Raw genomic sequence first — 57,671 nt, 5'->3', positions numbered from 1 at the left:
AGAACTGTATTCTCAAATTCAAAATTTAAAAGATGGCGAAGTTAGTTTAGTATTAAGTGAACAGGACAGAACAGGTAATACTAAATTTAAAATTTTAATGGTTACCGATAGAGTAGATGAGCACATTGCAGATTACGCCAAAGACTTTTTGAAAATTAAAGAATTAGCTCTTGACGAAAAGAAAATTAGAGCAGTTGAAAAATGGCAAAAGGAAAAAATTATGGACACTTACATAAAAATAAGTGGAGATCGTAGAGATTGCGAATTTTCAAGTAACTGGTTAAAAAAGTAAATATATGTCCGATGTAACTGCTATTGAGAAATTTGTTAAGCAATTTCAAGGCCTAAAAACAGAAATTGCAAAAGTAATTATTGGTCAAGACGAAGTTGTTACCCAAATATTAATATCCATTTTCTCTGGCGGTCACTCACTTTTAATAGGTGTTCCTGGTTTAGCAAAAACCTTAATGGTAAATACCATTTCACAGGCTTTAGGTTTAGATTTTAAGCGTATTCAATTTACGCCCGATTTAATGCCAAGCGATATTTTAGGAAGTGAAATTTTAGACGAAGACAGACAGTTTAAATTTATAAAAGGCCCAATTTTTTCAAATATTATTTTAGCCGACGAAATTAATCGTACACCACCAAAAACGCAAGCAGCTTTACTTGAAGCTATGCAAGAACGTGCGGTTACAGTTGCAGGACATCATTATAAATTAGACTTACCATATTTTGTTTTAGCAACGCAAAACCCAATTGAGCAGGAGGGAACTTATCCGTTACCAGAAGCTCAATTAGACCGTTTTATGTTTGCTATTAACTTAGAGTACCCAACCTTTCAAGAAGAGGTAGAAGTAGTAAAAGCTACTACATCAAATAAAAAAGTAGAAGTAAAAGCGTTATTTTCATCAAAAGAGATCTTAGGTTTTCAGCAATTAATTCGTAAAATTCCTGTAGCAGATAATGTTATAGAATATGCTGTAGCAATGGTAGGTAAAACAAGACCTAACGGAAATAATACTCCAGAAATTGTAAAAAATTATATTGATTGGGGAGCTGGACCAAGAGCCTCTCAAAATTTAGTTTTAGCAGCTAAAACGCACGCTGCCATTAACGGTAAATTCTCACCAGATATTGAAGATGTACAAGCTGTAGCCACTGGAATTTTAAGGCATAGAATAATAAAAAATTATAAAGCCGAAGCAGAAGGAATAACAGAAGAACAACTTATTAAAGCGTTGTTTTAAATTAGGTTTTTATGCAACCTATAACAACTTCTAAAGAAAGAATTTATGGGTTAGATTTGGTAAGAGCTATTGCAATACTACTTATATTAAGCTCACATTCTACTATTTTAATTTTTCCAGACTCAGAATTAAAATCAATTAAATTTATCCAGTTTTTTGGAACAGTAGGTGTTGATGTTTTCTTTGTTTTAAGCGGATTTCTTATAGGAACTATTTTAATAAAACATATAGATTTAGGGTATACTAAGTCTCAAGATTTATACAGGTTTTGGCTTAGACGTTGGTTAAGAACTTTACCTAACTATTATTTTATTCTAATAATAAATATTGTACTGCTACTTTGTTTTAAAAAGAAATTACCAGAAGGTATTTACAGTTATTTTTATTTTACTCAAAATTTAATTGAAGCTACACCTAGTTTTTTTACAGAATCTTGGAGTTTAAGTATCGAAGAGTTTGCATACATTTTGGGGCCAATTTTATTATTGTTTATTGCCATAATATTTAAACGCGTAACAAAAACATCTTTCTTGGTAGTTACAATTTGTGTTATAATATTTTTTTTAATTACCAAAATATGGCTGCATATCACAAATTTAGGTATGACTGAAAACTTTAATTGGAGTCATTCTTTTAGGAAAGTTGTTATTACCAGAATAGATAGCATTTATTATGGGTTTATAGGTGCCTATTTAAGTTTTTATCACTCTAAATTTTGGCGAAAAATAAATAAGTTAACTTTAGTTTTAGGTATTGTTATGTTTGTATCAATACATTTTTATCTTTTTAAATCAGCATTAAACCCCAATGCATACTTGCTTTTTTATAATGTCTTTTATTTACCTCTATTATCAGTAAACATACTTTTATTTTTCCCTTTCTTTTCAACTTATAAAAGTAAAAATAACAAAGTAGTAGTTAATATAAGTTTATGGTCATATTCATTATATCTGGTTAATTATTCTGTTGTTTTGTTAACAATCAAACAATTTATTTTTGTTTCTGATTTAAGCGGGTTTAATAAACTTTTAATTCTGCTTTCTTATTGGTTTTTAAGCTTTATGCTAGCTTATTTAATGTTTAATTATTTTGAAAAGCCAATCTTAAAATTTAGAGATAGAAATATAAATGCTTAAATAGTTTTATTTTTTAATCTATTTTCTTTTACAACTAGTGGTTAAAAGAATATAAATTAAAACATGAAGGAATTACCGTAATATTAATGCTAAAAAGCATATTATGGTAAAACGAAAAGGTTTTAGTTTAAATAATATGCAAAATTTTAAACTTTTTAATGTAAAAAATGTAAATCATATTAAATATTAATAGGACTATAATAATTTAGTATTGTAAGGTGAAGCAATACCCATTTTATTTTTAAAACTTTGTATTTATTTAGTATTTTGCGTGACTTTTAAAATAAACTAATAACTATAACAAAAAGGCTTAATCTACAAATTGAAGGGTTTATAAAATACTAACTATTATCTAAATTTTGTAGTGGGCCTAAAACGAAAAGACTTCTAAATATGAGCATTTACAGTGAGTACCTTAAGGAGATTGAAGAAAGAAAGGCTCAAGGGTTACATCCCAAGCCAATTGATGGAGCTGAATTAACTAGTGAAATAATTTCGCAAATTAAAGAAGCAAATAATCCACACAGAGAAGAATCTCTAAACTTTTTTATTTATAACACCTTACCAGGTACTACAAGTGCAGCAGGTGTAAAGGCAAAGTTTTTAAAGGAAATTATCCTTGGAGAGGAAATTGTAGATGAAATAACACCAACTTTTGCATTCGAGCAATTATCTCATATGAAAGGTGGGCCATCTATTGAAGTTCTTTTAGATATTGCCTTAGGAGATAACGAGGCATTAGCCAAAGAAGCAGCTAAAGTTTTAAAAACACAAGTTTTTTTATATGAGGCTGATACAGAGCGATTAGAAGCGGCATATAAAAATGGAAGTGCTATTGCTAAAGATATTATAGAAAGTTATGCACAAGCAGAATTTTTCACAAAACTTCCAGAAGTAGAAGAAAAAATTGATGTAGTTACATACATTGCAGGTGTTGGTGATATTTCAACCGATTTACTTTCACCTGGTGCCGATGCGCACTCACGTTCAGACCGTGAATTACATGGGCAGTGTATTTTCGAGCACAATAAAGATATGCAAAACGAGGTGTTAGCCTTAAAAGAACAACACCCCGATAAACGCGTTATGTTAATTGCAGAAAAAGGAACTATGGGAGTTGGATCGTCTCGTATGTCTGGTGTAAATAACGTGGCTTTATGGACAGGTGTTCCTTTTAGTCCGTATGTGCCGTTTATTAACTTTGCACCAGTAATTGCTGGTACCAATGGTATTGCACCAATTTTCTTAACAACCGTTGGTGTAACCGGAGGAATTGGTATCGATTTAAAAAACTGGGTAAAACAAAAAGATGAAAATGGTAATACCATTGTAGATGCAGATGGAGAACCCATTTTAAAAGAGGTTTACTCTGTAAAAACGGGTACGGTTTTAACCATAAACACAAAAGAGAAAAAATTATATAACGGCGATGTTGAATTAATAGATATTTCTGCGGCTTTAACCCCACAAAAAATGGAGTTCATTAAAGCAGGAGGTTCTTATGCCGTAGTGTTCGGTAAAAAATTACAAACCTTTGCTTGTAAAGTATTAGGTATTGATATTCCTCAAGTATATGCACCTTCAAAAGAAATTTCTATAGAAGGACAAGGTTTAACTGCCGTTGAAAAAATATTTAACAAAAATGCTGTTGGTACTACTCCAGGTAAAACGTTACATTCAGGATCTAATGTTCGTGTAGAAGTAAATATTGTTGGATCTCAAGATACAACTGGTTTAATGACTTCTCAAGAATTAGAAATGATGGCAGCAACTGTTATTTCTCCAATTGTTGACGCGGGTTACCAATCTGGATGTCATACAGCTTCTGTATGGGACGATAAATCTATTGCAAATATTCCACGTTTAATGAAGTTTATGAACGACTTTGGGTTAATTACAGGTCGTGATCCTAAAGGAAAGTATCATGCAATGACGGACGTAATTCACAAAGTTTTAAATGATATTACTGTTGATGATTGGGACATAATTATAGGTGGAGATTCACATACACGTATGTCTAAAGGTGTTGCTTTTGGTGCCGATTCAGGTACAGTAGCATTAGCTTTAGCAACAGGTGAAGCAACAATGCCTATTCCAGAATCTGTAAAAGTTACTTTTAAAGGAAACATGAGAAGCTTTATGGATTTCCGTGATGTGGTTCATGCTACGCAACAACAAATGCTTAAGCAATTTGACGGAGAAAACGTTTTTCAAGGTCGCGTTATTGAAGTTCATATTGGTACATTAACTTCAGACCAAGCCTTTACATTTACCGATTGGACTGCCGAAATGAAAGCAAAGGCATCAATCTGTATTTCAGAAGATGAAACTTTAATAGAATCTTTAGAAATTGCTTGCGGCCGTATCCAAATCATGATAGATAAAGGTATGGATAACGAAAAGCAAATGCTTAAAGGTTTAGTTGATAAAGCAAATAACAGAATTCAAGAGCTTAAAACTGGTATAAAATCAGCTTTAAAACCAGATGCCAGTGCTAAATATTATGCCGAAGTTGTTATTGATTTAGATGAAATTGCTGAACCAATGATTGCCGATCCAGATGTAAATAACGAAGATGTTTCTAAGCGTTACACGCATGACACAATACGCCCATTATCATTTTATGGTGGAACTAAAAAAGTAGATTTAGGTTTTGTAGGTTCTTGTATGGTTCATAAAGGCGACATGAAAATTTTAGCGCAAATGCTAAAAAATATTGAAGCACAACATGGTAAAGTGGAATTTAAAGCACCATTAGTGGTTGCACCACCAACTTATAATATTGTTGATGAGTTAAAAGCAGAAGGCGACTGGGAAGTATTACGAAAATACTCAGGTTTCGAGTTTGATGATAGTGCACCAAAAGGGTTAGCACGTACAAAATATGAAAACATGTTATACCTAGAGCGTCCAGGTTGTAACCTTTGTATGGGTAACCAAGAAAAGGCAGAACCCGGAGATACGGTTATGGCAACCTCAACACGTTTATTCCAAGGTCGTGTAGTAAAAGATTCTGGAGAGAAAAAAGGAGAATCTTTATTGTCTTCAACACCAGTTGTAGTCTTATCTACAATTTTGGGTAGAACTCCAACTATGGAAGAATATGAAGCAGCCGTAGATGGTATAGTATTAACTAAATTTAAACCTTCACAAAAAGAATTAGTTCTTTAAAAGAAAGGTTTAGAATGTATAAAATTGAAAAGCTCGAATATTATATTCGAGCTTTTTTTATTAACCTTTTATTATGAAAATTTCTTTTAAAAATTATTAAATTAAGCTAAGTTAAATAGTTGAAATGTTTTATATATAATGCTTTTTATTAAACAACGAGTAGTTAACTTATAACAAATCTAAATTAAAATGATATCTAATTATACTATCAATCTTATCACTTTTTTTTAATAATTTTAAAACATAATCATAAAAAAAGAATAATATGGCATTCGACATTGAAATGATAAAAGGTGTTTATTCAACAATGGCAGAGCGTGTAGATAAAGCACGCGAAATAGTTGGTAAACCTTTAACATTATCAGAAAAAATATTATACAATCATTTATGGGATAAAACTCCTTCTAAGGCATTTGTTCGAGGTAAAGATTACGTAGATTTTGCACCGGATAGAATTGCATGCCAAGATGCAACAGCACAAATGGCATTACTGCAATTTATGCAAGCTGGTAAACCTAAAGTAGCAGTGCCAACTACTGTTCATTGTGATCACTTAATACAAGCAAAAGATGGTGCTGCAAAAGATTTAAAGCATGCTAATAGTGTAAGTAGTGAAGTTTTTAATTTTTTAGAGTCAGTTTCAAATAAATACGGTATTGGTTTCTGGAAACCAGGAGCAGGAATTATACATCAAGTAGTTTTAGAAAATTATGCATTTCCAGGAGGAATGATGATTGGTACGGATTCTCACACAGTTAATGCTGGTGGTTTAGGTATGGTTGCTATTGGAGTTGGTGGGGCAGATGCAGTTGATGTAATGGCAGGTATGGCTTGGGAACTTAAATTCCCAAAACTTATTGGTGTAAAATTAACTGGAAAATTATCGGGTTGGACAGCGCCTAAAGATGTCATTTTAAAAGTAGCTGAAATATTAACTGTAAAGGGAGGAACTGGAGCAATTGTAGAATATTTTGGTCCAGGTGCCATAAGTATGTCTTGTACAGGTAAGGGTACTATTTGTAATATGGGAGCAGAAATAGGAGCAACCACTTCAACTTTTGGTTACGACGAATCTATGGAGCGCTATTTAAAAGCAACCGATAGAGTAGATGTAGCAGAAGCGGCTAATAAAGTAAAAGATTATTTAACTGCCGATCCTGAAGTTTATGTAAACCCAGAGCAGTATTTCGATCAAGTTATTGAAATTAACTTATCAGAATTAACCCCATTATTAAATGGTCCGTTTACACCAGATCTTTCAACACCAGCAGGTAGCGAAATGACTAAAAAAGCTACAGATAACGATTGGCCATTAAAAGTAGAATGGGGATTAATAGGTTCTTGTACAAACTCATCTTATGAAGATTTGTCTAGAGCTTCATCCATAGCACAACAGGCCTTAGATAAAAAATTAAAAACTAAAGCAGAATTTGGTATTAATCCAGGTTCCGAGCAAGTACGCTATACTGCCGAACGTGATGGTATTTTAAAAGTTTTTGAAGATTTAGATGCTACTATATTTACTAATGCTTGTGGACCATGTATTGGTCAGTGGGCGCGTTATTCCGATCCTAAAAATGCACCAAAAAATAGTATAGTGCATTCATTTAACAGAAATTTTGCTAAACGTGCCGATGGTAACCCTAACACACACGCCTTTGTTGCATCTCCAGAATTAACTGCTGCAATTGCCATTTCAGGTAAGTTAGATTTTAACCCGTTAACAGATAAGTTAATTAACGAAGATGGTGAAGAGGTTATGTTTGATGAGCCAACAGGATGGGAGTTACCTCCAAAAGGCTTCGAGGTTAAAGAAAACGGTTATTTAGCACCAAAAGAAGATGGTAGTAATGTTGATGTTGTTGTAGCTTCAGATTCTGAAAGACTTCAATTACTTACACCTTTTGAGCCTTTAGGAGACTCTATAACAGGAGCTAAACTATTAATAAAAGCCTTTGGTAAATGTACAACCGACCATATTAGTATGGCTGGACCTTGGTTACGTTTCCGTGGACATTTAGATAATATTGCAAATAACACTTTAATAGGTGCAGTAAATGCATTTAATAAAAAAACAAACTTTGTTAAAAACCAATTAACAGGAGATTATGGTGGTGTGCCAGATGTACAACGTGCTTACAAAGCAGAAGGTATTAAAACTGTAGTAGTTGGCGACCATAATTACGGTGAAGGTTCTTCGAGAGAGCACGCTGCTATGCAACCACGCCATTTAGGTGTAGCTGCTGTAATTGTAAAATCATTTGCACGTATACACGAAACAAACCTAAAAAAACAAGGTATGCTTGGGCTAACTTTTGAGAATGAAAGTGATTACGATTTAATTCAAGAAGATGATACTTTTAACTTTTTAGATTTAAATGAGTTTGCACCAGATAAGCAATTAACCTTAGAGGTTGTTCATGCCGATGGTAGTAAAGACACTATTAAATTAAATCATACTTATAACGAAGCCCAAATAGATTGGTATAAAGAAGGTTCTGCTTTAAATTTAATAAAAAAGCAAAATGCTTAATATTTAAAAAGCAAATACCACAGTAATAAAAAAATCCAACTTAAAAATGTTGGATTTTTTTATTTTCATTTAATCTTGAATTAACTTCAGTATAAATTTAAAATAGTTCTTAGCTAGTTTGCTGTAAATTTCTGTTTTTTTCTTTTAAAATAGCCAGTTGTTTTTCTAAAAAAGTAATAGCCTCTTCAGTTTTATAACTAGCTTTTTTTGCAAAACCTTTTAAATCTTCCTTAAGTTTATCTTTTCCAGAAGCTGCAGCTTTGCTTAAATCTTCGGTAACTTCGGTAAAATCTTCAGTAATTTTATCCTTAATGTTACCACCTTCTTTTTTTAATTTATCTCTGGTAATTTTACCTTTATCTGGGGCCAGTAAAACACCCAAACCAGCACCAATAAGTGTTCCTAAAATTAATGTTCCTTTACTAATCATTTTTATTTTTCTTTTAAATTAAACCTGTTTTACTTGTTAGTAATAAAAACTACTAAAATGTTACAAACAAATTCAATGCCAAATACTTAAAATTAGAGAATGACTGTTATTTAGGCGTTCCACAATTTTTTTAGTAGAATAAAAACTTGAAGAACAAGAAGTAAATTTATATGTTTTTATCAAGCTAATTTTAGTGTAAACAATTGTGGCGGGCTTTATACTATATCTTTTTCTCGTACCTCAAAAAAGGATGCCGTTTCAATCCCTAACGCGGTGTAAAGTTATCTAAGTTGGTAAATTGTAAAAAACGATTCCGTTTGGTTTCCAAGTAAATCAACGCTTGCGATACTAGAAGATAGTTTAAAAGTTATTTCATCGCCAGTAACTAAATCTATTACTGTAGATACCTTTCTAATAGGAGATGATACACTAAAGGCTCCTGTATGTACGTTTAAATATTCTTCTTCAGCTATTAACACACCATTTTTATATATACCAATTCCAAAATTTGTACTAACAGAAATTAAAGAACTTATTTTAATTTGTGCATTTACGGCATAAATACCATCTTGTTTAGCTGTAAAAGTATGTGTTGTGGTATCAAACTCGTTATTATTATCAATAGTTTCTGTATCATATTTAATTGTTTCTGGTGCACCTAATAAAATAACATGTAAAATATTACCTCCACCAGACATAGACGCTTTTACCATTGTAGGTAATGATGCATTTAAAATATTTGTAGCCTTTGTTCTATTTACAATACCATCTTGTGATATTACTAAAATAGAATCACGAATTACCTGCTCGTCTGTTTCGAAAGTGGTTGTATTTATTTTTAAGTCACCGTTAATCTCTAAAGTTGCCATAGGCGTTGTAGTTCCTATTCCAACTTGTGCAAGTAATGTTTTACTATAAAGTATAATAGTTAATATAATTACAAATTTTGATTTCATTAATTGGTCTGTTAATAAATCATTTGCATGATTTGCGGTGTTGTATTCCTAAAGTAGTAAAAAAATAATAATTTTAACGATTAAATTCTGTAAAATTAGATTAAATGTTGTTTTTGTAAGTTTATATTTTTGTTTTTGCACGAGTAGAGATACAAGAGTGAAAGTTTACAAGTTGTTTATTTTTTCAAAAAAGCAGGTAGCTTAAAATAAAACTTATAACTAAGGTATAAACCCTAAATAATCTTAAATTTGATTTAAGTATTAATTATTTTCTGGTAATAATAAATTTTCTGTTTTTATGAATTCAAGAGAACATCAACTTAAAGCTTTTGACCGTTTATTGACTATTATGGATGAGTTACGTGAACAATGTCCATGGGATAAAAAGCAAACTATGGAAACATTACGTCATTTAACTATTGAAGAGACTTACGAGTTGGGAGATGCCATTTTAGATAATGACTTGGACGAAGTAAAAAAAGAATTAGGAGATGTATTACTTCATATTGTGTTTTATTCAAAAATTGGTAGTGAAACCAAAGATTTCGATATTGCAGATGTTTGCAATACTATTTGCGATAAATTAATTCATAGACATCCACATATTTATAGCGATGTTAAAGTTGAAAACGAAGATGATGTAAAACGAAATTGGGAAAACTTAAAACTTAAAGAAGGCAAAAAAAGTGTTCTTGAAGGCGTGCCTAAAAGTTTACCAGCCTTAGTAAAAGCAAATAGGATTCAAGATAAAGTAGCTGGTGTTGGTTTTGATTGGGAAAAACCGGAACAAGTTTGGGAAAAAGTAGAAGAAGAATTAAATGAGTTTAAAGCCGAGGTTAAAGTTGGAACTAAAACAGCTATGGAAAGCGAGTTTGGAGATGTTTTATTTTCGATGGTTAATTATGCACGTTTTTTAAAAATAAACCCAGAAAATGCTTTAGAACGTACCAATAAGAAATTCTCTGCAAGATTTATGTACTTGGAAGATAAAGCTAAAGAATTAAATAAAAATTTAAAGGACATGACTCTAGCCGAAATGGATGTATTTTGGGAAGAAGCGAAATTACTTTAACCTATTCATTCTTATTCTTAAGGTAATAAGTTACTAGTTAGTTTTGTTAGTCTGCTTCTGTTTGATGTGTTTGTTGTTCTCAGTAATTCTAATTGTTTTGGAGATTCAAAAGAATTTTAGCGAATAAAATTCAAAATCATCGGAATATTAAAGCCTTTTCAGTTTTTATTCATTTCTTTAATGGTTGCCAACTAACTATAAATGATTTCTAAACTAAATTTATCGATTATTTGTTGTTTTTGTTTTTCAATAATAGCAAGAACACAAAATATAGCACCAACCTTAACAGCTACTGGAAATCAGGCTTATTGCCCAAATTCTGAAATTAATATTGTAACAGATTTTACTATTGACGACCCCGATGACACCGAAATAGAAGCGCTTTATATTCAAATTTCCGAAGGTTATGAAATGGATGACGATATTTTAATTTTATCGGGTACTCATCCAAATATTGTGGCAACTTGGGATGTAAATGCAGGAAAGCTAACTTTAAAAAGTAGTAATTCTCCGCTTGCTAGTTATACTAGTTTAATTGAGGCTACAAAAGCTATTATTTTTAAAAGTACAAGTAATAATCCTAGAGATAAAGTATTTTCAATAACCATTGGCGATGCTAATTATTTACCTTCAACCAATCATTATTACGAGTATATTGATGATCTTGGCGTTACCTGGACTGAGGCCAAAAACTTAGCCCAAACACGTACTTATTTTGGTTTGCAAGGTTATTTGGCAACAATAACAACAGTTGAAGAAGCACAATTAGTTGGCGAACAAGCTGCTGGAGCAGGTTGGATTGGTGGTAGTGATGCAGAAAACGAAGGTGAATGGAAATGGGTAACTGGGCCAGAAAACGGACTCGTTTTTTGGTACGGACAAGCAAATGGTACTTCTCCAAATTATGCGTTTTGGAATAACGGAGAACCTAATAATGTAGGAAACGAAGATTATGCTCATATAACATCTCCGGGTGTTGGGATACCAGGTTCTTGGAACGATTTATCTAACGAAGGTAACGATGTTGGAGACTATCAACCTAAAGGATATATTGTTGAATATGGTGGTATGCCAGGAGATCCAGAACTTAATATTTCTACCAGTACAAGTATTTATGTGTCTCGAATTAGCTATGTTGAAGATAGTACTAAATGCGGCACTGGTATTTTAGAACTAAAGGCATTTTCAGAGTTGGAGTCTGCAATTGTCTATTGGTTCGAAAGTGAAGAAAGCCAAACTCCAATTTTTACTGGAAACACTTTTGAAACCCCTCTTTTAGCAACAACGACCGTTTATTACGTTTTAGCTTCAGAAAATAATTGTTTTGAAGGCATTAAAACACCAGTTAATGCTGTTATAAACGAAGAACCAAATTACAATTCCGAAGTTGTATTTAAAAATTGTGATGTAGATGGTACTGCCGATGGTTTTACTTTCTTTAATTTAGAAGAGTCTATTGATATAATTGTTAACGCTAATTCAAGTAATCTAGACATTACATTTTTTAAGTCCTTTAATGATGCCGATGCAAATATAAATGCCATTGAAAACTCTATTATTTATAATAATAATGAAGGAAGTACTGTTTATGCTAGAATTCTAAACAACAATGGTTGTGCTGTGTTTTCTACTATTAATTTAGAAACTTCAACAACAAACTTTCCTGAAGATTATATGTATAATTTTGAAGTTTGTGATGACCAAATTGCAGATGGTTTTTATACATTCGATTTAACCGAAGCAGCACAAGACATTTTACAACAATTTCCTGTAAACCAAAATTTGAGCGTGCATTATTTTAAAACATTAATCGATGCACAGTTGGAGGAAAACGAAATACTGCCTCAAAATAATTACACAAACGAAATTAGTTTTTCGCAAACATTGTTTGTTAGAGTAGAAAGTGAAGGTAATGGAGGTTGCTATGGTATTGGCGAATATTTACAGTTAAAAGTACAACCTAAACCAAAATTTAATGTAGAACAATCGAACATATTGTGCTTAAATGATGGACCTGTGGAGTTGTATACAGAAAATGCAACTGGCGATTTTAATTATGAATGGACAAACGAGTTTGGAGATGTTGTAAGTACTTCTAAAATATTAAATACGGAAACGGGTGGTACTTATACTGTTGTTGCAACATCGCAAGTAGGTTGTCAATCTTTGCCTGTAAATTACACGGTTAATCAATCGGTTGCAGCTATAATTTCTGAAGCTGATATTACAATTGAACAAGCCTCAAATAATAACAGTATAACCATAAATAATGAAAATAATCGACTGGGCATTGGTAATTACGAGTTTGCCATAAATGATGAGAATAATTATCAAGATACTTCCCGTTTTAGTAATCTGAGACCAGGACAACACAAAGTTTTTGTAAGAGATAAAAATGGTTGTGGTGTATTTAGTTTGGATATTTTTATACTAGGTTTTCCTAAATTTTTTACGCCTAATAATGATGGTTTAAACGATACATGGAAAGTTGAAGGTATGGATGATAATTTTAGTAACCAATCGACAGTTTATATTTATAATAGATACGGTATGCTAATTAAGCAACTTAATGCACAACTTGGCATTTGGGATGGTACTTTTAAAGGTGAATTTTTACCGAATTCAGATTATTGGTTCGTTGCCAAATTAATAGAAAAAACCTCGGGAAATATTAAAACTTACCGAGGTCATTTTAGTTTATTACGATAATCTATGTTTAGTATAATTCTTTAATTTTACTAAGCTTAGTTTTCCACAAATTTAAAGATTCTTTGTGCGCTTTAATATTGTTTTTAACTTCTTTAACAAGTGGATTATCATCATCTACATTTGTGAAAAATTGAAGGTTATTTTCTAGTTGATTAATTTGACTTTTAACTTCATCAATCTTTTTACGAATAAAGGCGCGTTCGTTATCTAAATCTCGATTATCATCTGAAGCTGTTGAAAGTGTATCGAGCTTATTTTCAAATTTAATCATCTCAACTTCATTCTTTTCCATGTCTAAAGCAGACAATAACCCATCGATGGTTTTTTGAAATTTGCCTTCTATGTAACGTTTATCGTTAGGTACTCTACCAATGGTTTGCCATTCAGCGATCTTTTCTTTTATCGCTGCAATTTTTTCGTCTTTACTTCCTGTAAATTTAATATTTTTTAACTCGGTAAGAAAGGTGTTCTTTTTATTATAGGCTTCAATAAACTCTTTGTTAGCTGCATTTTTAGTAGCATGAAGTTTATCAAAATAAAAGTTACAAGCCGTTTTAAAGCGTTTCCAAATTTTGTCACTATCCTTTCGTGGAACATGACCAATTTTTTTCCAATCGCTTTGAATTTTCTTCATTAGCGGTGTAGTAATTTCAAAATCGTCACTGTCTTTATTATCTTCGGCTATTTGAATTAAATCGAGCTTCTTTTGTAAATTACTATATTGCTCTTTTTTAAGTCCTTTGTAGTAGGCATTTTTTTTACGGTTAAATGTTCTAACGGCTTCTTTAAATTTAGCCCAAGTTTCTTCGTTTACTTTTAAAGGCACTTTTCCAGCATTAAAAAAAGATTCACGAAGTGTTTCAATTTCTTTAATTTTTTTCTGCCATACACCATGAGAATTTATTTCTTCGTTGTGGATGTTATTTATTTTAGCGATGATTTCGAGTTTCTTCTCTAAATTTTTCTCGTAAACCTTGTCAATTTCTTTGTAATAAAGTTGGCGTTTATCGTTAATAGTTTTTGTAGCGGTTTTAAAACGTTCCCAAATTTCTTCACGATGTTCTTTAGCAACAGGTCCCAGTTCCTCTTTCCACATTTTATGAAGCTCCTGTAATTCTCTAAATGCAGTTAAAACATCGTTTGTTTTGGCAAGTTCTTCAGCACGTTCTATAATTAGTAATTTTTTTTCTAAATTATGCTTAAAATCTAAATCACGTAAATCTCGATTTAAATGCAAAAAATCGTAAAAAATCTCTACGTGGTGATGGTAACTATTCCATGCATTATTGTATTTATCTCTTGGAATTGGTCCTGTGTTTCGCCAACGTTCTTGTAATTCTTTAAAGTACTTGTAGGTGGTATTAATATTTTCTTCAACATTTATTAAACCTTTTAACTCTTCTATAATTTCGAGTTTTTGAGTTAAATTTTGTTTTAGGTTTGTTTCAATATTTTGGTAATAGTCGTTTAATTTTTGCCGGTATTCACGATAGGCTGTTTTAAAACGTTTATGTACAGGAGAAGAATAATAAAAGTCTATCTCGTGCCCACCATTATTAATAAATTCTTCTTTTTTTTCTTCAAGTAAGGAATCAAATTTACTTTTAAACTCCGCATTTATGCTAGATACATGCGAACGGATAGCTTGGATTTTTTCAGTTTTTAAAAGTCGCTCAAGTTCAATAGCTAAAGCCTCTAGCGACATGGTGTCGTAAGCTTTTATCTCAATAGAATGTCTGTCTTTATTTCCTTCGTCTTCAGCATCTTCGGCGTTCGATTCTTCAATTTCATTTAAAACTTCATCATCTGCTGAAGTTGCTATTGGAGCAGTCGTTGAGTTTTCATTATTTTCCACGTTAGCTTCAGATGATGTTCCATTAGAATTTAAATTATCTAATTCTTCAGAGTTGGATGTGTTTTTTTCGTCAGACATTTTATAAAATGTTAGGGTTCTTATTCAATTGAATTGATATAAAGATAATAACCTGTATGCTATTTACAAAACGCCGCGAGTATCTTTTAACAAAATAGAGGTGTTATTTAATTAAACCCCAAATTTCCCAAGATTTTTCTGCTTGATAAACTAACATTTTAGAACCATTAATGATAGTGGCATTTTTAGCTTTACCGTGTTTTAAAAAAGCTGTTTCAGCTGGATTGTATATTAAATCGAATAAAACATGATGGTTTGTAATGCCGTCATATGGAATATTTGGACAGGCATCAACATCTGGAAATGTACCTAATGGTGTGCAATTAACAATAATTTTATGCTGTTTTACTATACTACTAGTTAAAGTATCATAGGTATATGTAACGTCTTTAGATTTTGTTCGAGACACATAGTGATATGGAATATCAAGTTTTTTTAAGCTATAGGCTATAGCTTTACTGGCACCTCCTGTGCCTAGTATTAAAGCACTCATGTGATATGGTTTTATAGCTGGCTCTATGGATTTATAAAAACCATAATAATCAGTGTTATATCCAACTAACTTTCCTTTCTTTGATATTTTAATGGTGTTTACGGCTCCAATTTCTCTTGCCTTTTTTTTAATTTTATCCAAATAAGGCATAACCTCTTCTTTGTATGGGATGGTTACATTTAATCCTTTAAGTCCTTTAGTGTTTTTAATAATTTCAGGAAAAAGATCAATGCTTTCAATATCGAAATTACCATAAGTAATGTCGTTAATATTTTCTTTTTCGAATTTTTCTTTAAAATAAGATCGCGAGAACGAATATGAAATATTTTTTCCTAAAAGTCCTAATTTTTTCATTTTATTTGTCTTGTTTTTTGTCCATACCATTCTAATGCTAAAACAATTGCAATACCAAAAAATATAAAGGTTATAGCTAAGTAAGTTTCAGTTTCAAATTGAGGTACGTAGCGTTTATAAAATTCTACTATCTTTTCTCCAGAACTGTCAAGCAAAAAACTACCGTCATTATTTAATTTATAAATAGTTTTTTTCCACGGCCAGACAACACCCAATGAACCAATAATAAAACCTAAAATGGTTGCTGTTGTGATATCTTTAAAATGTTTTAAAATATAACTTAAAACATGTGAAAATGTTACTAAACCTGTAACAGAACCAATAGTGAATACGGCAAGAACTTTTAGCATTCGTATTCGTTCTTTGTCGCTAATAAAACTAAAATCTCCTTTAAATATATTTGCAAAAGTATCGTACAAAGCATTAACAGAATCTACTAATAGTAACACATAATTACCAAGTAAAATAAGTATAAATGAACCTGAAAAACCAGGAAGAGTCATGCCTGAAACGCTAATAATACCGCAGAAAAACACAAACCAAAGATTATCGTTTTCTTTTGCAGGATTTAAAAAACTAATGCTAATTCCTGCTAAAATCCCAATTGTTAATGCCATAACAGTTTTGAAATTCCAAACTTTGAAATCTTTATTAATATAATATATGGAGCCAATTATCATTCCAAAAAACACACTCCAAACATAAAGTTCGTAGTGTACAATTAAGTAATCTAAAATCTTAGAAATGCTAAAATAACTTATAAGCATACCTAAAAACAACAAGCTTAAAAACCGTCCGTTAATATATCTATAAAAGCTTTTTAGCCTTCCATTTAAAAGTAGTTTAAAAGCATTTTGGTTTACTTTTTTTAAGGAATATATAAATTCTTCATAAAAACCGGCCACGAAAGCTACTACACCACCTGAAACACCGGGCACTTTGTTTGCAGCCCCCATACCTAAACCTTTCAAAACAAGGAAAATTTTATCGGTAAGTGTTCTAGTACTTTCCATTTACGTTTTTTTATTCCCTAATTTTTCTAATATAATAATTGTGAAAAAACCAATAATCATTAATAATAGTGCAAAAAAGAGTTTGTTATCGCCATCAAATGAAAAAGGAGAGATACTTTGCTCTAAAAACGGAATTTGTTCGCCTTTGGAGTTAATACGATATGATAGTATCTTTTTCCATGGCCAAATCTTGTTTAATGAACCTAAAATAAAACCTGTTAATGCTGCTAAAGTTAAATTGTGATAGTTTTTAAATAACCATTTTAAAAGCTTAGAGAACGATAACAATCCAATAATAGCACCACAACCTACAATGGCAATGGTTTTAATATCTTTATTATTTACTGCAGATAGAATAGGTTGATAAGCGCCTAATAAAACTAATATAAATGCTCCTGAAATACCAGGAAGTATCATGGCGCAAATAGCCAGAGCACCAGCAATAAATAAAAACCATGTGCTTTGATTAGCCGAGAGCGATGGCAACTGTGTAATATAAAAAGCAATTGATGCCCCTAAAATTAAAAATGAAATGGTTGAAATTTTCCACTTTGTAATTTGTTTACCAATAAAAATAATACTAGCTAATACTAATCCAAAAAAGAAAGCCCATAGTAAAATAGGATGGTGATGAAGTAGCCACTCTATACCTTTTGCCAAAGATAGAACACTAATACCTATTCCAGTAAAAAGAGCTGCTAAAAAATTTCCATTTAATTGATGCCATGTGGCTTTTAGACCATCGGATTTTAAGGTTTTAATTAAATTAAAATTAATATTGTTTAGTGAAGTTATTAACTCTTCGTAAATACCGGAGATAAAAGCAATTGTTCCGCCAGAAACTCCAGGGACTACATCTGCCGCTCCCATTGCTAGCCCTTTTAAGGAAATAATAAAATAGTCTTTAAAACTTCTTTGCATACTTGACTTTTTATGTAAAAATCAAAGGTATACAATTTAATTAAACCTATTGTTAAAGATTTGTTTTTAGAATGTTTTTTACTAAAATTTTATTTGCCACTTCAGGAAATAGTTCTTCTATGATAAATGCATAATCTTCGTTATGCTTCAAACCATTTTTTAAATAGAATATGCCTTTATTGTTTTCATTTAAAGAAAAGAATAAACCGGCCAATCGGTATTCTAATTCGGCGTTGTCTGGATAAAAATCTATAGCTTGTTCGTAGTTAAAAATAGCTGCTTCTGGTTCTCCTAGTTTTATTAGTAAATCTCCTCTAGATAACCATGTGTTAAGTTCGTAATTGCCCAATTCTAACGTTTTTTTAAAGCCTTTTTCGGCTTCTTCGTAAAACTTTAATCGTTGGTTTATTTGCGAATATAATTTCCAAACGGTTGCATTTTCAGAATTTATATTTAACGCAGAATTTATATAGGACAACGCTTTGTTATAATCTTTTTTCTTACAAAAAAAACGGGTTAAAGCAATCCAGCCTTTATCTAAAGATGGATCCTCACGTGTTACTTTCGTATAAAACTGAAGTGCTAAATCGTTTTTCTTTAACTTTTCGTAACAATTACCTATACGCAATAGGGCAAAAGCAGAAGGATCGTCGAGCGATAGAGTAATGGTATAACTTTCAATAGCATCTTCGTAACGTTTTAATTTTTCTAAAACCTTACCACGTTCTAGATATGCGCCAACAAATGTATCGTCGGAAATTATGGCAAAATCGAAGGCTGCTAAAGCTTTTTTATAATCTTTTAAAACTAAATATTGTTTGCCTAGTTGGTGCCATGCAACTTCGCAATATGGGTTGGCATCTAGGAAAATATTTAAATAAGAAATGGCATCTTCATATTGGTTTAAAAATTCAAAGCAATATATAATGTTATAAAGCGAAGAAAAATCGGTTTGATCTTCTTCTAAGCATTTCATAAAATAGGTTTTGGCATCTTCATATTCATCTAAAAATAAATATTCCATACCAATTAAAGAGTACAAATCTACTGCATCATCAGTTAAACTAATTGCTTTTTTTAATACTTTAATTGCTTGAAGATGCTCGTCGCGTTTAGAAAAAATATTAGCCTTTTGAATGTAAATTTCTTCGTTTGTTGGATCGAGTAAATGAAGCTCGTTAAGCATATTGTCGGCTTCATTAAGTTTATCTTCAAAAACCATAACTTCTACTTTAAAAAGTTTTAAATTAACCGAGCTTGGGTGTTGGTCTAGACTTAATTTAATAGCTTTTTTTGCTAATGCAATTTTACCTTGATTAAGATAATGATGAATAATGTTTTCGAATTCTTCTGAATCAAAAAATAAAACGTGGTTCGTTTTAAGCATTGATTCAAATTTTGTAAGCGGTAAGTTATTGTTGTCTTCCTGACTAAACTTCATAAGCAAATTTGTAATTTGTTCTGTAATAAAGTTAAATTCTATTTTGCTTTATAATTGAAAAAATAAGAAATGTTTTTAACAAAGTAATCAACATATAGAAAGTAATTTTTAATTTATATATAATTACTAATGTTTGAGCTAAAAATTATTATATAAGAAAATTATGATTTAATTTGGTTTAAAACTGATAATATTAATTGACATCCTTGTTCTATTTCCTGAACAGTTATAGTTAGTGGCGGCGTAATTCTCACCGCTTTAGGTTCAAATAACAACCAAAAAAGAATTAAACATTGATCTTTACATCTTAAAATAAGTTGATTAGTAATATCAGCATTTTCCATTATTAATGCTAGCATAAGACCTTTTCCTCTAATCTCTTGAATTAAGGGATGAACCAATAGTTTTCTAAATAATTTTTCTTTCTCTAAAGTTTTATAAATTAAGTTGGTTTCTGTAATTTCTTTCAGTGTAGCTAGAGCAGATGCAGCAATAACCGGATGCCCGCCAAAGGTTGTTATGTGCCCAAGTTTTGGGTTTTCTTGTAATAAAACCATTAATGCTTTTGATGCTGTAAAAGCACCAATTGGCATACCTCCTCCAAGTGCTTTTCCGGTGACTAAAATATCTGGAATACAATTATAATGTTGGAAACCAAAAAGCTTTCCGGTTCTACCAAAACCTGGTTGAATTTCATCTAAAATTAATAAGGCATCAACTTCGTTACAACGTTTTCTAACAGCTTCGAGATAGTTCTTTTGAGGAAAAATAAAGCCTGCACCACCTTGAATAGTTTCTAATATAACGGCTGCCGTCTTCGTAGTAATATTAGTTAAATCTTCAAAATTATTAAACGTAATAAACTTAACGTTTGGTAGCAACGGTCTAAAAGCTTGTTTGCGTTCCTCGTAGCCCATAACACTCATTGAACCCATTGTGTTGCCATGATAGGCATTTTTTGCCGAAATAATTTCACTTCTGCCCGTGGCACGTTTTGCAAGTTTTAAAGCGCCTTCGATGGCTTCTGTACCAGAATTAGTTAAATAGGTTTGTTCTAATGGTTCTGGAAGGTTTTCTGCCAATAATTTAGCAAGTTCTACAGCTGGTTTTTGCACATATTCGCCATAAACCATGACATGCATATATTTGTTTAATTGAGTTTTTATGGCTTCAATAACTTTGGGGTGATTATGCCCTAATGGTGTGGCCGAAACACCCGCAACAAAATCTAAATGCGCATTGTTTTCAATATCGTAAATATAAGAACCTTTGGCATGCGAAATTTCTAATCCTAACGGATGTGGTGAAGTTTGTGCTTGGTATTTTTTAAATTCTTGGTTCAAAGTTATTTTGAAATGAGAGTTAATGTAGGATTCCAGATTAAAAAATCGTCTTCTTTATCAATTCCAATAATTACAGTTCGTAATTTACTACCATCATTTTCTTTTTCAACTTGTAAAATGTGTTTTTTCCAAAATTTAGTTAAGGTTATTTCTTTTTGAATATAGTTGGTATAATCACCTCCAGCTTCTTGGAATTTAAGTCTAATTGTACCCGCACCTTTTAACCAAACTGATAATTCTAATTTACCAGTTGTGGTATTTACAGTTTGAATAATACACCTATATGGTTTATCCTTGTCGCTTGCACTAACTTTTTGTGTAATATACTCACCATTTGGTGCTATTTCGTTAATTGTAGTAATTACCACGCCTTCTTTACCCCATTTATTTGATTTAAAATTGTTTGGTAGGATTAATAAATTATTTTTTTTACTTATGATGACACTTTCATTAATTAAATTAGGCGAAATATATCCGGCCATTTCAACACGGGCTAGCATGTCTTCATCAAAAAACACATCTTGCGGAATATAATCTTCTAAACCTTTAATAATTGGTAATTCAAAAGGTGGATCGTCCTTAAATAAATCGTCGACACTCATTGGCCGTTCGTCTTCTCTCCAATCAAAATCTTTAAGAATACGTTCTTTTTCGGGTGATTTTGATTCAGGTGATAAGGTGCCATCAACTTGATTAAACCTTGTATATTCTTCTATATCTCCATTTGCGAAAAGCATGGAAATACTTCCAGATTTTGCTTTATCTATACCAATAAGCGCTTTCTGCTCGTCTCTAGCCCAAATAACAGATTCTGCATTTTTGGTAATATCGACTTGACGTAGTTGGTTTTCATCATTAAATAAACCAACTAAACTTAAACCTTTTATTTGATTAAACCCTGTTTTACTAATGGTATCTTGACTTATAACAAAGGCATTATTAAACACCAATAGCGAATCGAGTTTTTCGGTTTCGTTATTGGAAATTAAATGAATGGTGTCTCCAGTCATTTGGTTTTCATAATTCCATAAAATGGGTTTCCGTTTTGTTGAAAACTTATCGTTGGAATTTAACTTAGAAATATTGATTAGTTTAGTTAACCCAGTTTTTTGGTTGGAGTATATAGAATCTGCCTTTCCACTAATGTCCGACTTAAAAATTTTAGCATTATAATAGGCGTTTATAATTCGATTTTCGGGTTTGCCGGTAACCATAATTTTATCGGCGTGCATGTAAATAGAATCATTTTCTTGTACCGAAATAGCTAAAGCTCGTTTAGTAATAAACACAGAGTCTTTTGCTTTATGTACTTCGGCATAATGGCCTTTAATAATGCTATTGTTTAAAGTGTCGGTAATCTTTATATTATTAGTTGCCGAAGCGAAACTTATTTTATTGTCGAAATATAAACTATCGCCTTCTACAATTCGGTTGTCGTAGTTTATTTTAGAATTTTTTACGGTGTAGCCAATTTTGTTTTTGGTATCGTAAAAGCCTTTTTCGCAATATGTAACACTTTCTGGGTTTGTAATGGTTGAAGGCCCAAAAAGATAAGCATGACCAGAATCGGAATAAAAATCGAAATAATTTGAGTTTATGGTTGTACTGTCGTTTACTAAAACCACATCTTCTACAAATTGATACTTTTTCATGTCCATAAAATAGCGTCCAATTTTACTGGTAATAGTTCCCGATGAATCTTTTACTACGGTACCACCAGTTCTATAAAAAGCTTGTTGATTTAGTTTGTCATAATATAAAGTGTCGGTAGTAATCGTTGAGTTAGGGTCTTTTAAAATAACTTCACCATGAGCAAAAGCAAGCTCGGTTAAGCCGCTATACTCTATGTACTTTGATGTCATGTTAATGGTGTCTCCTTGAATAAGTTTTACGTTACCATAGGCTTCAATAAAATCTTCTTTTCCGTAATGAATGGCTTTGTCGCACCACATGTTAGTTCCTTGATGATATATTTGAACTTGTTGAGCATCATCACGGATTAAAATTTTTGCACCGGGGTAATTGGCTTCATCAATAGTTAATTTACCGGCGTATTCAATTTCAATTTTCTTGTTTTCTTGAGAAAATGTATTTGAAAGCGAAATAAAAATAAAACTGAAAGTTAAAAATAGAACTTGTGGTGTCTTCAAAATATTAAAAGTTTATCGCAAAAATAACGATAAAAATGATGCTTTTATTTTACAATAGAAAATAGTGGTATTTTTTTAAAATTAAAACTCAAAAGCTATGAAATGCTTAAAAAGAAGTAGTATTTAATAAAATATTAATATTTTTCTTGTTAATTATTTGTTAACTCATTAAAAAGCTTTAGTTTTGGTCAACCAATCTGGATTACCAATTCCAGATGTAATAATAAACTAAACTAAATTAAAATGAAAAATTATTTAAAGCCATTAGGAGTGGTGCTATTGGCACTACTCAGTAATTGTGCAACAGACGAAGTGGATTCGGGACTTGTTGAAGTAGCACCAAATTCCACATCATTATCAATGAACCTAAATTCTATTATCCAGGCAGAAGACTATAATTCGCAAAGTGGAATTAAAATTGCAGGAAGTGGTTATCGAGTAGGTTATATTAATAACGGTGATTGGATTCGTTTTGATGATTTTGATTATTCAGGAGCTAGCTCAGTAAGTGTTCAAGCTTCCAGCGGCAATAGTGGAGGCACCATAGAATTTAGAGCTGGCAGTCCTACAGGCGGAGATCTATTGGGTACGGTTTCTGTTTCAAATACAGGAGGGTGGGCTAATATGCAAACTTTTACAGGTAGTTTAAATGACGATTCTACCAATTCGGATTTATATGTCGTTTTTACAGGTGGTTCGGGCTATTTATTAGATATAGATAGTTTTACTTTAAGTGGCGATTCAAGTACCAGCTCAACAAATTTAGCGTTAGAAGGAACTGCTGAACAATCATCTACAGGTTATGGTGGTGTTGCTTCTCGAGCTATTGATGGAAATACTAGTGGAGTTTGGAATCAAAATAGTGTAACACACAGTGCTACAAATGAATATCAATCATGGTGGCAAGTGCGTTTGGCCAACGATACTAATATTGAAGAAATTGTAATTTGGAACCGTACAAACTGTTGCATGGATAGGTTAAGTAATTTTGATGTGTTTGTTTATAACGTAGCAGGAAACCAAGTATATAAAACCACAATAACAGAAACACCAAACCCATCTGTAACCATTAATACAGGAGGTGTATTTGGTAACAGAGTTCGTGTTAAATTAAAAGACAGCCAACCATTATCCTTAGCAGAGGTACAAGTATTTGGAGAAAGTACAGGTGGGCCAGTGGATCCTGTAGACCCCGTAGATCCAATTGATAATCCAACTGGAGCTAATCCATGGGATTTCTTTGAAAATTGTAACCAATGGAAAATAACTTGGGTTGATGGGTCTGAACAAAAACAATTATGTAGTCAAGGAGAGGTTACTGGCCAATATGAAGTAAGTGATAACCAAGATGCACTAATATTTTCTGTTTATTTAGATGGTGGGGAGTTAGGAACAACTTCGGATCAAACAGGTTATTCTAGATCAGAATTAAGAGAACGTGAAGAAGATGGAAGCAGTGACGTCTATTGGACAACAGATGGGGATCATGCATTATATATTCAACAAGCAATTACACATTTGCCTATTAATAAATCGCATTTAGTTGCAGGACAAATTCATGGAAATAAATCTGATGGAATCGATGATTCTATGGTGGTAAGACTTGAGAATGACCATTTATTTTTAAGTTTTAATGGAGGAAAGTTACGAGAAGAAGTAACCATTAAAAGAGGATATACTTTAGGAACTAAATTTGAAATAATTTTTAGAATTATAGATGGCAAGCACTACTGCTATTATAGTGAAGATGGTAATTTAAGAACAGCTTATAATAACGGAAATGCAAGTAATTATTTATTGTCTGATGGAGGCAGCACAGTTCTTTTAGATATAGATTACGACGATGTGTATTTTAAAGTAGGTAATTATACTCAGTCTAATGAAAGTACAGAAGAAAATTATTTTGGACGAAGTGATAATTATGGAGAGGTTTATGTTTACGCTTTTAATGTAAATCATAAAGGACAGGATATTTAATTTATTATCGCATTAAATCATTTTTATAAAGCCATCAAATTTTCGATGGCTTTTTTATGTCTTATATGATAATAAAACCAATTTAAACTGAATAATAAATTCTATTTTAAAATTACTTTGTAAAATAATTAACTGGTTTAAATATATGTGTACTTTAGGCCGTGATTTTAAATTAGCCTAACAAGATTTAAAACTAAAAAAAGCTACCTTTTTGGAGTAGCTTTTTTTAATAAAAATTAAGTATATTATTAATTCCTAAAGATTGTTTGTTTTCTATCTGGACCAACCGATACGATGGTTATTGGAATTTCTAATTCTTTTTCTAAAAATGCAATATAGTCGTTTAACTCACTTGGAAGTTGTGACGCTTCAGACATGCCAGTTAAATCTTCATTCCAACCTTTAAATTCAGTATAAATAGGCTCAACATTTTCTGGTTCGATATTGTATGGTAAATGCGCAATTTCTTCACCTTTATATTTATAAGCGGTACAAACTTTAAGTGTTTTAAAACCAGAAAGCACATCGCCTTTCATCATCATTAATTGGGTAACACCATTTACTTGACATGCGTATTTTAAAGCCACTAAATCTAACCAACCACAACGACGGCGACGGCCTGTAGTTGCACCAAATTCGTTACCAACACGTCCCATTGTTTCGCCATCTTCATCGAACAATTCGGTAGGGAATGGGCCAGATCCTACGCGGGTGGTGTATGCTTTAAAAATACCGAAAACATCTCCAATTTGGTTTGGTGCTACGCCTAAACCAGTACATGCTCCTGCAGCAGTTGTGTTGCTTGAGGTTACAAATGGGTAGGTTCCAAAATCGATGTCTAAAAGTGATCCTTGTGCACCTTCTGCTAAAATAGATTGTCCTTCTTTTTGAGCTTGGTAAATATATTCTTCAGAATCTATAAAAGTTAAAGATTTTAAAACATCAATAGCTTTAAAAAAGGCGTCTTCTAGTTCTTTTAAATCATATTCTATATCAACGTCGTAATAGGCAATCATAGATTCGTGTTTGTCGGCCAAATTACGGTAGCGTTCCTTCCAATCGCTAAGTTCTAAATCGCCAACGCGGATACCGTTTCGTCCGGTTTTATCCATGTAAGTTGGGCCAATGCCTTTTAGGGTAGAACCAATTTTAGCTTTTCCTTTCGATGCTTCGCTTGCAGCATCCAATAAGCGGTGGGTTGGTAAAATGATGTGAGCTTTTCGAGAAATAAGTAACGATTTCTTGTAATCGATATTTTGCTCATCAAGCTTATCTAATTCGCCTTTAAAAATTACAGGATCTATAACTACGCCATTACCAACAAGGTTTATAGCGTTATCGTGAAAAATTCCTGAAGGAATGGTGTGTAAAACATGTTTTTTGCCATTAAACACTAATGTGTGTCCTGCATTTGGACCGCCTTGAAAACGTGCAATAATATTGTAGTTTTGGGTAAGCACATCAACAATTTTTCCTTTGCCTTCGTCTCCCCATTGAAGTCCTAGTAGTAAATCTACTGCCATTGTAAAAAGTTAGTTGTTTGTATTAGGTTTTCTGTTTCCGTAAAAATAAAGTGAGTGGTTATTTATTTCTATATCGAAAACTTCTTCGATTGTTTTTTTTATAGATTGAATTCTTGGATCGCAAAACTCAATAACTTCACCAGTATCGGTTAAAATAACGTGGTCGTGTTGTTTATCGAAATACGATTTTTCGTATTGTGATTGGTTTTGTCCAAATTGATGCTTTCTTACTAAACCACAATCTAAAAGCAATTCTATGGTATTATAAAGTGTAGCACGAGACACGCGATACTTCTTGTTTTTCATATTTAGATATAGAGATTCTATATCGAAATGCTCGTTATTGTTGTAAATTTCTTGAAGTATAGCGTAACGCTCTGGTGTTTTACGGTGTCCTTTTTTTTCTAAAAAGTTTGTAAAAACACTTTTAACTATTTCTTGGTTTTTATCTGCTGTTGTCTCCATAATATCGTGGCAAATTTACACTTTTAAACTCTTGTAACCTTATCTATACCATTAATTTTTTTAAGTTTTTGTAGAAGTGTTTTAATTATTGTATTGTTTTTAACAATTACGCTAACTTTTCCTGAAAATAAACCGTCGTTACTTTTAAAACTTATACTTTGCATATTAACGTGCATGTTTTCTGATATTATTTTGGTAATATCATTTACCAAACCTATGTGATCAATACCTGTAATAATTATTTTCACTAAAAATTCTTGTTGTGTAGAATCAATCCATTTGGCCTGCATTATACGGTAAGCGTAATTGGATTGCAAACTTACTGCATTTGGACAATTGTATTTATGTACTTTAATACCTTCGTTTACGGTTAAAAAACCAAATACAGAATCTCCAGGAATAGGATTACAACAGTTTGAAAGCTTATATTCAAGTTTTTCTTCTTCTTTTCCAAAAACTAGAGAGTCGTAGTTAAGTGTAATTTCGGGTTTATCAAGTTCTTCTTTTTTAATTGGGGTTTTCCTAGAAATTTTATTTTTAATATAAGACATAAAACTATTACTTCTTGAAGATGCAAAGTTTTTTATCATGCTGTTATCAATTGAGCCCACACCAACTCTGTAAAATAAATCTAAACTTGTTTTTAAGTTGAAAAAGCGGACCATGTCATTAACGACTTCTTCGTCAAGATTAACTTTTAGGTGCTTTAATTTTCTATTTAAAATTTCTTTTCCATCTTCACCAATGCGTTTTTTGTCTTCGCGTAAAGCAGATTTAATTTTGGCTCTTGCCCTAGCAGTTGTTGTATAATCGAGCCAATTGGTATTTGGTTTAGAGTTTTCTGAGGTAATAATATCTACCTGATCTCCACTTTTTAAGCCGTGACTTAAAGTAACTAACTTACCATTTACTTTGGCACCACGAGTATGCATGCCAACCTCCGTGTGAATACTAAAAGCAAAATCGAGGGCAGTCGCTCCTTTGGGTAACGATTTTAATTCGCCTTTTGGTGTAAACACAAAAATTTCTTTAGAGTAAAGATTGAGTTTAAATTGTTCAACAAAATCTACTGCATTTAATTCTGGACCTTCTAAAGCTTCTTGTAATCTGTTTATCCAACTCTCTAGGTTATCTTCTTTTTCGCTAGCTTGTTTATATTTATAATGGGCTGCGTAACCTTTTTCGGCTATTTCGTTCATACGGTTACTACGTATTTGCACTTCAACCCAACGTCCTTTAGGTCCCATTACAGTTATATGTAAGGCTTCATAACCTGTGCTTTTTGGTGACGAAATCCAATCGCGTAAACGAGTTGGGTTAGGTCTAAAATGATCGGTTACAATGGAGTAAATTTTCCATGCAATAAACTTTTCTGTTTTAGGGTCGGCATCGCATTGATAAATTATTCTAATAGCAAATTTGTCGTAAACTTCCTCAAAAGGAACACCTTGATTAAGCATTTTTCGTCGAATAGAAAAAATTGATTTTGGACGACCCTTAATGGTATAATCTAAATTTTCTTTGTTTAGTGAATTCTTAATTACTTCACTAAATTGTTCAATATATAAATCTTGTTCCTCTTTACTTTCTTTAATTTTTCCTAAAATATCTTTGTAGATATCGGGTTCTGTGTATTTTAAGCCTAAATCTTCAAGCTCTGTTTTTATATTATAGAGCCCGATGCGGTGTGCTAAGGGAGCATAAATGTATAAGGTTTCCGATGCAATTTTAATTTGCTTATCAGTTCTCATAGAATCCATAGTTTGCATATTGTGCAATCTATCGGCAATTTTTATAATTATTACCCGAACATCATCATTAAGGGTTAGTAACATTTTACGAAAGTTTTCTGCTTGCAGAGAAACATCCATATCTTGCTCTTTACTTAAGGACGAAATTTTTGTAAGGCCAGCAACTATTGTAGCAACGGTTGAACCAAACAGTTTTTCAATGTCTTCAATTTCGTAATCAGGGCTATCTTCAACAACATCATGTAGTAAAGCAGAGGCAATCGATGTTGCATCCAAGCCAATTTCTTGAGCCACAATTTTTGCCACAGCGATAGGATGAAAAATATAGGCTTCACCCGATTTACGTCGCTGGTTTTTATGGCCATCTAAGGCAATATCGAAAGCTTTACGAATTAATTTTTTATCATCATTAGATAAAGTTGTATAACTAACTTTTAATAATTCTTTGTAGGCTTTTGTAATAGCAATATTTTCTTTTTCTATAGCTTCTTCAGTCATAAATTAAATTTAAGATAATCTGCTTTAACAAGCAATACAAAGTTTTAATTTTTTACAATCAATTTATTTAAATAGGTCATTAATAGTTTTACGGCTTTTCCTCTGTGCCCAATTTTATTTTTTAAACCCACTTCCATTTCGGCAAAAGTTTGATCATAATTATTGGGTTTAAAAATAGGGTCATATCCAAACCCATGACTTCCTATTTTATTGCTTGTTATTGTACCTTTGCAAATACCTGTGAAAGTTTCAATTTTGTTATTTAATTGTAAGGCTATAACTGTTTTAAATTGAGCATTTCGGTTTTTTTTATTCATTAATTCACCTAATAGCTTGTTAATGTTATCATTTTCATTTTTTTGTAAACCAGCATATCTGGCCGAAAATACTCCGGGAGCACCGTTTAAAGTTTCAACTTCTAAGCCTGTATCGTCTGCGAAACAATTGTATCCGTATTTTGTAAAAATGTAATTGGCTTTTTGTTTGGCATTTCCTTCAATGGTATTTTGCGTTTCCGGAATATCTTCAAAACAGCCAATATCGTTTAAACTTAAAACCTTAATTGAACTTGGAATTAATAATTGAACTTCTTTAATTTTATTTTGGTTATTTGTAGCGAAAACGAGTTGCATAATTTGATGATTTTATAATGCTAAAAATAGCCACCAAATCGCTTAGAAAGCAAATATTTCCCAATTTATTTTTTATGGATATATTTGTAAAAAAAATCATTTTATTTTCTCTCACCTTGTCTGATTTTTTTTAAATATATATAATAATAAATACAGTGACTTTTCTATTTTTAAGTGTCTTAACTATAGTGATTTATGAGGTTGTATAAAGTTAAGGAGTATTCTGTGTTTTTTAAAACTAATAAATAATTAGAGTTAAAGTGAGGTATAATAAAATTTTCATTGAGCAGTCACCAACATCAGTTGCCATGTTAGATAAAAATATGGTTTATATAGCTGTATCTCAAAAATGGCTAAAAGATTATAATAAAGAAGATGAAGTAATAGTTGGGCGTTCGCATTATGATGTTTTTCCAGAAATTGGAGATGATTGGAAGAAAAAGCACAAAGAATGTTTGAACGGAGCTATTGATAAATGTAGTGAAGCGCCATTTAAGCGTGCCGATGGAACAACGCAATGGATTTTTTGGGATGTAAGACCTTGGTACGAAACTAATGGTAACATTGGTGGCTTAATAATGTTTACTGGAGATATTACAAAAGAAAGAGAACAGAGAATAGAGAAAGAGAGGATAGAAAAAATACTACAAAGCACTAATAAAGTTGCAAGAATTGGTATTTGGGAATTAGATTTAGAAACAGAGGAATATGATTTAAATGATATAACTAAAGAGATTTTAGAGTTGCCCAAAGATTTTAAAGCTAAAAAATCTGAAAGTTTACCATTTTACAAAGAAGGTGAAAGCCGAAAAAAAATAGTACAATTAATTTCTAATTTAGTTAAAAATGGGCAATCATTTGATGTAGAGTTAGAAATGGTAACCTTTAAAGGTAAACAAATTTATGTTCGTAAAATAGGACAAGCAGAGTGTGTAAATGGAAAAGTGAATAGGTTATATGGTGTTTTCCAGGATATTACAAATGCAAAATTAAAAAATAGAGAGCGAGTACGAACAAATAAAATATTAGAGAAAACCAATGAAATCGCAAGAATAGGTACTTGGGAATTAGATTTAGAAAAAGAACAACTTCATTGGAGTAAAATTGTTCGAGAAATACATGAAGTACCGGAAGATTATGTTCCAAATGTAACCACAGCTCTTAGCTTTTATAAAGAAGGAAGGAGTAGAGACACGATAAGTAGTGTATTAAATAAATCTTTAGAAAACGGAGCTCCTTTCGATGAAGAGCTCGAGCTTGTAACCTTAAAAGGTAATGTTGTTTGGGTGCGTTCTATAGGGCAGGTAGAGTTTATTAATGGTAAGGTTGTACGTCTATTTGGTGTAATTCAGGATATTACTAAAGAGAAAAAAGCAAAGAATGAATTACTTAAGAGAAATGAGTTATTAACTTTTGCAGAAGAAATTGCTTTAATGGGCAATTACAGTTGGAACTTAGTTACTGATGACGTAAAGTGGTCTAAAAACTTATATAAAATATTTGGTTTAGAAGATTCTAAATTAAACTTAAATTATCAAACCTATTTTAACTTTGTTCACCCAGATGATAAAAACAAAGTATCGCACTTTGTACAAAACTCTATTTTAAACAAAAAATTTCAAGATGATTTTATTCATAGAATAGTAACAACCAATGGAAAAGTAAAAAATGTTCATTTATTAGGTAAAGTAATTACTAACCAAAATAACGAGGTTGTAGAAATAATTGGAACATGCCAAGATATTACCCAACAACGAGAGGAGGAATTAAAGTTTAAAGGGTTATTAGAGTCGGCGGCAGACGCGATGATTATTTCAGATGAAAATTCCAAGATTCAGATAGTAAACCAAAAGGCTGTAGATTTATTTGGTTATAAAAAAGAGGAGTTCTTAGGAAAGTCTGTCGATGTACTTTTGCCAGCACGCTATTTAAAATATCATAAAAGTAATCGTGAAGGCTTTATCAAAAAACCTAAATCTATAAATTTAAACGAAAGGAAAGATTTATACGCTATTAAAAAGAATGGGAAAGAATTTCCAATACAAATTAGTTTAAGCCCACTAAAAACAGAAGAAGGCATACTTATTTCAGCTGTTATTAGAGATATAACTAAAGAAATTGAAGCAGAAAAAGAATTACTACGTAAAAATGAAATTCTAAATTTTGCAGAACATTTTGCTAAGATGGGAAGTTGGGAAATTAATTTGTTAACCAACGAAATTGTTTGGTCTGATGGAATGTATGATATTTTTGAGTTAGAAGATTTTAACCAAAAACTTACTTTTGAGTATTATTACACCTTTGTGCATCCAGAAGATAAAGAAGAGGTAATACAATTACATGAAAATTTATTTAATAAAAACAAATTTATTGAAACAGAAGAGCACCGTATTATTACGGCCAAGGGTAAAATAAAAAGTATTATGTCTAATGCAGAGGCTATAAAAAATAATAATGGAGACATTGTTATGATTAAAGGCATCACGAAAGATATAACTTTTGAAAAAGAAGCTGAAGTAGAAATAAAGAATAAAAATGAAATGTTAAGTTTTGCTGAAGATTTGGCAAAAATTGGTAATTGGATTTATACTTCTGAAAATGATAACTTTATTTGGTCTCAAGGGATACTAAATATTCTTGAAATAAATAATCCACCAGATAAAATATCCTTCTTTAATGATTATGTATCAAATTATGTGCACCCGGAAGATAAAGAATTTGTTATTAACACCTTTAATAAAATTTTAGTGAATAATAAGTTCGATACCAATATTAAACATAGAGTTATAACTAACACAGGAAAAGTAAAAAATATTCTTATAAATGGTGAGGTTGAGCTAAATAAAAATGGTACTCCTATTTTACTTAAAGGGACATTTCAGGATAGAACAAATCAAATTCAGGAGCAACAGCATATTTTAAAAACTAATTCAAGATTAGAAACCTTAGCAAAACGACTTATAAGTCAAAACAAGCAGTTGTCAGATTTTGCGCAAATTACATCTCATAATTTAAGAGCACCTGTAAGTAATCTTAATGCGTTATTAGATCTCTATTTTGATTCAGAAAGTAAAGTAGAAAAAGGTTTAATTTTTGACAAATTTAATATTGTAATAAACCGTTTAACAATAACCTTAAATACTTTAGTAGAGGCTTTAAGAATAAAAAATGCTGAAGTTAATCAGGAAATTATATTTTTCGATGAAATACATTTCAAGGTAAAACAGCTATTGAGCTCACAAATAACAGAAAGCAGTGCTATTTTAATTAGTGATTTTTCAGAAGTAAATAAAATTAAATATAATAAACAGTATTTTGAAAGTATTTTACTTAATTTAGTGGAAAACGCAATAAAGTACCGTTCCAAAAAACGTACACCAGTAATTAAAATCAGTTCAAAATTAAATAATGACAAGAGCGTAAAGTTTATGATTGAAGATAATGGTTTAGGAATAGATATGAAAAGATATGGTGATAAAATATTTGGTTTAAATCAAGTATTCCATAAACATCCTCTAGCAAAAGGAGTAGGTCTTTTTATGACGAAAGCTCAAGTTGAAAGTATGGGGGGGAGCATTGTTGTGTCTAGTGAAATAGATAAAGGGACAACGTTTGTAATAAACTTTAATAACATTTAAACTAACCAAAATAATATAAATGAGTAAAGTTGTAAATATTTGTATTGTTGATGATGACGAAATTTATCAATTCACTACTTTACAAACTCTTAAAAAGTTAAATTTAGAAAAGAATATCATGGCTTTTTACGATGGAGAAGAGGCTTGTAATTTTCTATTAAAGCATTTAGGTGACATAAATAAACTCCCAGACGTTATATTTTTAGATATTAACATGCCTATAATGGATGGTTTTCAATTTATGGCAGAATACGTAAAAATAAAGCCTAAAGTAGGTAAAAAAATAATAATTTTTATGGTGTCCTCATCAGTTGATCCTGCCGATATTGAAAGAGCAAAAGACATATCAGATATATCAGACTATATTATAAAACCAATAAAACGGGGAGAGCTGCACGCTATTTTCGAAAAACTTCAGCGAGAAGGTAAAATATAAATTGTAAAGGTTTAACCAGATTTTATGATTTTTATCAGAAAACTTAAACATATTAAGTGTTACTTTTATAATATAATTTAAACTAAATTTTAGATGTTATGACAGTAAATATTCAATACGTAGGGTTAAATACAAGTGAAACATTATCAAATTTCACAAAAGATAAGTTAGATAACTTATTTAAAAAGTTTGAGTTCTTAATAAGCGCAACTGTACATTTTAAACAAGATGAAAAAGACTTTAATAGAGGTAAAATTTGTAATATAGAATTAAGTTTACCAGGACCACGACTTTTCGCAACTTCTAATACCCATAATTTTGAAGTGTCAATTAGAGAAACTATAGCCGATTTAGAGCGACAATTAAAAAAGCGAAAACAAATATTAAAAGTACATTAGCGGTGATGGTAGGGTTCATTTCGTAAAATAGTAAATCCTCTATATAATTGCTCTATAAAAAATAAACGAATCATTTGATGGGAAAATGTCATTTTCGAAAGTGATATTTTCCCATTAGCTTTTTTATAAACTTCTTCAGAGAATCCATAGGGGCCTCCAATAACAAAAACAAGTTGTTTAATACCCGAATTCATATGTTTTTGTAAATAATTAGCAAAGGATACAGAGTCATAATGCTTACCATTTTCATCAAGTAAAACTAAAACATCGTTATTGTTAATATTACTTAAAATAAGGTCACCTTCTTTTTGCTTTTGTTGTGCTTCACTTAAATGTTTGGAGTTTTTAATATCTGGAATAAGCTCAAAAATAAATTTTACATAAAAACCTAATCTTTTTTCGTATTCAGTAATTAATGATAACAATGGTTTACTATCTGTTTTTCCAATGGCAATAAGCTTAATCGTCATAAAAGTAAAATTTATAGTACGAAATTATGAATAATGAATTTAAATTCGACATAAATACCAAATTCATAAAAGTAAAATTTAATAAAGTCGCACATTTTTTTATTTTTGTTCAAAACTAACGCAAAAAAACAAATGATTACACAAGAGCAGTTCGATACAGAAGTTAAAATGATTATTGCTAATGCAATTAGAGAAGATGTTGGTGATGGCGATCATAGCTCGCTAGCTTGTATTCCTGATAATGCGAGAGGACGTGCAAAACTTTTAGTAAAAGATAAAGGTATTATTGGAGGTGTTAATTTTGCGAAAAAGGTATTTGCTTATGTTGATAAAAATTTACGACTTGATGTAAAAATTGAAGATGGAACATCAGTATCGTTTGGAGATGTGGTTATGTATGTTGAAGGATCTTCTCAGTCCATTTTAAAAGCCGAACGAACTGTTTTAAACGCGATGCAACGTATGAGTGCGATTGCCACTAAAACAAAAATGTTTGTCGATTTGATAGAAGGTACGGGCACTAAAATTTTAGACACTCGTAAAACCACACCTGGTATTCGTGTATTAGAGAAATGGGCAGTGAAAATAGGTGGTGGAGAGAATCATAGATTTGCTTTATACGATATGATTATGCTTAAAGATAATCATATAGATTTTGCAGGAGGTATTACTAAGGCTATTGAAATGACCAAAAACTACCTAAAGGATACCAAAAAAGATTTACAAATTATGGTTGAGGCTAGAAATTTAACCGAAGTTGAAGAAATTTTACAAAATGATGGTATTTACCGTATTATGCTCGATAATTTTGACTACGAAGATACCCGAAAAGCTGTAAAACTTATTGGAAATAAGTGTTTAACAGAATCTTCAGGTAATATTAATGAAGACACGATTAGGTTTTATGCAGAATGTGGAGTAAATTATATATCTAGTGGTGCTTTAACTCATTCGGTTTATAATATGGATTTAAGTCTTAAAGCCGTAAAATAGTTTTAGGTAAAAATTACCTGTGTTATTTTTATTTCGACCGTTTCATTACATACTTTTATTAACTTTGTAATAAATTAATGCTTAGTATTGATGAGTAAACCTATCGAAGACAGTCTAAATAAGATCCCTATAGTAAATGTCTTAGTTAGGTTTTTTAAAAAAATAAAACTACCAGGGCTAGTCGGACTCTCATTTTATGATTTATTAGAACTCTATATAACAGGAATTGTTAAAGGCGCTTTAACAACACGAGCAAGTGCAATTGCATTTAGTTTTTTTACAGCGTTGTTCCCGTTTTTATTGTTCGTGTTAATAATTATTCCATATGTACCTATTGATGACTTTAAAATTGAGTTTTTACATTTTTTAGAATCGTTTTTACCGCCAACAACTTCAGATTTTTTCTTTACTAATATTTTTGAAAATATAGATAAATCGCCGCGAGGAGGTTTGTTATCTTCGGTTTTTGTTTTATCGTTACTTTTAATGGCAAACGGTGTAAATGCTGTGTTTTCAGGGTTCGAAAACTCATATCATGAACAACTCACTAGAAATGTATTTAGACAATATATTTATGCATTAGGAATTGCCCTAATTTTAACCTTCTTACTTATTTTAACTATTGCCGTTTTGGGTTATTTTCAAATTTATGTTGTTGAGGGATTAGTTGGCGCTTTAAAAGAAAGTAGGCTAGAAGTAGACGTAAATGGTGTGTTTTGGGCCAATGTAGTTAAATATACCTTTTTTGTAATAATGGTTTACTTGGCAACATCTACGCTGTATTACTTTGGAACTCAAGAAGGTAAACAATCAAGGTTTTTTTCGATTGGAGCTTTATTTACTACAATTTTAATTATGATAACCTCATTTTTATTTGGTATTTATATTGAAAATTTTAGTCAATACAATAAACTTTATGGTTCTATTGGTGCATTATTAATTCTATTATTTTATTTATGGCTTAATGCTAATATATTATTATTAGGTTATGAGCTAAATGCATCGCTTCAATTTCTACGTAAATTTCCGGATAAAAAGAAATAATCCTGTTTTTATTAAAATTTATTTTATATGAAACGTTTATTTTAATCGATGAACGGTACTCTTTTCTTAGCAAATAATTATTAGGTTTACAGTAGCTATTAACATTTTAATTACTCATAATGAATCTATTAACAATTAGACTTCTATGCATTGCCCTTGTTTTAAGTTTTCCGTCGTATGCACAGAATGAAACTCCTATCGATATTAAATACAAACGTAGTTCGTTATATACCTTTATGGTGGCTAACGATAGTATAGAGCATGCAGATGTTATAAAAACGACCTTCGAGAGTTTAAAAATTCCTGAAAAATTTAACGACCATATTGTTTCTCTAAGAGTTATTCCTAAGTTAGATAGTTTAGAAATTGAAAAGGAAGAAGTCCTTGAAGCTAATGAAAAAAAGAAGAGTTTATTATCAAAAGTAGGTGTGAAAAAAAAAGAAGAACGAGATCAGTTAGAAGCTCAAATATCTGCTCAGTTAACCAATAACGATATAGCAAAAGCTATGATAGCCAAATGGTTTAATAGAAGTGAAAAAGGAGGTTTTAATATGACTTTAATTTCAGAAAGAGGTTTTTATAACGCGTCAGATTTAGATATTAAGGTTGCACGAAGTAACGAAAGAGGACTTTCTATGTTGGCTGATGCTGGAGAAGAGCTAATTAAAAATACTTTTGTTATCGTTAATAATTATAAGTACACAAGTAAAGAAGAAGTTGCTAAAAAGACCTCAGGTGTATTAAACTCTATATCTTCAATAGCATCAAAAGCAGGTAATAATAGTTTGGCAATTGCAGCTAATGCAACGTCAAAAGGTGTTGAGTTTGTAGGTAAAGGTTATATTGTTAAATCAACAGCATATTTATATAAACTAGTTTGGAATGATGAGGTTGCTTCGATTTTTTATAATGATTTTTGGACTGATGATGAAAATTTAGATTTAGATAGAAAAAAAGCTTTTGATGAAACCGATATTTTTAAATTAGATTTAGTAGGAATAGAAACCTCATGGGCCGATGTGCAGAGTACATCGATGTCAAATAAAGGTAATGATGAATTGATTGCTTTAGCAACAATAAGAGCCACAGATAATGTTATTGCCAAACTACAACGAAAGTACGAAGTGTTTAGAACTAAAACACCTTTATTAAGCGGAGATCCACTTTCTGCAAAAATAGGGTTGAAAGAAGGGTTAGAAAAAGGAGATAAGTATGAAGTTTTAGAACAAGTTATAAATAAAGAGGGCCTTACTGAATATAAAAGAGTAGGAGTAATAAAAGTAGACAAAAGTCATATTTGGGACAATCGATATTTAGCAGACGAGGAAAACAATACAGAATTTGAATATACAACATTTAGTGGACCTACTAATAAGTACTTTTCAGGAATGCTAATTCGACAAATTAATTAATCTTAAACCAATAAATTATGAAATTAAAAAATAGTTTAATACTAGTTATATTGTTTGCTTTTTCATGTACAGTAAATGCACAATGGAAAAAAAATAAAGCAAATAAGGATACAAAAATTTGGCGTTACGATATCGAATGCGAAGGTATTGCCAAACAAGGTTCTAAACTTATTAAAGTTTGGTCATACTCTAAAAACCCTAAGCATGCCATATCTAGTGGAATGAAAAATGCTGTTCATGGTATTATTTTTAAGGGATATGCCGGCGGAGGACAAGGTTGTACTTCATTAAAACCTTTATCTGATGATGTAAGTAAGGAAGATGAATATCAAGAATTTTTCGACAATTTTTTTGCAGATGGTGGCGAGTATTTAAAATATGTGTCATCGGCGACAGATGGCAGTGTAGCCCCTGGTGATCGTTTAAAAATAAGTAAACGAGAGTATAAAATAGGTATAATTGTTAATGTACAATACAATCAATTGCGAAAACGCTTAGAAAAAGAAGGAATAATAAGAGGTTTAACTTCAGGCTTTTAAAATTAAAACACATGAAAAAAAATATAAAAAATTTAATTAAGTATTCATTTTTACTAATAACTTTATTTGGTTTTAGTCAAGCTAAAAAACCAACGTTAATGGTGGTTCCAAGTGATGTTTGGTGTTTCAAGAATAATTATGTGCTTACCTACGACGACCAAGGCTCTGTAGTTAAAGTACCAGATTATAAAAAAGCATTTCAAGAGAATGCAGAAGTTCTTCAGGTTATTAGTCATATTAATGGTATGATGGCAGAAAGGGGTTTTCCATTAAAAAACATGGAGTCGGTAATAAAAACCTTAAATTCAAACTCTGCTGAAGATGCACTTAGAAGCTCAAAGGAATCTGGAAGTGGTATATCAGAAAGTCCAATAGATGTATTTAAAAAAGTAGCAAAAGCCGATATTATAATTCAATTAACCTGGACGGTAAATAAAACTGGCCCAAAAAAGTCTATCACTTTTAATTTACAGGGATTAGATGCATATACAGATAAGCAAGTGGCTACAGCTGTAGGAACAGGTGCGCCTTCTTTTTCAGCAGAGATTCCTGTATTGCTTTCAGAAGCTGTTTTAGCTCACATGGATAATTTCACAAACTCGTTACAAATGCATTTTGATGATATGTTCGAAAATGGTAGAGAAATTATCGTAAGAATTCAAAAATGGGATGATTGGGATGGCGATTTAGAATCAGAATTTGATGGTGAAGAGTTAGGCTATATAATAGAAGATTGGTTAGCAGATAATACTGTACAAGGTAGATTTAGCACTACAGATATGACTGAAAATATGGCCTTATTTGAACAAGTAAGAATTCCATTAATAAATGATAGGGGAAGAGCTCTAGACGCTAGACGATATGTAAGTGAACTGAGTAAGTACTTAAAAAGCGAACCTTTTAATATTCCAAATAAGTTGGTAATGAAAGGTTTGGGGAGAGCAACTATAATTTTAGGTGGAAAATAACAAATTTTAAAATAAAACAAATGAAAAATATAATCGTATCATTTTTTCTTTTTTGTGGAATGGTTTTATTAGCTCAAGATAATAATAATGGTATTACTCTTGGTTCATATATACCACCTCAAATAGAAGGTATTCCTGCTTACGCAAAAAATATGCTCGCTAATAAACTAGGAAGAATAATTACCGAAAATGGAATTGCTAATAATTCGCAAAGTTCAAGGTTTATAATCACGCCTAATATAACAGTTTTAAATAAGAATATTACAGGAACAGCTCCTGTAATGACGGCTTTAGTTTTAGATTTAACGCTTTATATAGGAGATGGTGTTGCTGGTAATTTGTTCTCTAGTACATCATTGCAACTAAAAGGAGTTGGAACAAATGAAAACAAGGCTTATATATCAGCTATTAAAAGAATTAATCCAAAAAATAAAGAAATTGAATCTTTTATATCGAGTTCAAAACAAAAAATAATAGATTATTACAATGCTAATTGTAATAGTATTGTGAATAGAGCTCAAACCTTAGAGTATAATAATGAGTTAGAAGAGGCGCTATTAATATTAACAAGTATACCGGAGGTTAGCTCATGTTACAACTCAGTTAAATCAAAAATAAAACCACTTTATCAAAAGGCAATAGATAGAGATTGTACAATTAAGTTTAACGAAGCATCGGCAATATGGGCGGCTAATCAAGATATTGATGCGGCTAACTCTGCAGGACTTTTATTGTCCGGTATAGAACCTAGTTCGGCATGTTTTTCTCAAGTTAAAACGCTTTATGGTCAAATAGAAGAAAGAGTTAAGGATTTACAAGATCGAGATTGGAATTACTCTTTAAAGGAATTAGAAGTAGAGGCAGATATTGTTCAGGCAGCCAGAGATATTGGTTTGGCTTATGGAGAAAATCAACCTGAGAGTGTTTCCTATAACGTGAGAGGTTGGTATTAGGCCTTAAAAAAAATAATTATTAATATTAACCATCTGAAAAAAAACAGATGGTTTTTTATTGTAAACACATTACCTTTGGGTATGCCAAATTTTATAGATGTAATCATACCTGTACCTCTTCAAAAACTATTTACATATAGCATTACAGAAGCCGAAACCAACTTTTTAAAACCAGGAATGCGAGTTTCTGTACCTTTTGGTAAAAGCAAAATTTACACAGGTATTGTTTATAGCATACACAACGTAGCTCCAACAGCTTACGAAGCAAAAGAAATTCATCAAATTCTTGACGATTTCCCTATTGTAACATCAACACAATTACAACTTTGGCAATGGATGACAAAATATTATATGTGTACTTTAGGTGATATAATGCGAGCTGCTTTACCAAGTGCTTTTATTTTAGAAAGCGAAACATTAATTACTAAAAATAATAAAAAAGTAATTGATGAAACTGTTTTAATAGATGATGAATTCTTAATTTATGAAGCACTTCATCATCAATCATCATTAAAAATACATGATGTTTCAAATATTTTAAACAAAAAAAATGTACTTCCCATAATTAAGTCTTTAATAGAAAAAGAAGCTATTATTGTTGAAGAAGAGGTTTACGAAAAATACATACCCAAACTGGTTCGTTATGTAAGATTACATTCAAAATATAATTCAGATGAAGCGCTTCAAGGCTTGTTAGAAGATTTAGGAAGAGCTCATAAACAAAAGGAAGTTGTTTTAAGTCTTTTCTCTTTAGCAGCAAAAACTAAGAAGCCAGTTAAAGTTTCAGAATTATCAAATGCAATAAATGCGTCTTCAGGAATTATTAAAACTTTAATAGATAAAGAAATTTTTGAAGAATACCACATACAAACAGATAGGGTTAGTTATTCAGGCGAACAAACGGAGGATAGTAAACAGCTTAATATGCATCAAAATACGGCATATAATGAAATTTTAGAATCATTTAAAACACATAACGTAACACTATTACACGGTGTAACATCGTCTGGTAAAACCGAGATTTATGTTAAGCTAATAGAAGATGCATTAAGTAAAAAACAACAAGTTTTGTATTTGCTTCCAGAAATAGCGTTAACCACGCAATTAGTAAATAGATTACAAAATTATTTTGGAGAACAAGTAGCAGTTTTTCATTCAAAATACTCAACGCACGAACGTGTAGAAGTTTGGAATAATGTATTAAGTAATTCAAAAAAAGCACAAATAATATTAGGGGCACGTTCTTCTATTTTTATGCCTTTTATTAATTTAGGATTAATAATTGTGGATGAAGAACATGAGCAATCTTTCAAACAATTCGATCCTGCCCCAAGATACCAGGCTAGAGATACAAGTATAGTTTTAGCTAATTTACATAAAGCAAAAGTACTTTTAGGATCTGCAACACCGAGTTTAGAAAGCTATTTTAATGCGAAACAAAATAAGTATGGTTTAGTTGAATTAATGCATAGGTACAACAATGTGCTAATGCCAGATATTGAATTAGTAGATTTAAAGGATAAGCATAAAAAAAAGCGAATGAAAGGTCATTTTAGTGACCAATTAATCGAAGAAATGACTGAAGCCTTAAGTGAAGGTTATCAAGTAATATTATTTCAAAATCGCCGTGGTTATTCTCCAATAATTGAATGCAACACTTGCGGTAATTCGCCGCAATGCCCAAATTGCGATGTAAGTTTAACATATCATCAATACAGAAATCAATTACGTTGCCATTATTGTGGTTACAATACGGTTATGATTCAAGATTGTATGGCCTGCGGTAGTCAAGACTTAGATAGTAAAGGTTTAGGTACACAACAAATTGAAAAAGAAGTTGAGACATTATTCCCAAACCATAAAGTCGCCAGAATGGATTTAGATACCACACGGGGCAAATATGGTTATCAAAAAATAATAACAGCTCTTGAGCAACAAGAAATAGATATTTTAGTTGGTACACAAATGCTAACCAAAGGTTTAGATTTTAGAAATATAAAACTAGTTGGTATAATGAATGCAGATAGTATGCTTAATTTTCCAGACTTTAGGGCGCACGAGCGTAGTTACCAACTTATGCAACAAGTAGCAGGTAGGGCGGGGCGAACTAAAGAGAGAGGTAAGGTTTTAATACAAACATATAACCCACATCATAAAATTTTACAACAGGTTTCTACAAATAATTATGTGGAGATGTTTAAAGAACAAATGGATGAACGTTTCAATTTTAAATACCCACCGGTATATAAACAAATAAAAATTACTCTAAAGCATAAAGATTTTAATCGGGTAGAGACGGCTTCTATTTGGTTGGCAAAATCTTTAAGACAAGTTTTTAGAAATAATGTTTTGGGGCCAGAGGCACCTCCGATTGCGCGTATCAGAAATCAATTTCATAAAAACATACTCATAAAAATTCCAAAGGAGCAGTCTTTACAAAAAACAAAAGAAGCTATCATAAAAGTTAACAATAGCTTCTTTAGTATAAAAGATTTTAGGCCGGTTAGAGTAATTATAAATGTCGATAACTTTTAATTCAAAAAGCTAATGATTTGGAGTCAAATTTTTGAACGTATTATTTTAATACTGGGAGTTACAATAGTTATTTTACTCTTTTGTTTTTAAATATTATTTAACGCATCAACAAGTTGGGTTTTCTTGTTTCGGCTTAAAGGAATTTCATAAGCACCTACTTCAACATTTTTACTGTTAAATCTATCAATTTTATCTAAATTAACAATATAGGATTTATGTATTCTTAAAAACTTACCTTCAGGTAATTCAGCTTCAAAAGATTTCATTGTAGATAAAACCACTAAGCTATTTTCTTCAGTAACAAGTTTTACGTAATCACCAAGTGCTTCAATCCACTTAATATCTTTAATGTAAACTTTTCGTTTTTTAAGATTACTTTTTACAAATATGTGTTCACCTTCTTCTTCATTAAAGTCTAATGTCAATCTATGTTGTTCAATAGCCTTGTCTACAGAAGTGTTAAAACGTTCTCTAGTAATGGGTTTATGTAAGTAATCGGTAGCGTCATAATTAAATGCTTTAAAAGCATATTCGGTTTTACCAGTTACAAAAATAATTTGAGGTTTTTTGTTCAATACGTCTAAAAGTTCAAACCCATTTAAAACAGGCATTTCAATGTCCAAGAAAATTAAATCAACTTGATGCGTATTTAAACCATTCTTTGTTTCAAGAGCACTGCTGTACTCTGCAATTAAATTAAGAGACGGATGATTTTCTACTAGTTTTACAATAGAAAGACGTTGTATCGCTGAATCATCTACTACTACACAGTTTAAAGTCATAACATTTTAAATTATTTCGGTTAAGATATCGACAATATTACAATAATTTCCGCTAAAAACCAAAAATCATCGGTGAAATGTGAATTTTAACGTTTCCTTAACAACTGGGGTTTGTTACTTTTTGCAATATAAAAGAGAGAATAGTTGTCTAATATACAAATATTATTTATTTTTGCAGCCAATTTTTAATTTTTAAAATAGAATTTTATGAATCATTATGAAACTGTTTTCATCTTAAATCCCGTTTTATCTGAAGAACAGATAAAGGAAACAGTAAAGAAATACGAAGATTTTCTTGTTTCTAACGGCGCTAAGATGATATCAAAAGAAGATTGGGGACTTAAAAAATTAGCCTACCCAATTCAAAACAAAAAAAGTGGCTTTTACCATTTATTTGAGTACACTGTACCAGGAGAGATTATTAACACTCTTGAGTTAGAGTTTAGACGCGATGAGCGTTTTATGCGTTATTTAACTGTAAAGTTAGATAAGCATGCAGTAGCTTGGGCGGAACGTAGAAGAGAAAAACTAAAAGTAAAAGCGTAAATCATGGCAACATCTATAGAACAACAATCTAAAGGAAAAAAAGATGGTGAAATTAGATATTTAACACCATTAAATATAGAAACTAACAAACAAAAGAAATACTGTCGTTTCAAAAAATCAGGTATTAAATATATCGATTATAAAGATCCAGATTTCTTATTAAAGTTTGTAAATGAGCAAGGTAAAATTTTACCTCGTCGTTTAACAGGAACTTCTTTAAAATACCAAAGAAAAGTATCTGTTGCTGTAAAAAGAGCACGTCATTTAGCTTTAATGCCTTACGTAGCAGATTTATTAAAATAAAATACCGATAACAATGGAACTTATATTAAAACAAGACGTTGATAATTTAGGATTTAAAGACGATGTTGTAACAGTAAAGAACGGTTACGGTAGAAACTTTTTAATTCCTACAGGAAAAGCGATTTTAGCAACTGTATCTGCTAAAAAAGTATTAGCTGAAAACTTAAAGCAAAGAGCTTTTAAAGAAAAGAAAATTGTTGATGATGCAAACGCTATTGCTGATGCATTAAAAGCTTTAGAAGTAAAAATTGCTGCTAAAGTTGGTGCTGGTGATAAACTTTTTGGTTCGGTAAACAACATTGATGTTGCTGAAGCTTTAGAAAAAGAAGGTCAAAGCATCGAGAAAAAATTTATTACAGTTACTACTGTTAAACGTTTGGGAAAATACAATGCTACTGTACGTTTACACAGAGATGTAATAGTTGATTTACCTTTTGAGGTAATTGCTCAAGCATAGTTAATAAAAAGTTAATAAAACTTTTAAATATTGTAAAGCCACTCTTTCGAGTGGCTTTTTTTTGTCTTAAATTTACATCAACAGTAATTATGCGTGCATAATAAAAACTCAAACTAACTTTAAAAATTAACTCATGAAAAAAACATTAATTTTATTTTCTTTTTTATGTTTTAGTGTTTTTACCTTTTCACAGGTAACCACATCAAACATTAAAGGACTTATTTTAGACGACGCCTCGGTGCCACTTCCTGGTGCCAATGTTGTAGCCATACACACGCCAACAGGTACAAAGTATGGTGCGGCAACAAATTTTGACGGCCGCTTTAATTTATTAAACCTACGTGTTGGTGGGCCTTACGCAATTACAGTAAGTTTTGTTGGTTATAAGGAACAAACTTATAACGATATATACTTAACTTTAGGAAAAACGCAAAATTTAGATATTGTTATGGTATCTGATAGTGAACAACTGGATGCTGTTGTTATTCAAGGCGGACAAGGAACTGGTACTTTTGGAAGCGATCGTACTGGAGCCGAAACTAGTGTTGGACGTCGAGAGATAACACGTTTGCCTACTATTTCTCGTTCTGCTTCAGATTTTACAAGATTAGAACCAACGGCAAGTGGTAATTCGTTTGGTGGTAGAAACGATCAGTTTAACAACTTTTCTTTGGATGGAGCCATTTTTAATAACCCATTTGGTTTAGATTCTCCAACTCCTGGAGGACAAACTGGAGCACAACCTATTTCATTAGACGCTATCGATCAAATTTCTGTATCTACTGCGCCTTACGACGTTACACAATCTGGTTTTACAGGAGCTTCTGTTAATGCAGTTACAAAGAGTGGAACCAATGAGTTTCACGGAACTGTTTATGGTTTCTATAGAAATGAAAGCATGACAGGTAAAAAAATTAAGGGTGATGAAGTTATTCGCCCAGATTTAAACCAAACACAATATGGTGTAAGTATAGGTGGGCCAATTATTAAAAATAAATTGTTCTTTTTTGCCAATTTTGAAAGTGATGAACGTGACGATTTAGGAACGAATGGCTGGGTGCCAAATACAGGATCTGGCGCTATTAACGAATCTCGTGTTACAGAATCCGATTTAATTCTAGTACAAGATGCTTTAGGTTCAATAGGTTACAATACAGGTGCTTACCAAGGGTTTACTTATGCATCAGAATCAACAAAAGGTATTTTTAAAATAGATTGGAATATTAACGATGATCATAGGTTAGCGGTAATTTATAACTTTTTAAATGCATCAAAAGGAAATCCTGCACATCCAACAGCTTTAGGTTTTAGAGGTCCAAATGCATCAACTTTACAGTTTGAAAACTCTGGTTACGAAATTAATAACAACATCCAGTCGCTTCAAGTAGAATTAAATTCAACCTTATCAGAATCATCTTCAAATAAATTACAAATAGGTTATACACATTTCGACGATTTTAGAACGCCATTTTCTACGCCAGCTCCGGCAATTTCTATTCAACAAGATGGTTCAAACTACATAATCGCTGGGCATGAGCCTTTCTCGATTAATAATAAATTAGATCAAAAAGTATTTCAATTTACCGATAATTTAAATTTTTATAAAGGCGATCATACATTCACAGTTGGTGTTTCTTTCGAGAAATTTGAATTTGATAACTCTTTTAACCTAGGCGCTTATGGTTATGGTGATTCTAGAGGTTATGTTGGTGCTTTTGGTGCATTTGCTTCTGTAGCAGATTTTTTAACGGCTGTTGATAATGGTTTAATTGCTGATGCTATTACGGCTGCCGAAGCCACTTTTGAGTCTAACAACGGTAACGATTCTTGGGCTTTAGCCGAAACAAACGTGGGACAATTATCTTTTTATATGCAAGATGAGTGGAATGTTTCAGATAATTTTAAATTAACTTATGGCGTTCGTTTCGATAAACCATTATTTTTCGATTCGGCCGACAAAGCACAAGATGTTATTGATGGCACAACAGATTACGCTCCAGGAACACCATATTTAAACCCAAATACAGGAAATATTCAATTTATCGATAATACCGAAATGCCAAGCAACAAATGGTTAGTGTCACCAAGAGTTGGTTTTAACTACGATGTTAATGGCGATTCAACATTTCAGCTCCGTGGTGGTTCTGGGTTATTTACAGGTCGTTTCCCATTTGTATGGTTAGGTAATCAAATTGGTAACCCTAATTGGTGGTTCCACCAAGCGGTAGATCCAGATTATAAATTCCCACAAGTTTGGAGAACAAATTTAGGTATAGATAAAAAGCTAGAAAATGGCATTGTTTTAACTGCCGATGTATCTTATACAAAAGATATAAACGCAGCTCATGTTCAAAACTGGGGGTTAGTAGAGCCAACAGGAACTTTACAAGGTGTAGATAACAGAGCGACTTATACGGCTGCAGATTATGTTCAAGTAGATGTGCCTTTTCCTGCAAATGCAAATGCTTTTGTAATGACTAATTCCGATAAAGGTAGAATTTGGAACGCTTCGTTAAAAGCTCAGAAAAATTTTAACAACGGACTTTATGCCATGTTAGCATATAACTACTTAAATTCTAAAGATGTAAATTCTATTGAAGCAGAAATTACAGGTGATGCTTTTGCTTTTAATCCAGCTTTAGGAAACGTAAATAATGATGTTTTAGCACATTCTAAATATGGAGATACACACCGTTTTATTGGTGTTGCAAGTAAAAAATGGAACTATGGAAACGATAAATGGTCTACAACTATTTCTACATTCTTTGAGTATGCTCAAGGCGGACGTTTCAACTATACCTATGGAGGTGATATTAATGGAGACGGTTCTACATTAAACGATTTAATTTATATTCCAACTGCAACCGAAGTTACACAAATGAATTTTGCCGATGCTACAGATGCTGCTGCTTTCGAAAGTTACATTCAGCAAGACGATTATTTAAGCGATCGTCGTGGTGAATATGCAGAGCGTTATGGGGCTTTGGCTCCTTGGAGAGGAAAATGGGACTTAAAATTTCTTCAAGATTATAAAATTAAAGTATCAGAAAACAAAACAAATACTATTCAGTTTAGCTTAGATATTTTAAATATTGGTAATTTGTTAAATTCAAATTGGGGATTAATTCAACAACCAAACAATGTGCAAATTCTAGGTGTTACTGTTGATGATACCAACACGCCAACTTACACTTTTGATGGCGATACAAGTACAACTACTTTTGGTTACGATTCTAGTTTAGCTTCTAGATGGCAAGCTCAAGTAGGTTTACGTTATATTTTCTAAAATAATAGCTTATATATTCTTAAATTTGCGCTCCTAATTAAGGGGCGCATTTTTTTTGAAAAATTTAGTCGATTTTTTATTGATTTGTTAGCATAAAAAAATAACGGACTAAAAATTTAAATGAGCTAAGAATGCAATTAAATAAAAACTTATGAAATATAGAAGGCTTACAAAAGAACAACTTGAAGAGTTACACCAAGAGTTTATTAATTTTTTAGCTACACAATCTATTACGGCAGATGAATGGGAAAATTTAAAAGTTAATAAGCCAGAATTAGCCGAAACCGAGTTAGATGTGTTTAGCGATTTAATTTGGGAAGGTGTTTTAAATAAAGCCGAATATTTAGAGCATTTTGCGCCACAACACATGTATTTGTTTCATTTAAATGATGATAAAATGCATGCTATTGTTGTAAACGTAAAAAATGAAGAAGTTGATATTACAACGCAAGAAGGCTACGATTGGTTACGTGAAAATTTAATGGACGAAAGTGTTGAGTTTTTACAAGCCGATAAAGATTACACCGAAGATAAAAATGCCGATAAATTTAGCATGATAGAACAAGGAGCCATCATTACAAAAGGCGAATTGTATAATTATTTTAATAAGCTTATAAATTAGTACCAACAAAGGTAATTATTTATTTTTGTCAGGTTTAGCGCAGTTATTGTGCAGATAAATTAAAAATATAAAATGGCTCAAAAACCAAGTATACCAAAAGGAACAAGAGATTTTAATCCAGAGCAAGTTGCAAAACGAAACTACATATTTAGTACCATTAAAGGTGCTTTTGAAACTTTTGGTTTTCAACCTATAGAAACTCCAAGCTTTGAAAACTCCGAAACCTTAATGGGAAAATATGGAGATGAAGGGGATAGACTGATATTTAAAATCTTAAATTCTGGAGACTATTTAAATAAAGCCAACACCGAAGCTTATGAAGCCAAAGATTCTACTAAATTAACTTCAAGTATATCTGAAAAAGCGCTTCGTTACGATTTAACTGTGCCATTTGCACGATATGTTGTTCAGCATCAAAACGATATTGAATTTCCGTTTAAGCGATACCAAATTCAACCAGTTTGGCGTGCCGACAGACCTCAAAAAGGCCGTTTTAGAGAGTTTTATCAATGTGATGCCGATGTTGTAGGTAGTACAAGCTTGTGGCAAGAGGTAGAGTTTATACAATTATACGATACCGTGTTTACAGCCTTAAAACTTAATGGTGTTACTATAAAAATTAATAACCGAAAAATTCTTTCTGGTATTGCTGAAGTTATTGGAGCTAGCGATAAGTTAATCGATTTTACAGTGGCGTTAGATAAACTCGATAAAATAGGAGAGGAGAAGGTTAAGGAAGAAATGTTAAGTAAAGGAATTTCTGCCAGTGGTATTGAAAAACTACAACCTTTATTTAGTTTATCTGGAGATTTTGAGTCTCAAATTGAAAGCTTAAAAGGTATTTTAGAAGCATCGGAAGATGGAAAAAAAGGTATTGAAGAATTAAGTTTTATTGATGCAGCCATTAAGGAATTAGGTTTAACTACAGCCAAATTACAGTTAGATGTTACTTTAGCTCGAGGGCTTAATTACTACACAGGCGCCATTTTTGAGGTATCAGCTCCAGAAGGTGTAAAAATGGGATCTATTGGTGGCGGTGGTCGTTACGACGATTTAACTAACATTTTTGGTAAGCCAGACACTAGTGGTGTAGGGATAAGCTTTGGTTTAGATAGAATTTATTTGGTTTTAGAAGAGCTGAATTTATTCCCAGAAACTGTAAATAAAAACGTTGAAGTATTATTTATAAACTTTGGAGATAAAGAAGCTTTATTTAGTTTAAAAGCCATTAAAAAATTACGAGAAGCAGGCATAAATGCAGAATTATATCCTGATGCTGCGAAAATGAAAAAACAAATGGCGCATGCTAATAAACGTAACATTCCGTTTGTTGTTATTGTTGGAGACCAAGAAATAGCATCTGAAACCTATGCTTTAAAAAATATGAGTTCTGGCGAACAATTTAAAATACCGCTTAACGAATTAATACAACAAATAAAGTAAATAGAAAAGCCTTGAGAAATCAAGGCTTTTTTTATATCAAAAAAAACGTCTAAAATAATTTAGACGTTTTTAAGTGTATTAAAGTTTGAGTTCTAATTTCTAATTATAACAAACTCAGTTCTTCTATTTTTTTGGTGCTCATCTTCAGAACATTTTGTAGAATCGTCACAATTATTGGTTAGGTTATCTTCTCCATAGCCTTTATATCCAAGTATTCTAGAAGGACTTACACCATGATCAACTAAATATTTAAAAGTTGAAACGGCACGGTCTTCAGATAATTTTAAATTGTACTTATTCGATCCTCTAGAATCTGTATAAGATGCAATTTTTATTACCATTTCAGGATATTTATTCATCATATAATTCACAATTCTATCTAATTCATTCGATCCATCTTCTCTAATATTCGATTTGTTATAATCGAAATAAATAGGGAAGAATTCGGCATCTTGAATAGTTTCAATAACCTTAGGGTTTAACTCAATATTTTCTGTGATTTTAGATACGGTTTTATCTAAATTTCTAGTTGAGATTAGTGAAGTTAAATCGATGTAACCTTCTTTAAATAATTTTAAACCGTAATTATTATCCCTGTCTACTTTAATTTCATAATAACCGTTTTCATCAGAAATAGCAGTAGCCAATTCTTCTCCAGTAGGAGTAACCAGTACAATTTTACTATCTTTTATTGGTTCTTTGGTGTCAGTGTCAACAATAGTTCCTGCAATAATAAGTTCAGGAAGCTTGTTAAAGGCATAAATATCATCACTACCAACACCACCATTTCTATTAGATGCAAAATATCCTGTTAAGTTATCAGAATTAATAAAGTATGAAAAATCATCTTTACTTGAGTTAATAGGCAATCCTAAATTAACAACATCAATAGCATTGTTATTAGAATCGGTTTTGGTTTCAAAAATATCTAGTAAACCTAAACCTAAATGACCATCTGATGAGAAGTAAAGTATATCTTCAGAATTTAAAAAAGGAAAACTCTCGTTTTGTTGTGTGTTTATAATGTTTCCAGCATTAACAGGTTCACTTATGGCTTCATCTTCACCTAAAACAACATAATAGATGTCGGAGCCACCAAATCCTCCAGGTCTATCTGAAGTAAAATATAATTTAGTGTTATCGGCATTTAAAGCCGGGTGACCATTAGAAAAATACGAGCTATTAAATGGCAATTCTTCAACGTTCGTCCATTCATTATCTACCAAAGAGGCTTTGTAAATTTTTAGGTTTGTACTACCTAATTCATCTTTTCCACGTTTGTTTTTTATAAAGTCATTTCTGGAAAAATACATGGTTTTTCCATCGTTAGTTATAGTTAAAGGACCGTCATGAAAAACGGAATTCACTTTGCCTTTTAGTTTGTTTTTATGATTTACAGTACTATCTGTAATACTTTCTGTAACATACACATCTAAAAAAGGTTCGTTATTCCAACCATACGTTTTCTTGGTAAGTACACCTTTATCTCGAGAAGATGCAAAGTAAATATTACCATTATATTCGTATGCACCAAAGTCACTAAATTCGGAATTTACTTTAACGTCATTTAAAAAATAAACTTGTTTTGCCGATAATATATTCTCTAAAAAGTTTGCATCGTTTAAAGGCAGTTCGGTTTTTAAACTGTCACTAATTTCATTATATTTTTTAAGCCAAATTTGGGCTTCATCATAGTTTTCAACACCACGTAAAGCTTTTGCATATTTAAAATAATAAATAGGTTCTATATTTTTCTGCGAAATAGCATTTTTATAATAAACTACGGCACTATCAGGATTTCTTAAAAAAGAATAGGTGTCTCCTAATTGTTTTGAGGTGTAAGTAGTATCTATATTTTTTTCTATTAAGTCATGATAAACATCTGCAGCTTTTGCATATGAAAAGTTTTTAAATAATTTATCCGCTTTTTTTTGTTGACCAGTTTGAGCAAATGTTACTAAACTAAGTAACAATGCCAAATGGCAAAAAAAATGATATTTTTTATTCATGGGGTCTTATTTATTAAAAAGTTCTTGAGATGTTATTCCATTCTTACAACGACAAACTCTGTGCGTCGGTTTAATTGATGTTTAGCTTTACTGCATGATACACCATCTGCACATTCATTAATAAGCCTGCGCTCTCCATAGCCTTTATATTCTAAAATATTCGAGGGGTTAACTCCTTTTGAAATCAGGTAGTTATAGGTTGATTTAGCTCTGTTTTTCGATAATATATCGTTAAATAAAGTTGTTCCTCGTGAGTCTGTATGAGATTCAATTTTAATTACCATATCAGGATAATCCTCCGTCATTAATTTTACAATCTTATCCAGTTCAATAGCGTACTCTTTAAGAATATTGTATTTTTCGAAATCAAAATATATAGGCTTTAATTGGGCGTCTTTAACAGATGAAGAATCTGGATTAATTGTTTCGTCTGTTTTGTAACCTAAGTTATTTGGATTTAGATTGGCCAATTTAGCAACATTGGGTACTGGATTTAAAAGTAAATTTGCTGTTATGGATGTAAGTTCGGTTTGAATTTTTTTGGAGGAGAAAGTTCTATAATCATCAATATATTTATCTTGACTAGCAACAATCTTAAAATCTTCGTTTCTATCTATGTTTATTTGGTAATATCCGTTTTTATCAGTTTCCATAAAAGCTATTTCATTACCTTTATCATCAAATAACTTAATTGTTGCTGCGGTTACAGGATTTCCATTAATGGCATCGGTTACAACGCCTTCAACGTTTAATATAGGAACTCTGTGATATGCGTAAATATCATCGCTGCCACGACCACCACGTCTATTTGAGGCGAAATATCCTGTAATACCGTCGGGGTTCATGCTAAAAGAAAAATCATCGGCATTAGAGTTTACTGGAACACCAACGTTAATAACACCAACAATTTCATCATTATTGTCTTCATCTTTTAAAGTTGCAAAAATATCTAACAGACCCAATCCGGTGTGACCATCTGAAGAAAAAAACATTACATTTTCATTATTAATAAAGGGAAAACCTTCCGCACTTTCGGTATTTATGACATCCCCCATATTTTTAAGATTTCTTAAAGAACCATCTGGAAAAATATCTACCACCCAAATATCCGATCCACCTTTAGTTCCGGGTCTATCTGATGCAAAATAAAGTTTAGAATCATCTACGTTTAAAGCGGGATGTTGTGTTGAGAAATTATCACCATTAATAGACAAGTCTTCAACATTAGTCCATTCACCATCAACCAAAGTTGCCCGATATATTTTCATATTGGTGAGTCCTAAATTATCCTTAATTTCTACATTTTTGTTAAAGTTATTTCGCGAGAAATACATGGTTTTACCATCTTTTGTTAAGGTAATAGGACCGTCATGATATATCGTATTAACATCCCCTTTAATTTTAGCAGAGAAATCAACATTTTTTTTTGATTTTACATCTACTTCATAGATGTCTAAAAAGGGTTGCTCGTTCCAGCCATAAATTCGTTTTACGGCACTTCCTTCATCTCTGGCAGAAGTAAAATAAACCTTTCCATTTTGTTCGAAAGCTCCAAAATCACTAAATTTAGAATTAAATCTAAACCGGTCTAAAAAATATTGTTGTTCAGCACCAAAAACACTTGTAATAAAATTGATATCTTTAGAGAAATCGTTAGAATTAACTACTCCTCCCGAATCTTTATATCGTTTTAGCCATTCTTGAGATTCTTCATATTTTTTAATACCTCTTAAAGATTGAGCGTATTTATAATAATATTCAATAGGGGCATTATCTTGCTTAACAACACTTTTGTAATAACGAGCGGCGTTTCTAGGATCTCTTAAATATGCATAACAATCTGCAAGTTTACGTGTTGCGTAATCTCTATTGTAATTCTTTTGAATAAGTTCTCGGTATACTTTTGCTGCTTTAACAAACGAAAATTTATTAAATAAAGTATCAGCACGTTTTTGCTTTCCTTGTTGTGCAAATACAGATGTACACAACATAATACTTATAATAACTAATATGTGATTTTTATGTTTCATAGAATCTAAATATTAGAAATATCTTGGTGATTTTAATTTAGAATTTAAGAATTTAAACTCATAAATAAGTAGAATTTCATGTGTTCCCGTGGTATAATCTGCAATTTCTGAAATAGGCTTTTCGTAGGCGTAACCGACACGTAGTTGTCTTGAAACTTGAAAATCTACTATACCCCCAATAGCAGCTGTTTCATTATTAATTCTATAAGACCCTCCTAGCCAAAACTTATCAAAGAATAGAAAATTAGCTGTTAAGTCGTACGATAATGGTGCGCCGTTTGTAGCTTTAATTAAACCAGCAGGTTTAAATTTCACCGTACGACTTAAATCGATAACACCGCCTAATGTAAAGTAATAGCTTATGCGTTCTAAGGCTTCAACATCATTATTTCTGTTGCTAAAATCGTGAGTTAATATTCTAGGGGCAGATAGTCCAGCGTATATTCTATTTGTACTCCAATATATACCAGCTCCAACATTTGGTGTCCATCTATCTTCTGTTCCATAAATTAAAGGGTCAGATAGGTTAGATTCCTCTAATCTAAAATCTGTATCGAAACTAAACTGAGTAAACCCGCCTTTAATACCAAAAGATAATTTACCTTCTTGTCCTGTCGGGATTGAATAAGAGAAATCTGCATATAAGTATGAAAAATTTTGCGGTCCTAAATCGTCTTCAATAAAAGATAAACCTAAACCAATTCTATCGTTTCTTAGTGGGGTATGAATAGATAGTGTTTGTGTTATTGGTCCGCCTTTAAACCCAACCCACTGGCTACGATGTAATCCTACAATGCTAAGTGCTTCTCTACTACCGGCATAAGCAGGGTTAATTGAAATGGTATTGTACATATATTGCGTAAATTGCGGTAATTGTTGTGCAACACCTATAGTACAGCTAAACAAAGCAATTGTGATTATGTTTAATTTTAAAAGTTTCATAGGTTAAGGTTTTTTATTTAGTTCCTAAATAAATAGGGCCGGTTAAAGGGTTTAATCCGCTATCTCTTAATTTAATTATGTAGTAATACGTTCCGTTAGGTAATTTACCTGCGTTACCAATTGATGATTTTGGAGAGCTACCATCCCAATCACCTTTAGCTCCTGAAGTTTTTATACTTCCTAAAGTGTAATTACTAGATTCGTATACTAATGCTCCCCAACGGTTAAATATTTTAACTTCTGCAACGAATCCACATAAATCAATCCCTTCAATATCGAAAGTGTCATTTATTCCATCTCCATTTGGGGTTATAGCTTTAGATATGTTGATATCGTTTTCTCCACAAGGTAAAACCACACAGTCTGCATGAACATTCATTACAACTTCAATGATACTTAAACAACCTTGATCTGTTGTGGTATATCTAAGTCTATAATCAATCCCGCCGCTTTCAGGCAAGAAATCTTCACTTAACTCAAGTGTTGTAGCGTCGAATATACTACCTGTTATTGTGGCGTCTAAATCACCTTCTATAATTTCCCAAGTACCATTTGTGTTAATTGAATTAGATAACACGTCATTTAAATCTATAGCACCATTATTGTAACAGATGTCTTCAGCAACTATTTCAGAGTAAATTTCATCTAAGGTTACATTTAAGGTTTGTGTGTAGATGGCTTGGTTAGCACATTCGTCCATTACTGTCCATGTTCTTGTAATTTGATAGTCTTCGAATACGTTCTCTACAAAAGAGCTTACTTCTTCAAAAGATATGGTCACATTTTCCGAACAATTATCTTCGAAGGCAAGTGCTGGCGTATCTGGAATATCGGTACAGCTAACATCTAAGACTTCATCATAAGTTGTTGTAGGAACAGGAGCTGTTGTATCTTGTACAGTTATGGTTTGAGTATGAGTTGTTGTTAATCCACATTCATCAGTTGCTGTCCAAACACGGCTAATTGTGTAGTTAGAAATACAATTACCGTCTGTTCTAGTATCGACTACAGTTACAGTAGCGTCTCCACAATTATCTGAAGCTGTGATTGTTTCTGCATCTGGCACAGCATCACACTCTACAGTTATATCTCTAGGCATCGTTTCATTAAAGGTTGGAGCCGTTGTATCTTGAACTATTATATTTTGAGTATATGATGTAGTTAAGCCACATTCATCTGTAGCAGTCCAAGTTCTTGCGATAGTATAGCTGTTTAAGCAATCTCCATCTGTTCTTACATCACTAACAGATACCGTCGCCGAACCACAAATATCTGTTGCGGTTAAAGTTTCTGCTGCAGGAACAGCATCACATTCTACTACGATATTAGCAAGGGGAAATGCTTCTACAAATTCTGGAGCAGTAGTATCTTGCACAGTTATAGTTTGAATATGTGTGTTTGTTAATCCACAATCGTCTGTAGCTGTATAAGTTCTTGTAATAGTATAGTTTTGATCACAGTTCCCTTGTGTAATTTCATCGTTTACAGTTACTATTACATTACCACAATTATCGGTTGCAGTTAAAGTAACAGCTTCAGGAACGGCATCGCATTCAACAACTAAATCTCCTGGTAAACTAATTTGATCAAACACAGGAGGTGTTGAATCTGATGTTGAAATAGTTTGATCGGCTGTAGTTTCATTACCACAAGCATCAGTAGCAGTCCATGTTCTTGTAATAGTATAAGTACCTTCGCAAGCACCATTCGTTATAACATCATTGTAAGTTACAACAGGGTTAGGGTCGCAATTATCTGTTGCAGTTGCAGTTCCGAATGCGATTGGTGTTAAATCATCACTACATTCTGCTGAAACATTATCAGGTAAATCTAATTCTGGTCCAGTAGTATCTTTTACAGTAATTATTTGAGAAGCAGAACTTGTATTGTTACAACTATCTGTAAATGTCCATGTTCTAGTTATAGTAATGTTACAAGAATCTGAATTATCAATGGTGTCAACACCTATTGAGTTGTAATCACCAGAACAAGCATCGCTAGCCGTTAAATATTCTGGGTTAGGAACTTCATCTATACATTCGTAAGTAACATCCTCTGGAATTGCTGGTAATGTAGGTGCAGTAGTATCTTCAACAGTAAAAGTAGCCGTAGTT

43 protein-coding genes (1 of these 43 running past the window's edge) are annotated in these 57,671 nt (G+C 31.7%); 24 read left to right on the top strand and 19 right to left on the bottom strand.

Translation table 11 applies throughout. From position 1 onward, the window contains the following. From PW52_RS07385 to PW52_RS07365, 5 genes are all read left to right on the top strand, one after another. Positions 1 to 292: the end of a peptidylprolyl isomerase gene (locus PW52_RS07385; RefSeq protein ID WP_044632309.1), read on the top strand. The gene continues 1,160 nt to the left of window position 1, outside the view; the window shows 292 of its 1,452 coding nt (coding positions 1,161–1,452); its start codon lies beyond the left edge, outside the window; the stop codon is at positions 290 to 292. Positions 293 to 296: 4 nt separating this feature from the next. Then, positions 297 to 1,250 (top strand): AAA family ATPase, encoded by a 954-nt coding sequence (locus PW52_RS07380; protein WP_044632308.1) that lies wholly within the window; start codon positions 297 to 299, stop codon positions 1,248 to 1,250. Between the two features lie 11 nt (positions 1,251 to 1,261). Beyond that, positions 1,262 to 2,386 (top strand): acyltransferase family protein, encoded by a 1,125-nt coding sequence (locus PW52_RS07375; protein ID WP_044632307.1) that lies wholly within the window; start codon positions 1,262 to 1,264, stop codon positions 2,384 to 2,386. A gap of 393 nt (positions 2,387 to 2,779) precedes the next feature. Next, positions 2,780 to 5,557 carry a bifunctional aconitate hydratase 2/2-methylisocitrate dehydratase gene (locus PW52_RS07370; RefSeq protein WP_044632306.1) on the top strand — a complete coding sequence of 926 codons (2,778 nt, stop codon included), beginning with the start codon at positions 2,780 to 2,782 and terminating at the stop codon, positions 5,555 to 5,557. A gap of 265 nt (positions 5,558 to 5,822) precedes the next feature. Then, positions 5,823 to 8,090: an aconitate hydratase gene (locus PW52_RS07365; protein WP_044632305.1), complete on the top strand. Its 2,268-nt coding sequence runs from the start codon at positions 5,823 to 5,825 to the stop codon at positions 8,088 to 8,090. Positions 8,091 to 8,199: 109 nt separating this feature from the next. On the opposite strand, the gene PW52_RS07360 is transcribed toward PW52_RS07365, so the two are convergent. Together PW52_RS07360 and PW52_RS07355 are read right to left on the bottom strand one after the other, a co-directional pair. Further along, positions 8,200 to 8,520 (bottom strand): YtxH domain-containing protein, encoded by a 321-nt coding sequence (locus tag PW52_RS07360; protein ID WP_044632304.1) that lies wholly within the window; start codon positions 8,518 to 8,520, stop codon positions 8,200 to 8,202. A gap of 281 nt (positions 8,521 to 8,801) precedes the next feature. Beyond that, positions 8,802 to 9,476: a C1q-like domain-containing protein gene (locus tag PW52_RS07355; RefSeq protein WP_044632303.1), complete on the bottom strand. Its 675-nt coding sequence runs from the start codon at positions 9,474 to 9,476 to the stop codon at positions 8,802 to 8,804. A gap of 298 nt (positions 9,477 to 9,774) precedes the next feature. On the opposite strand from PW52_RS07355, the gene mazG reads away from it, so the two are divergent. Together mazG and PW52_RS17090 are read left to right on the top strand one after the other, a co-directional pair. After that, entirely contained in the window at positions 9,775 to 10,548 is a 774-nt protein-coding gene (gene mazG, locus PW52_RS07350; RefSeq protein WP_044632302.1) for a nucleoside triphosphate pyrophosphohydrolase, read from the top strand. A 201-nt stretch (positions 10,549 to 10,749) separates the two neighbouring features. Then, positions 10,750 to 13,257 carry a T9SS type B sorting domain-containing protein gene (locus PW52_RS17090; protein ID WP_052823420.1) on the top strand — a complete coding sequence of 836 codons (2,508 nt, stop codon included), beginning with the start codon at positions 10,750 to 10,752 and terminating at the stop codon, positions 13,255 to 13,257. A gap of 7 nt (positions 13,258 to 13,264) precedes the next feature. Here PW52_RS17090 and PW52_RS07335 read toward each other — a convergent pair whose 3' ends face one another. The 7 genes from PW52_RS07335 to PW52_RS07305 form a co-directional block, all read right to left on the bottom strand. Continuing rightward, the gene (locus PW52_RS07335) at positions 13,265 to 15,190 is read right to left on the bottom strand and encodes a DUF349 domain-containing protein (RefSeq protein WP_044632301.1); all 1,926 of its coding nucleotides are present in this window, start codon (positions 15,188 to 15,190) and stop codon (positions 13,265 to 13,267) included. Between the two features lie 103 nt (positions 15,191 to 15,293). After that, on the bottom strand, positions 15,294 to 16,037 hold the full coding sequence (locus PW52_RS07330) for a shikimate dehydrogenase family protein (protein WP_044632685.1): 744 nt from the start codon (positions 16,035 to 16,037) through the stop codon (positions 15,294 to 15,296). Continuing rightward, positions 16,034 to 17,050, bottom strand: a complete 1,017-nt coding sequence (locus PW52_RS07325) for a DUF368 domain-containing protein (protein ID WP_044632300.1) — start codon at positions 17,048 to 17,050, stop codon at positions 16,034 to 16,036. The genes PW52_RS07330 and PW52_RS07325 overlap by 4 nt, the downstream gene beginning before the upstream one ends. Next, positions 17,051 to 17,971, bottom strand: a complete 921-nt coding sequence (locus tag PW52_RS07320) for a DUF368 domain-containing protein (RefSeq protein WP_044632299.1) — start codon at positions 17,969 to 17,971, stop codon at positions 17,051 to 17,053. A 52-nt stretch (positions 17,972 to 18,023) separates the two neighbouring features. Continuing rightward, complete coding sequence (locus tag PW52_RS07315; RefSeq protein ID WP_044632298.1) at positions 18,024 to 19,412, bottom strand: tetratricopeptide repeat protein; 1,389 nt, start codon at positions 19,410 to 19,412, stop codon at positions 18,024 to 18,026. Between the two features lie 161 nt (positions 19,413 to 19,573). Then, a complete protein-coding gene (locus tag PW52_RS07310; RefSeq protein WP_044632297.1) occupies positions 19,574 to 20,755 on the bottom strand; it encodes an aspartate aminotransferase family protein in 1,182 nt (393 codons plus the stop codon). A 2-nt stretch (positions 20,756 to 20,757) separates the two neighbouring features. Continuing rightward, on the bottom strand, positions 20,758 to 22,905 hold the full coding sequence (locus PW52_RS07305; protein WP_044632296.1) for an OstA-like protein: 2,148 nt from the start codon (positions 22,903 to 22,905) through the stop codon (positions 20,758 to 20,760). Positions 22,906 to 23,148: 243 nt separating this feature from the next. Here PW52_RS07305 and PW52_RS07300 point away from each other — a divergent pair, with 243 nt between their 5' ends. Then, entirely contained in the window at positions 23,149 to 24,882 is a 1,734-nt protein-coding gene (locus PW52_RS07300) for a carbohydrate-binding protein (RefSeq protein WP_044632295.1), read from the top strand. 248 nt (positions 24,883 to 25,130) lie between these two features. Here PW52_RS07300 and PW52_RS07295 read toward each other — a convergent pair whose 3' ends face one another. The 4 genes from PW52_RS07295 to PW52_RS07280 are packed head-to-tail and all read right to left on the bottom strand — an operon-like array spanning position 25,131 to position 29,751. Next, positions 25,131 to 26,405, bottom strand: a complete 1,275-nt coding sequence (locus tag PW52_RS07295; RefSeq protein WP_044632294.1) for an adenylosuccinate synthase — start codon at positions 26,403 to 26,405, stop codon at positions 25,131 to 25,133. A 9-nt stretch (positions 26,406 to 26,414) separates the two neighbouring features. Next, entirely contained in the window at positions 26,415 to 26,870 is a 456-nt protein-coding gene (locus PW52_RS07290) for a Fur family transcriptional regulator (protein WP_044632293.1), read from the bottom strand. Positions 26,871 to 26,893: 23 nt separating this feature from the next. After that, positions 26,894 to 29,119, bottom strand: a complete 2,226-nt coding sequence (locus PW52_RS07285; RefSeq protein WP_044632292.1) for a RelA/SpoT family protein — start codon at positions 29,117 to 29,119, stop codon at positions 26,894 to 26,896. A gap of 44 nt (positions 29,120 to 29,163) precedes the next feature. Beyond that, positions 29,164 to 29,751, bottom strand: a complete 588-nt coding sequence (locus PW52_RS07280; RefSeq protein ID WP_044632291.1) for a non-canonical purine NTP diphosphatase — start codon at positions 29,749 to 29,751, stop codon at positions 29,164 to 29,166. A gap of 260 nt (positions 29,752 to 30,011) precedes the next feature. Between PW52_RS07280 and PW52_RS07275 the strand changes: the two genes are divergently transcribed. The 3 genes from PW52_RS07275 (at position 30,012) to PW52_RS07265 (ending at position 34,223) form a co-directional block, all read left to right on the top strand. Further along, positions 30,012 to 33,389: a PAS domain-containing protein gene (locus tag PW52_RS07275; protein WP_131453984.1), complete on the top strand. Its 3,378-nt coding sequence runs from the start codon at positions 30,012 to 30,014 to the stop codon at positions 33,387 to 33,389. A 19-nt stretch (positions 33,390 to 33,408) separates the two neighbouring features. Then, complete coding sequence (locus tag PW52_RS07270) at positions 33,409 to 33,825, top strand: response regulator (protein WP_044632289.1); 417 nt, start codon at positions 33,409 to 33,411, stop codon at positions 33,823 to 33,825. 98 nt (positions 33,826 to 33,923) lie between these two features. Continuing rightward, on the top strand, positions 33,924 to 34,223 hold the full coding sequence (locus tag PW52_RS07265) for an HPF/RaiA family ribosome-associated protein (RefSeq protein WP_044632288.1): 300 nt from the start codon (positions 33,924 to 33,926) through the stop codon (positions 34,221 to 34,223). On the opposite strand, the gene rlmH is transcribed toward PW52_RS07265, so the two are convergent. Next, complete coding sequence (gene rlmH, locus PW52_RS07260) at positions 34,220 to 34,693, bottom strand: 23S rRNA (pseudouridine(1915)-N(3))-methyltransferase RlmH (protein ID WP_044632287.1); 474 nt, start codon at positions 34,691 to 34,693, stop codon at positions 34,220 to 34,222. The genes PW52_RS07265 and rlmH overlap by 4 nt on opposite strands. Positions 34,694 to 34,825: 132 nt before the next feature. On the opposite strand from rlmH, the gene nadC reads away from it, so the two are divergent. The 7 genes from nadC to priA all read left to right on the top strand — a co-directional run bounded on the left by nadC (position 34,826) and on the right by priA (position 43,137). Next, the gene (gene nadC / locus PW52_RS07255; protein WP_044632286.1) at positions 34,826 to 35,686 is read left to right on the top strand and encodes a carboxylating nicotinate-nucleotide diphosphorylase; all 861 of its coding nucleotides are present in this window, start codon (positions 34,826 to 34,828) and stop codon (positions 35,684 to 35,686) included. Positions 35,687 to 35,776: 90 nt separating this feature from the next. Beyond that, positions 35,777 to 36,730, top strand: a complete 954-nt coding sequence (locus tag PW52_RS07250) for a YihY/virulence factor BrkB family protein (protein ID WP_044632285.1) — start codon at positions 35,777 to 35,779, stop codon at positions 36,728 to 36,730. Positions 36,731 to 36,849: 119 nt separating this feature from the next. After that, positions 36,850 to 38,142, top strand: a complete 1,293-nt coding sequence (locus PW52_RS07245; RefSeq protein ID WP_044632284.1) for a hypothetical protein — start codon at positions 36,850 to 36,852, stop codon at positions 38,140 to 38,142. Between the two features lie 17 nt (positions 38,143 to 38,159). After that, a complete protein-coding gene (locus PW52_RS07240; RefSeq protein ID WP_044632283.1) occupies positions 38,160 to 38,681 on the top strand; it encodes a hypothetical protein in 522 nt (173 codons plus the stop codon). 11 nt (positions 38,682 to 38,692) lie between these two features. Beyond that, on the top strand, positions 38,693 to 39,649 hold the full coding sequence (locus PW52_RS07235) for a DUF6175 family protein (protein ID WP_044632282.1): 957 nt from the start codon (positions 38,693 to 38,695) through the stop codon (positions 39,647 to 39,649). 20 nt (positions 39,650 to 39,669) lie between these two features. Next, the gene (locus PW52_RS07230) at positions 39,670 to 40,602 is read left to right on the top strand and encodes a V-type ATP synthase subunit E family protein (RefSeq protein ID WP_044632281.1); all 933 of its coding nucleotides are present in this window, start codon (positions 39,670 to 39,672) and stop codon (positions 40,600 to 40,602) included. 81 nt (positions 40,603 to 40,683) lie between these two features. After that, complete coding sequence (gene priA, locus PW52_RS07225) at positions 40,684 to 43,137, top strand: replication restart helicase PriA (RefSeq protein WP_044632280.1); 2,454 nt, start codon at positions 40,684 to 40,686, stop codon at positions 43,135 to 43,137. Positions 43,138 to 43,223: 86 nt separating this feature from the next. On the opposite strand, the gene PW52_RS07220 is transcribed toward priA, so the two are convergent. Beyond that, complete coding sequence (locus PW52_RS07220; protein ID WP_044626026.1) at positions 43,224 to 43,919, bottom strand: LytR/AlgR family response regulator transcription factor; 696 nt, start codon at positions 43,917 to 43,919, stop codon at positions 43,224 to 43,226. A gap of 207 nt (positions 43,920 to 44,126) precedes the next feature. Between PW52_RS07220 and rpsF the strand changes: the two genes are divergently transcribed. From rpsF to hisS, 6 genes are all read left to right on the top strand, one after another. Beyond that, positions 44,127 to 44,465: a 30S ribosomal protein S6 gene (rpsF, locus tag PW52_RS07215; RefSeq protein WP_044632279.1), complete on the top strand. Its 339-nt coding sequence runs from the start codon at positions 44,127 to 44,129 to the stop codon at positions 44,463 to 44,465. Positions 44,466 to 44,468: 3 nt separating this feature from the next. Continuing rightward, positions 44,469 to 44,768 carry a 30S ribosomal protein S18 gene (rpsR, locus tag PW52_RS07210; protein WP_042245715.1) on the top strand — a complete coding sequence of 100 codons (300 nt, stop codon included), beginning with the start codon at positions 44,469 to 44,471 and terminating at the stop codon, positions 44,766 to 44,768. Between the two features lie 13 nt (positions 44,769 to 44,781). Further along, the gene (gene rplI / locus PW52_RS07205) at positions 44,782 to 45,225 is read left to right on the top strand and encodes a 50S ribosomal protein L9 (RefSeq protein ID WP_044632278.1); all 444 of its coding nucleotides are present in this window, start codon (positions 44,782 to 44,784) and stop codon (positions 45,223 to 45,225) included. 133 nt (positions 45,226 to 45,358) lie between these two features. Then, positions 45,359 to 48,511, top strand: coding sequence for a TonB-dependent receptor (locus tag PW52_RS07200; protein ID WP_044632277.1), 3,153 nt, complete (start codon positions 45,359 to 45,361; stop codon positions 48,509 to 48,511). A gap of 151 nt (positions 48,512 to 48,662) precedes the next feature. Beyond that, positions 48,663 to 49,133, top strand: a complete 471-nt coding sequence (locus PW52_RS07195) for a DUF6495 family protein (protein ID WP_044632276.1) — start codon at positions 48,663 to 48,665, stop codon at positions 49,131 to 49,133. Between the two features lie 72 nt (positions 49,134 to 49,205). Further along, positions 49,206 to 50,576 carry a histidine--tRNA ligase gene (gene hisS / locus PW52_RS07190; RefSeq protein WP_044632275.1) on the top strand — a complete coding sequence of 457 codons (1,371 nt, stop codon included), beginning with the start codon at positions 49,206 to 49,208 and terminating at the stop codon, positions 50,574 to 50,576. A gap of 92 nt (positions 50,577 to 50,668) precedes the next feature. Here hisS and PW52_RS07185 read toward each other — a convergent pair whose 3' ends face one another. The 4 genes from PW52_RS07185 to PW52_RS07170 form a co-directional block, all read right to left on the bottom strand. Beyond that, positions 50,669 to 52,585, bottom strand: coding sequence for an OmpA family protein (locus tag PW52_RS07185; protein ID WP_044632274.1), 1,917 nt, complete (start codon positions 52,583 to 52,585; stop codon positions 50,669 to 50,671). Positions 52,586 to 52,617: 32 nt separating this feature from the next. Next, entirely contained in the window at positions 52,618 to 54,615 is a 1,998-nt protein-coding gene (locus PW52_RS07180) for an OmpA family protein (RefSeq protein ID WP_240475159.1), read from the bottom strand. Positions 54,616 to 54,627: 12 nt separating this feature from the next. Then, positions 54,628 to 55,557, bottom strand: a complete 930-nt coding sequence (locus tag PW52_RS07175) for a PorP/SprF family type IX secretion system membrane protein (protein ID WP_044632273.1) — start codon at positions 55,555 to 55,557, stop codon at positions 54,628 to 54,630. Positions 55,558 to 55,570: 13 nt separating this feature from the next. After that, a partial coding sequence (locus PW52_RS07170; RefSeq protein WP_044632272.1) for a gliding motility-associated C-terminal domain-containing protein occupies positions 55,571 to 57,671 on the bottom strand: 2,101 nt, incomplete at its 5' end.

Source organism: Neotamlana sedimentorum (assembly GCF_000943565.1).
In the GTDB taxonomy this organism is placed as follows: Bacteria; Bacteroidota; Bacteroidia; order Flavobacteriales; family Flavobacteriaceae; genus Neotamlana; species Neotamlana sedimentorum.
This window is presented reverse-complemented; position numbering and strand designations above follow the sequence as displayed.

Coding starts and splice junctions, on each gene's coding strand:
- PW52_RS07230 (WP_044632281.1), top strand. CDS start 39,670: ATGAAAAATATAATCGTATCATTTTTTCTTTTTTGTGGAATGGTTTTA.
- priA (WP_044632280.1), top strand. CDS start 40,684: ATGCCAAATTTTATAGATGTAATCATACCTGTACCTCTTCAAAAACTA.
- PW52_RS07240 (WP_044632283.1), top strand. CDS start 38,160: ATGAAATTAAAAAATAGTTTAATACTAGTTATATTGTTTGCTTTTTCA.
- rpsF (WP_044632279.1), top strand. CDS start 44,127: ATGAATCATTATGAAACTGTTTTCATCTTAAATCCCGTTTTATCTGAA.
- PW52_RS07360 (WP_044632304.1), bottom strand. CDS start 8,520: ATGATTAGTAAAGGAACATTAATTTTAGGAACACTTATTGGTGCTGGT.
- PW52_RS07220 (WP_044626026.1), bottom strand. CDS start 43,919: ATGACTTTAAACTGTGTAGTAGTAGATGATTCAGCGATACAACGTCTT.
- PW52_RS07355 (WP_044632303.1), bottom strand. CDS start 9,476: ATGAAATCAAAATTTGTAATTATATTAACTATTATACTTTATAGTAAA.
- PW52_RS07265 (WP_044632288.1), top strand. CDS start 33,924: ATGACAGTAAATATTCAATACGTAGGGTTAAATACAAGTGAAACATTA.
- PW52_RS07300 (WP_044632295.1), top strand. CDS start 23,149: ATGAAAAATTATTTAAAGCCATTAGGAGTGGTGCTATTGGCACTACTC.
- PW52_RS07285 (WP_044632292.1), bottom strand. CDS start 29,119: ATGACTGAAGAAGCTATAGAAAAAGAAAATATTGCTATTACAAAAGCC.
- PW52_RS07235 (WP_044632282.1), top strand. CDS start 38,693: ATGAAAAAAAATATAAAAAATTTAATTAAGTATTCATTTTTACTAATA.
- PW52_RS07325 (WP_044632300.1), bottom strand. CDS start 17,050: ATGGAAAGTACTAGAACACTTACCGATAAAATTTTCCTTGTTTTGAAA.
- PW52_RS07280 (WP_044632291.1), bottom strand. CDS start 29,751: ATGCAACTCGTTTTCGCTACAAATAACCAAAATAAAATTAAAGAAGTT.
- PW52_RS07335 (WP_044632301.1), bottom strand. CDS start 15,190: ATGTCTGACGAAAAAAACACATCCAACTCTGAAGAATTAGATAATTTA.
- mazG (WP_044632302.1), top strand. CDS start 9,775: ATGAATTCAAGAGAACATCAACTTAAAGCTTTTGACCGTTTATTGACT.
- PW52_RS07200 (WP_044632277.1), top strand. CDS start 45,359: ATGAAAAAAACATTAATTTTATTTTCTTTTTTATGTTTTAGTGTTTTT.
- PW52_RS07175 (WP_044632273.1), bottom strand. CDS start 55,557: ATGAAACTTTTAAAATTAAACATAATCACAATTGCTTTGTTTAGCTGT.
- rpsR (WP_042245715.1), top strand. CDS start 44,469: ATGGCAACATCTATAGAACAACAATCTAAAGGAAAAAAAGATGGTGAA.
- PW52_RS07365 (WP_044632305.1), top strand. CDS start 5,823: ATGGCATTCGACATTGAAATGATAAAAGGTGTTTATTCAACAATGGCA.
- PW52_RS07330 (WP_044632685.1), bottom strand. CDS start 16,037: ATGAAAAAATTAGGACTTTTAGGAAAAAATATTTCATATTCGTTCTCG.
- nadC (WP_044632286.1), top strand. CDS start 34,826: ATGATTACACAAGAGCAGTTCGATACAGAAGTTAAAATGATTATTGCT.
- rplI (WP_044632278.1), top strand. CDS start 44,782: ATGGAACTTATATTAAAACAAGACGTTGATAATTTAGGATTTAAAGAC.
- PW52_RS07185 (WP_044632274.1), bottom strand. CDS start 52,585: ATGAATAAAAAATATCATTTTTTTTGCCATTTGGCATTGTTACTTAGT.
- PW52_RS07320 (WP_044632299.1), bottom strand. CDS start 17,971: ATGCAAAGAAGTTTTAAAGACTATTTTATTATTTCCTTAAAAGGGCTA.
- PW52_RS07195 (WP_044632276.1), top strand. CDS start 48,663: ATGAAATATAGAAGGCTTACAAAAGAACAACTTGAAGAGTTACACCAA.
- hisS (WP_044632275.1), top strand. CDS start 49,206: ATGGCTCAAAAACCAAGTATACCAAAAGGAACAAGAGATTTTAATCCA.
- rlmH (WP_044632287.1), bottom strand. CDS start 34,693: ATGACGATTAAGCTTATTGCCATTGGAAAAACAGATAGTAAACCATTG.
- PW52_RS07290 (WP_044632293.1), bottom strand. CDS start 26,870: ATGGAGACAACAGCAGATAAAAACCAAGAAATAGTTAAAAGTGTTTTT.
- PW52_RS17090 (WP_052823420.1), top strand. CDS start 10,750: ATGATTTCTAAACTAAATTTATCGATTATTTGTTGTTTTTGTTTTTCA.
- PW52_RS07245 (WP_044632284.1), top strand. CDS start 36,850: ATGAATCTATTAACAATTAGACTTCTATGCATTGCCCTTGTTTTAAGT.
- PW52_RS07380 (WP_044632308.1), top strand. CDS start 297: ATGTCCGATGTAACTGCTATTGAGAAATTTGTTAAGCAATTTCAAGGC.
- PW52_RS07250 (WP_044632285.1), top strand. CDS start 35,777: ATGAGTAAACCTATCGAAGACAGTCTAAATAAGATCCCTATAGTAAAT.
- PW52_RS07270 (WP_044632289.1), top strand. CDS start 33,409: ATGAGTAAAGTTGTAAATATTTGTATTGTTGATGATGACGAAATTTAT.
- PW52_RS07315 (WP_044632298.1), bottom strand. CDS start 19,412: ATGAAGTTTAGTCAGGAAGACAACAATAACTTACCGCTTACAAAATTT.
- PW52_RS07180 (WP_240475159.1), bottom strand. CDS start 54,615: ATGAAACATAAAAATCACATATTAGTTATTATAAGTATTATGTTGTGT.
- PW52_RS07370 (WP_044632306.1), top strand. CDS start 2,780: ATGAGCATTTACAGTGAGTACCTTAAGGAGATTGAAGAAAGAAAGGCT.
- PW52_RS07375 (WP_044632307.1), top strand. CDS start 1,262: ATGCAACCTATAACAACTTCTAAAGAAAGAATTTATGGGTTAGATTTG.
- PW52_RS07295 (WP_044632294.1), bottom strand. CDS start 26,405: ATGGCAGTAGATTTACTACTAGGACTTCAATGGGGAGACGAAGGCAAA.